Source organism: Martinezella sp. CNPSo 3795 (assembly GCF_057784475.1).
Window position 1 is genome coordinate 172,511 of sequence record NZ_JBXSOQ010000010.1, and the last position, 44,327, is coordinate 216,837.

The 44,327-nt window shown below is 60.0% G+C and carries 42 protein-coding genes (1 of these 42 cut by a window edge); 33 read left to right on the forward strand and 9 right to left on the reverse strand.

The annotated features are described in order from the left end of the window. From AC13QY_RS24610 to AC13QY_RS24655, 10 genes are all read left to right on the forward strand, one after another. Nucleotides 1-329, forward strand: partial view of an NAD(P)-dependent oxidoreductase gene (locus AC13QY_RS24610; protein ID WP_488494078.1) — the 3' end only. It extends 559 nt beyond the left edge of the window; only the last 329 of its 888 coding nucleotides appear in the window; its start codon lies off the left edge, out of view; the stop codon is at nucleotides 327-329. Between the two features lie 114 nt (nucleotides 330-443). After that, on the forward strand, nucleotides 444-872 hold the full coding sequence (locus AC13QY_RS24615; protein WP_221118362.1) for a carboxymuconolactone decarboxylase family protein: 429 nt from the start codon (nucleotides 444-446) through the stop codon (nucleotides 870-872). A 76-nt stretch (nucleotides 873-948) separates the two neighbouring features. Further along, a complete protein-coding gene (locus AC13QY_RS24620; RefSeq protein WP_488494079.1) occupies nucleotides 949-1,332 on the forward strand; it encodes a hypothetical protein in 384 nt (127 codons plus the stop codon). Next, nucleotides 1,329-2,225, forward strand: coding sequence for an alpha/beta fold hydrolase (locus tag AC13QY_RS24625; protein WP_488494080.1), 897 nt, complete (start codon nucleotides 1,329-1,331; stop codon nucleotides 2,223-2,225). The genes AC13QY_RS24620 and AC13QY_RS24625 overlap by 4 nt, the downstream gene beginning before the upstream one ends. Nucleotides 2,226-2,251: 26 nt before the next feature. Beyond that, entirely contained in the window at nucleotides 2,252-3,415 is a 1,164-nt protein-coding gene (locus tag AC13QY_RS24630; RefSeq protein WP_488494081.1) for an ABC transporter substrate-binding protein, read from the forward strand. A gap of 93 nt (nucleotides 3,416-3,508) precedes the next feature. Continuing rightward, on the forward strand, nucleotides 3,509-5,062 hold the full coding sequence (locus tag AC13QY_RS24635) for a sugar ABC transporter ATP-binding protein (RefSeq protein ID WP_488494082.1): 1,554 nt from the start codon (nucleotides 3,509-3,511) through the stop codon (nucleotides 5,060-5,062). After that, nucleotides 5,062-6,033 carry an ABC transporter permease gene (locus tag AC13QY_RS24640; protein ID WP_488494083.1) on the forward strand — a complete coding sequence of 324 codons (972 nt, stop codon included), beginning with the start codon at nucleotides 5,062-5,064 and terminating at the stop codon, nucleotides 6,031-6,033. Before AC13QY_RS24635 ends, AC13QY_RS24640 begins: the two co-directional genes overlap by 1 nt. A gap of 13 nt (nucleotides 6,034-6,046) precedes the next feature. After that, complete coding sequence (locus AC13QY_RS24645; RefSeq protein ID WP_488494084.1) at nucleotides 6,047-7,066, forward strand: ABC transporter permease; 1,020 nt, start codon at nucleotides 6,047-6,049, stop codon at nucleotides 7,064-7,066. Between the two features lie 31 nt (nucleotides 7,067-7,097). Then, entirely contained in the window at nucleotides 7,098-8,585 is a 1,488-nt protein-coding gene (locus AC13QY_RS24650) for an NAD-dependent succinate-semialdehyde dehydrogenase (RefSeq protein ID WP_488494085.1), read from the forward strand. A gap of 145 nt (nucleotides 8,586-8,730) precedes the next feature. Beyond that, nucleotides 8,731-8,928 (forward strand): hypothetical protein, encoded by a 198-nt coding sequence (locus AC13QY_RS24655; RefSeq protein WP_488494086.1) that lies wholly within the window; start codon nucleotides 8,731-8,733, stop codon nucleotides 8,926-8,928. A 171-nt stretch (nucleotides 8,929-9,099) separates the two neighbouring features. On the opposite strand, the gene AC13QY_RS24660 is transcribed toward AC13QY_RS24655, so the two are convergent. From AC13QY_RS24660 to AC13QY_RS24675, 4 genes are all read right to left on the reverse strand, one after another. Next, complete coding sequence (locus AC13QY_RS24660; RefSeq protein WP_488494087.1) at nucleotides 9,100-9,975, reverse strand: N-acyl homoserine lactonase family protein; 876 nt, start codon at nucleotides 9,973-9,975, stop codon at nucleotides 9,100-9,102. A gap of 20 nt (nucleotides 9,976-9,995) precedes the next feature. Continuing rightward, nucleotides 9,996-10,478 (reverse strand): hypothetical protein, encoded by a 483-nt coding sequence (locus tag AC13QY_RS24665; protein WP_488494088.1) that lies wholly within the window; start codon nucleotides 10,476-10,478, stop codon nucleotides 9,996-9,998. Then, nucleotides 10,475-12,139, reverse strand: coding sequence for a GMC family oxidoreductase (locus tag AC13QY_RS24670; RefSeq protein WP_488494089.1), 1,665 nt, complete (start codon nucleotides 12,137-12,139; stop codon nucleotides 10,475-10,477). The genes AC13QY_RS24665 and AC13QY_RS24670 overlap by 4 nt, the downstream gene beginning before the upstream one ends. Nucleotides 12,140-12,222: 83 nt before the next feature. Then, nucleotides 12,223-13,329, reverse strand: coding sequence for an NAD(P)-dependent alcohol dehydrogenase (locus AC13QY_RS24675; protein WP_488494090.1), 1,107 nt, complete (start codon nucleotides 13,327-13,329; stop codon nucleotides 12,223-12,225). Between the two features lie 310 nt (nucleotides 13,330-13,639). Here AC13QY_RS24675 and AC13QY_RS24680 point away from each other — a divergent pair, with 310 nt between their 5' ends. Beyond that, a complete protein-coding gene (locus AC13QY_RS24680; RefSeq protein WP_488494091.1) occupies nucleotides 13,640-14,749 on the forward strand; it encodes an alcohol dehydrogenase catalytic domain-containing protein in 1,110 nt (369 codons plus the stop codon). 29 nt (nucleotides 14,750-14,778) lie between these two features. Here the strand turns inward: AC13QY_RS24680 and AC13QY_RS24685 are convergent, their stop codons facing one another. Beyond that, nucleotides 14,779-15,429, reverse strand: a complete 651-nt coding sequence (locus tag AC13QY_RS24685) for a 2,3-bisphosphoglycerate-dependent phosphoglycerate mutase (protein ID WP_488494092.1) — start codon at nucleotides 15,427-15,429, stop codon at nucleotides 14,779-14,781. Nucleotides 15,430-15,679: 250 nt separating this feature from the next. On the opposite strand from AC13QY_RS24685, the gene AC13QY_RS24690 reads away from it, so the two are divergent. The 18 genes from AC13QY_RS24690 (at nucleotide 15,680) to AC13QY_RS24775 (ending at nucleotide 38,484) form a co-directional block, all read left to right on the forward strand. Then, complete coding sequence (locus tag AC13QY_RS24690; protein WP_221118348.1) at nucleotides 15,680-16,768, forward strand: substrate-binding domain-containing protein; 1,089 nt, start codon at nucleotides 15,680-15,682, stop codon at nucleotides 16,766-16,768. A gap of 56 nt (nucleotides 16,769-16,824) precedes the next feature. Next, nucleotides 16,825-18,354 (forward strand): sugar ABC transporter ATP-binding protein, encoded by a 1,530-nt coding sequence (locus tag AC13QY_RS24695; protein WP_488494093.1) that lies wholly within the window; start codon nucleotides 16,825-16,827, stop codon nucleotides 18,352-18,354. A gap of 10 nt (nucleotides 18,355-18,364) precedes the next feature. Next, nucleotides 18,365-19,306, forward strand: coding sequence for an ABC transporter permease (locus tag AC13QY_RS24700; RefSeq protein ID WP_488494118.1), 942 nt, complete (start codon nucleotides 18,365-18,367; stop codon nucleotides 19,304-19,306). A 5-nt stretch (nucleotides 19,307-19,311) separates the two neighbouring features. Further along, entirely contained in the window at nucleotides 19,312-20,310 is a 999-nt protein-coding gene (locus AC13QY_RS24705) for an ABC transporter permease (RefSeq protein ID WP_488494094.1), read from the forward strand. 70 nt (nucleotides 20,311-20,380) lie between these two features. Then, nucleotides 20,381-21,478 (forward strand): NAD(P)-dependent alcohol dehydrogenase, encoded by a 1,098-nt coding sequence (locus AC13QY_RS24710; RefSeq protein ID WP_221118345.1) that lies wholly within the window; start codon nucleotides 20,381-20,383, stop codon nucleotides 21,476-21,478. Nucleotides 21,479-21,488: 10 nt separating this feature from the next. Then, the gene (locus AC13QY_RS24715; protein ID WP_221118344.1) at nucleotides 21,489-21,800 is read left to right on the forward strand and encodes a putative quinol monooxygenase; all 312 of its coding nucleotides are present in this window, start codon (nucleotides 21,489-21,491) and stop codon (nucleotides 21,798-21,800) included. A 73-nt stretch (nucleotides 21,801-21,873) separates the two neighbouring features. After that, nucleotides 21,874-23,139, forward strand: coding sequence for an NAD(P)/FAD-dependent oxidoreductase (locus AC13QY_RS24720; protein ID WP_488494095.1), 1,266 nt, complete (start codon nucleotides 21,874-21,876; stop codon nucleotides 23,137-23,139). 62 nt (nucleotides 23,140-23,201) lie between these two features. After that, on the forward strand, nucleotides 23,202-25,082 hold the full coding sequence (locus tag AC13QY_RS24725; protein ID WP_488494096.1) for a methyl-accepting chemotaxis protein: 1,881 nt from the start codon (nucleotides 23,202-23,204) through the stop codon (nucleotides 25,080-25,082). 217 nt (nucleotides 25,083-25,299) lie between these two features. Next, nucleotides 25,300-25,491, forward strand: a complete 192-nt coding sequence (locus AC13QY_RS24730; protein WP_488494097.1) for a helix-turn-helix transcriptional regulator — start codon at nucleotides 25,300-25,302, stop codon at nucleotides 25,489-25,491. Between the two features lie 289 nt (nucleotides 25,492-25,780). Beyond that, nucleotides 25,781-25,957 (forward strand): hypothetical protein, encoded by a 177-nt coding sequence (locus AC13QY_RS24735; RefSeq protein WP_488494098.1) that lies wholly within the window; start codon nucleotides 25,781-25,783, stop codon nucleotides 25,955-25,957. 183 nt (nucleotides 25,958-26,140) lie between these two features. Next, nucleotides 26,141-27,169: a DUF3991 and toprim domain-containing protein gene (locus tag AC13QY_RS24740; protein WP_488494099.1), complete on the forward strand. Its 1,029-nt coding sequence runs from the start codon at nucleotides 26,141-26,143 to the stop codon at nucleotides 27,167-27,169. A 64-nt stretch (nucleotides 27,170-27,233) separates the two neighbouring features. Further along, nucleotides 27,234-27,842 (forward strand): DUF1419 domain-containing protein, encoded by a 609-nt coding sequence (locus AC13QY_RS24745; RefSeq protein WP_488494100.1) that lies wholly within the window; start codon nucleotides 27,234-27,236, stop codon nucleotides 27,840-27,842. A 140-nt stretch (nucleotides 27,843-27,982) separates the two neighbouring features. Beyond that, nucleotides 27,983-33,076, forward strand: coding sequence for a DEAD/DEAH box helicase family protein (locus tag AC13QY_RS24750; RefSeq protein WP_488494101.1), 5,094 nt, complete (start codon nucleotides 27,983-27,985; stop codon nucleotides 33,074-33,076). Between the two features lie 543 nt (nucleotides 33,077-33,619). Continuing rightward, entirely contained in the window at nucleotides 33,620-35,368 is a 1,749-nt protein-coding gene (locus tag AC13QY_RS24755) for a ParB N-terminal domain-containing protein (protein ID WP_488494102.1), read from the forward strand. 94 nt (nucleotides 35,369-35,462) lie between these two features. Then, on the forward strand, nucleotides 35,463-35,939 hold the full coding sequence (locus AC13QY_RS24760) for a hypothetical protein (protein ID WP_488494103.1): 477 nt from the start codon (nucleotides 35,463-35,465) through the stop codon (nucleotides 35,937-35,939). After that, nucleotides 35,936-36,265, forward strand: a complete 330-nt coding sequence (locus AC13QY_RS24765) for a hypothetical protein (protein WP_488494104.1) — start codon at nucleotides 35,936-35,938, stop codon at nucleotides 36,263-36,265. The genes AC13QY_RS24760 and AC13QY_RS24765 overlap by 4 nt, the downstream gene beginning before the upstream one ends. A gap of 391 nt (nucleotides 36,266-36,656) precedes the next feature. After that, complete coding sequence (locus AC13QY_RS24770; protein ID WP_488494105.1) at nucleotides 36,657-37,241, forward strand: hypothetical protein; 585 nt, start codon at nucleotides 36,657-36,659, stop codon at nucleotides 37,239-37,241. Between the two features lie 316 nt (nucleotides 37,242-37,557). Next, entirely contained in the window at nucleotides 37,558-38,484 is a 927-nt protein-coding gene (locus AC13QY_RS24775; protein WP_488494106.1) for an ArdC family protein, read from the forward strand. Nucleotides 38,485-38,489: 5 nt separating this feature from the next. On the opposite strand, the gene AC13QY_RS24780 is transcribed toward AC13QY_RS24775, so the two are convergent. Next, nucleotides 38,490-38,837, reverse strand: a complete 348-nt coding sequence (locus tag AC13QY_RS24780) for a hypothetical protein (RefSeq protein ID WP_488494107.1) — start codon at nucleotides 38,835-38,837, stop codon at nucleotides 38,490-38,492. A gap of 316 nt (nucleotides 38,838-39,153) precedes the next feature. Here AC13QY_RS24780 and AC13QY_RS24785 point away from each other — a divergent pair, with 316 nt between their 5' ends. From AC13QY_RS24785 to AC13QY_RS24800, 4 genes are all read left to right on the forward strand, one after another. After that, nucleotides 39,154-39,465: a DUF736 domain-containing protein gene (locus AC13QY_RS24785; RefSeq protein WP_488494119.1), complete on the forward strand. Its 312-nt coding sequence runs from the start codon at nucleotides 39,154-39,156 to the stop codon at nucleotides 39,463-39,465. Between the two features lie 317 nt (nucleotides 39,466-39,782). Further along, complete coding sequence (locus tag AC13QY_RS24790) at nucleotides 39,783-39,947, forward strand: hypothetical protein (protein ID WP_488494108.1); 165 nt, start codon at nucleotides 39,783-39,785, stop codon at nucleotides 39,945-39,947. A gap of 324 nt (nucleotides 39,948-40,271) precedes the next feature. Continuing rightward, on the forward strand, nucleotides 40,272-40,763 hold the full coding sequence (locus AC13QY_RS24795; protein WP_488494109.1) for a hypothetical protein: 492 nt from the start codon (nucleotides 40,272-40,274) through the stop codon (nucleotides 40,761-40,763). A gap of 427 nt (nucleotides 40,764-41,190) precedes the next feature. Beyond that, a complete protein-coding gene (locus AC13QY_RS24800) occupies nucleotides 41,191-41,364 on the forward strand; it encodes a hypothetical protein (RefSeq protein WP_488494110.1) in 174 nt (57 codons plus the stop codon). Between the two features lie 32 nt (nucleotides 41,365-41,396). On the opposite strand, the gene AC13QY_RS24805 is transcribed toward AC13QY_RS24800, so the two are convergent. The 3 genes from AC13QY_RS24805 to traG all read right to left on the reverse strand — a co-directional run. Beyond that, entirely contained in the window at nucleotides 41,397-41,654 is a 258-nt protein-coding gene (locus AC13QY_RS24805) for a WGR domain-containing protein (RefSeq protein ID WP_488494111.1), read from the reverse strand. Between the two features lie 202 nt (nucleotides 41,655-41,856). Then, on the reverse strand, nucleotides 41,857-42,435 hold the full coding sequence (locus AC13QY_RS24810) for a thermonuclease family protein (RefSeq protein WP_488494112.1): 579 nt from the start codon (nucleotides 42,433-42,435) through the stop codon (nucleotides 41,857-41,859). A gap of 287 nt (nucleotides 42,436-42,722) precedes the next feature. Then, nucleotides 42,723-44,327 (reverse strand): Ti-type conjugative transfer system protein TraG (traG, locus tag AC13QY_RS24815; protein WP_488494113.1); only part of this gene is annotated, 1,605 nt, incomplete at its 5' end.

The window sequence follows — 44,327 nt, forward strand, 5'->3', positions numbered from 1 at the left end:
TGCTCGCGGCTATTGAAGCCGTGGTTCTCGGCCGCTCATTCGGTCTGGAACCCCACACCATAGTTGACATTCTGAACTCCTCCTCGGGCAAAAACAATGCCACCGAGGTGAAGATGAAGCAGTTCATCCTGTCGGAAACCTTTGGCTCCGGCTTCGCGCTCGGGCTGATGGCGAAGGATATCCGCATCGCCGCCGATCTCGCCAAGACGCTTGGCCTGCGCCTCGAAGCTCTATCAAGCACCGCCAACGCCTGGGATGCGGCGCAGAAGGAGCTAGGTCCCGCGGAGGATCACACCCGAATCATCCGCTACGTGATGGACCACGCCTAAGCACCTTACGATGATGGATTGAGTGAAGACCATCAGACCTGCCGAAATATATTGACAGATTGTCTGATAATCTGTCAATAATGAGCTAAACGAGGAACTAGGGAGCTTTGTTGCATGACCGTATCGGAAGCAGCGACAGTCAAGACCAACGGTAGGGAACGGCCCATACCGTCCGAGCAATTCGCCCATGGGCTCACAACGCGTCGTGAAGTCATGGGTGATGAATATGTCGACGCCGCGCTTGGGAAGGCGACCGACTTCACTTGGCCTATGCAGCAACTCGTGACGGAGTATTGCTGGGACAAGATCTGGAACCGACCCGGCCTCGACAGGCGCTCTCGGTCGATTCTGAACCTCGGCATGATTTCGGTCCTTAACCGTCCTCACGAGCTCAGGGGTCACGTGCGGGGCGCGATCAACAACGGCGTCACCAAAGAGGAGATCCAGGAGATCTTGCTGCAAGTGGCGATTTACGTTGGCGTCCCCGCCGGCATCGACAGTTTCCGCCACGCCCAAGAAGTCTTCAACGAAATGGGCATTTAAATCCGTCGTCACGGGGAGTGGCGGCAAGCAACCAAAGCGCGGAATTGTCCGCGTTGATCAAAGGGAGGAGCCGAAATTGGCTATCAATCTCGAGAAGTTCACTCAGCTCGCGCGTGAGGACTTTGAATTCAAGCGCGAGACCCGTTACCTCAACGGCATCATTAAGTTGGATTTTCCTGAGCGTTCCGTCGCTCTGCACTTCGATGACGGCAAACTGGTGAATGTTGAAGAGGCCGGTTACGACGACGACAAGTGCAAGATCGTCATTCGTGGAACGGGTGAGCAGTGGGAGGCGCTGCTGCAGCACAAGCCGCTTCCTTTCTATCAGTGCCTGCAATCGTCAAACGTTAAGCACGGCCTCCACCTCAGCAACACCAACGAGACCTTCGCGTATCTGCCCGCTCTCAACCGCATGACGACGCTGATGCGCAACGCACGCACGGAAGGAGCAGCAGCATGACCAAGCACGATCCGATCACCGGCCGATACATCTATCTGACGATCGACGGCATTGAGTATCGCGTCTACTACGAGGAAGCCGGTGCGGGCATTCCGCTTCTGGTCGGCCACACGGCCGGTTCCGACGGCCGCCAGTATCGTCACCTGCTTTGCGATGAGGAAGTGACGAAGAACTTCCGCGTCATCGCCTTCGATCTGCCCTATCATGGCAAGTCGCTTCCGCCCTACGGCGTCCGTTGGTGGGAGACTGAATACAATATGACGAAGAAGTTCATGATGGACTTCCAGGTCGTGCTTTCGAAGGCTCTCGGCCTCGACCGCCCCGTCTATATGGGAAGCTCGATGGGTGGCCATTTGGCTATCGATCTGGCATCGAACTACCCTGACAATTTCCGGGCGACGATCTCAGTCGAAGGCGCCCTGCGTTCAGCAGCCGAGTATGTCGACGTCGGTATGGCGGGCATCCGCAGGGAGTTCGACAATCCCAACGTCAACCGCACTTCGATCGGCGCGGCTATGATGCTCAACATCTCGCCTCACTCGCCAGAAGCGAACGTCCGCGAAATCCAGTGGGAGTATAGCTGCGGCGGCCCGGGCATCTTCGCTGGCGACCTCTACTACTACTACTACGATCACAACGTTACCCCTGAAGAGGCAAGCAAGATCGATACGTCGAAGTGCATGCTGTACTTCCTGACGGGCGAGTACGACCCGAACACCTCCCCGGCCGACACCAAGATCGCTGCCGATCTCGTCAAGGGCAGCAAGTTCTGGACGATGGAGAAGCTCGGACACTTCCCCGTGACCGAGGACTATACCGAATTCCGCAAGTACCTGCTGCCGATCCTGGAGGAAATTCAGCAGACGTCCGAAACGAAGGCGAAGGTCGCCTGATAACAGTCTTTGGGAGGAGCATATCAATGAAAGACTTGCTGAACATAACCATCGGAGCGCTGATTTCGGTCAGCGCTCTTGCCACCGCCGCCTACGCCGACGGCGTCGATCAGCTGCCGGCCAGCGAAAAGAAAATCTACCAGATTGTCGACCCGCAGATCCCGCTTGGTCCAAGCGCCTACAAGGACTTCAAACCCAAGAAGGGACCACCTTGGAAGATCGGATATGCGAGCAGCTACGCCGGAAACACCTGGCGCGCGGCTGCGCTGGACGCAGTGATGAACGATCTTCTTCCGAGGTCGAAGAAAGCGGGTTTGGTTTCCGACGTTGTGGTGACGCAATCTGACCTGAAGGATGCAGTTCAGATTCAGCAGATGCGGCAGATGGTCGATGATGGCGTCGATGCCATCATCATCTGCTGCTCGAACGTCACGGCGCTCAACCAAACGATCGAATACGCCCACAAGGCGGGGGTCCCGGTATTCTCATTTTCGGGTTATGTGACGTCTCCCTACGCTATCAACGGCGCTGCAAACCACGCCCAGGGCGGAGCCGAAATGGCTGACTGGCTCGCAGGGAGAATCGGGAAGAAAGGAAACGTCCTTCTCGTCTCGGGGATACCTGGCTTTGCCTCCTCTGACAGCTTCGACAAGGCCGCCAAGGAGGCTCTCGCCAAATATCCCGATATCAAAATCGTCGGAGAAGTGGCCGGCAAATGGACCGATCAGGTTGCTCAGGTCGAAGTCCAGAAATTTCTTGCGACCAATCCCTCTCAGATCGATGGCATCTTGACCCAGGGCGCCCAGGAAAACGGCGTGCTGAACGCGATGCTTCAGTCAGGCCGTCCGATGGTCCCGATCACACTCGGCGGTGAGGCCTCCGCTGCTTGCTACTGGCGAAAGAACCCCGACTGGGTCAATGCCAGCTTCCATATTTGGCCGCCTCGTCGCGAGATGCAGCAGATGTGGGAGATCATGCTTCGGACGCTCGAAGGGCAGGGACCAAAGGTGCAGACGTTCCTTCGTCCGGTCTTGCCGTACACGATCGAAGATGTGCGGGCGGCGATCCCGGAGGACTGCGATCTCAATTCGACGGATTTCATCGAGCCGAAGGCCGACGGCTGGTTCCCGGCAGCTGTCGCGGATCAATACTTCGAGCATCCGGCTGACCCCTGGAAGCCCGTTAAGTAAGCCTATTGCCGTCTGGCGACGTCAGTCGTCAGACGGCTATTCTGATTATGCGGATGAGCGGCGCTGACAGACAGGGCTGCCGGAGGTTCTGCAATGGACAATGAAACCACCATCAGGATGGCTGACGTCGTCAAGTCGTTCGGCGAAACAAAGGCGCTCAAGAAATGCGATTTCGAAGCCCGCGCCGGAGAAGTGCACGCGATCGTCGGGGAAAATGGTAGCGGCAAGAGCACGATGGCTAAAATCATGTCGGGCGTGCTGCATCCGGACGCCGGCACGGTCACCATCCTTGGCGAGCAGATCACTTCGCCAGTTGCCGCAAAACGCGTCGGCTTGGCCACCATCTTCCAGGAAGTATTGGTCGCAGAGGAGGCCAGTGTTTTCGACAACCTGTTCGTCGGGCGGGATGGCATCTTTCGTTCCGAAGGTCATTCTGGGGATCGTTGGCTCGAGGCTGAGACAATCCTCGCTCGCCTCGTCGGAAAGCCCGTCGATCTCGATGAAGTCGTCGGGCGCCTGCCTCTCAGTATCAAGCAGTGGATCGTCATCGCTCGTGCAATCCTGCGCAACCCGAAGGTTCTCATCCTCGACGAGTCATCCGCGGCACTTGACCTCGACTCTACGATTCGTCTTCACGGAGAAATCGATCGCATGCGAGCTGGCGGCGCGACGATCCTGATTGTCACGCACCGGATCGCGGAGCTCGTGCGAATCGCCGATCGAGCCACCATCCTTCGTGATGGGGTCACCGTCGGTGTGCTTGAGAAGCAGGAGATCACGGAAGCGAACCTGCTGGCCATGATGACCCCTTCTGACCGCCGTGCGAGCGACGCAAAGCATTATGCCGCGAAGGGCCGCGACGGCGCACATGCGATCCTGACGGCACGGAACCTCGCGACCCACAGATCAGCGGCAGCTTTCGATTTCGATCTGCCTCGAGGAGCGATTGTCGGCGTGGCCGGCCTCGACGGACAAGGTCAGGATGCCTTCGTGCGTGCCGTCGCCGGGATCGCCCAGCCGTTCGGAGGCGACGTTCAGGTGCGCTCCTCCGGCACGGGGAAAATGACTTCGGTGGGAACACTCGACGAAGCGGCGAGGGCTGGGATCTTCTACGTTTCCGGCGACCGGAAGCGGGAAGGCATTTTTCCGCAACAAAGCATCTTCGAAAACCTTGCGATCGGCGTCTACCGGAAGAATCTGGGCCCGCTCGGGGTGATCCGGAAGCCATTACTCAAGCCGATGTTCAAGCAAGAGGTCGACCGATTGCGCATCAAGATCAGCAGTCCGTCGAATAAGATCACATCGCTGTCCGGAGGAAACCAGCAGAAAGTCCTGATCGGCCGAGCCTTTGCGAATGATCCGAAGGTCATTGTCCTTAACGATCCCGCGCGCGGGGTCGATCTCGGGACCAAGCGGGACCTCTATCGTGAACTTCGTATCTTTGCCGATAAGGGCGGTAGCGTGATTTATCTCTCGAGTGAGATAGAGGAATTCATCGGCTTTGCCGATCGCGTTGACGTCTTTTTCGCCGGAAGGCTGTTCCGCTCGCTCTCGGGTGACGACATAGCCGAGGAGCCCATCCTCGCAGCAATGTTCGGACAGTCCCGAGATACTTCTGTCGAGTTCGACGTGGAAAGGACCGCGTGATGACTAGCAACGCACTTCGACAGGTCGCGCGAGACCGCTCACTTTTTGTGCCAGTTGGTCTGTTCATCGTGCTCCTGGCCGCGGTCGCGACACGCGGCCATGGCTTGTTCACGACGAACGGCATCGCCGGCGCGATTCTTGTCGCCACGCCGCTCATCCTTACGGCGCTCGCCATAACGCCTGTCGTGATGGCGGGAAGGGGGGCCGTAGATCTGTCGGTCGGGCCTCTGATGGGTTTTATCAACGTTACGCTGATTACCTGGCTCGTTGGCAATGGCGTCACCAATCCCGTCGCGGTCATCGGGTGGGCGATTGGACTTGGAGCAGCTTTCCAGCTTTTCCAGGCTCTAGTGATCATCTATGTCCGCGTCGCGCCAATCATCGTGACCCTCTCCGGCTTCCTCGTGCTTTCGGGCATAAACCTGATGGTCATGTCACGGCCGGGCGGTGTCGCTCCGGACTGGATGTTGAGTTGGGGCGCCGGCACGAGTGTGTTCTCTCCCGTCCTCTTTTTGCTCCTGGCGGCATACGTGGTTTGGGCTGTTCTCCGGCGCACGATGTTCTATCGCAATCTTCGCATGACCGGCGCGGATGAACGGATGGCATACACGAGCGGTGTGCCCGTCGATACCGTTCGCATCATCGCACATGCCGTCGGGGGCGTCTTCACCGGGCTTGCTGCTCTCAGCTACACTGCGCTCATCTCTTCGGGCGATCCCACTCAGGGGAGCACCTATACGCTTCAGGCGGTTACGGCGCTGGTACTTGGTGGCGCGAGCCTTTCCGGTGGCCGTGGCGGAGCATTGGGTTCTACGCTCGGTGCCATAAACATGTTCCTGATTTCCTATCTGCTTTCCACCTTCAACTTCGGCACCGTGTCGGGCTTCGTCACGCAGATGGCATTCGGCCTCATCCTGGTCGGTTCGTTGCTCGTCAACGTCTTCGTGATCAGCCGGCGAGCCGCCGCTTGAAAGGACAATGAAAATGGTTTCCACGGTCATGAAGACTGAGACCGGTATGACGATGCGGTCGAACCCGCTCCGAACATACAAAGGCATTTCGATCGGTTTCGGATTGTTAGCCTGTCTGCTCGTGCTGGGTGCGATCCTTGTTCCGGGCTTCGTATCGTCGCAGAACGCGCGGTCGATCCTTCTCCTTGCTGCGTTCCTTGGGCTCGCGTCGATCGGACAGACGCTGTGTGCTTTGGTGGGAGCGCTGGATCTTTCCATCCCGTACATCATCGGGGGGGCCAACATCCTTTTGCCGAGCCTGATGGTGGCAGGGCTGCCGGCTCCCCTTGCCATGCTTCTGGTGCTGCTGCTGGGCGCTCTTGTCGGCGCCACCAACGGCGCCCTGAGTTTCAAGCTCCAGGGACAGGCGCTGATCATGTCGCTCGGCGTGGGCTTCGCTGCGGTTGGGGCGGTACAGATCTACACGTCGCTGGGTTCGCAGTTCGGTGGGACAGTTTTTGCCCCAGTCCCCGAATGGCTGCGCAACATCTCAGCTTTCAACGGAAAATTCTTCGGCCTGCCGATCCCGCCGGTGATTATCATCTGGGCTGTCATCGCCATCGCGCTGGGCTGGCTCATGCACAATACCTGGTTCGGGCGTAGTATCTATGCCATCGGGGGAAGTCGGACCGCTGCCGCACGCCTCGGTATCTCGGAATTCAAAGTATGGACGGTGATCCATAGTGTCAGCGGCGCAATGTCGGCGATCACAGGCATGCTGCTTCTCGGATTTTCGGGCGGCGGATTCGTCGGGGTCGGCGACCCCTACCTGTTCACCACCGTCGCTGCTGTCGTAATCGGTGGAACGTCACTGCTTGGTGGGGCAGGCGGCTATGGTGCCACGGTTCTCGGCGTTCTTGTTCTTACGGTATTGACGTCGCTTCTTGTGGGCCTCGGCCTCAGTTTCCCTGCGCAGCAGGCCATCGTCGGTTTGCTGATCGTGCCGATGGTCGCGATTTACGCCCGGTCGCCCCACATACGAAATCAGATCTGAAACTATATGCAGGCATTCGAAAGGAACGCTGATGGCTGTCTCGAACACTCTTCTCAACCGTCTAAAGGACCACTCTCTCGTACGCGAAGAAATGCTCGTGGGAGGCACTTGGCAAAAGGAAGGGACAGGCGCTGAGCGGATCGAGGTGCGGAATCCCTCCACCCTCGAAATCCTTGCATCTCTTCCCAGTGCCGGTCTGAACGACGTGCGCGTCGCCATTGACGTCGCAAAGAAAGCACAAAAGAGTTGGGCAGCCCGCTCCGGGAAGGACCGGGCGTCGATCATGCGGAAATTTTATGACTTGGTCGTGGAGAACGCGGATGATCTTGCAGTTATCTTGACGTCTGAAATGGGCAAGCCGCTTGCCGAAGCTCGTGGGGAGGTGGCCTACGGCGCATCTTACATCGAATGGTTCGGTGAAGAGGCGAAACGCGTCTACGGTGACACGATACCGGGTCATCATGCCGATAAGCGTCTTCTCGTCCTCAAGCAGCCCGTCGGTGTCGTGGCAGCTATTGCGCCGTGGAACTTTCCATCCGCAATGGTCGCTCGCAAGGTCGCGCCGGCCCTCGCTTCCGGATGCGCAATCATCTTCAAGCCCGCCGCAGAGACTCCGCTCTCGGCTCTCGCGCTGGCAATCCTCGCCGAACGAGCCGGAGTTCCTAGCGGACTATTCAGCGTGCTCCCCACAAGAAACGCCCGGATGTTCGGCGCGGAAGTCTGCTCGAACCCGATCGTCAAGAAGCTCACCTTCACCGGTTCCACGGAAGTGGGGCGCATCCTGATGGCCCAAGGCGCACAGAAGATCATGAAGCTGAGTCTCGAACTCGGCGGTAACGCTCCCTTCATCGTCTTCGATGACGCGGACCTCGACGAAGCGGTGGAGGGAGCGATGTTGTCCAAGTTCCGCAACGCTGGGCAGACCTGCGTCTGCGCTAACCGCCTATATGTCCAGAGCGGCATTTACGACAAGTTCGTGGAAAAGCTGGCGAGCCGGGTTGCAGGTCTTAAAGTCTCAGACGGTTTTGATGATGGAGCAACGATAGGGCCGTTGATCAATGACGAGGCGGTGACCAAGCTCTACGACCACATCGAGGATGCGGTCAGCCGCGGTGCCTCCGTCGTCGTCGGCGGCAAAAGACATGAGAGCGGTGGGACCTTTGTCCAGCCGACGCTTCTGTCCGGAGCGACGAAGGATATGAAGGTCGCGCGCGAGGAAACTTTCGCGCCGCTGGCGCCGGTCTTCAAGTTCGGGAGCGTCGATGAAGTCATCGATCTCGCTAATGACACGGAGTTCGGCCTTGCCGCTTATTTCTATGCGAACGACCTTCGCAACGTGTGGAAGGTGACGGAGGCACTTGAATACGGCATGATCGGCGTGAACACAGGCCTGATCTCGACGGAAGTGGCTCCGTTCGGCGGCGTGAAGCAGTCGGGTTTCGGTCGCGAGGGATCGAAGTACGGCATGGATGACTTCCTGTCCATGAAATACGTCTGCCTCGGTGGCATACCCGCCTGAGAAAGTTGAGGAGCCGCGCCGAACGGCCTGCCTCGCGGTGAAGCTGTCCGTCCAGTGAATCGGCGTCCCCCACGACAGGGGGGTGCTACGTTCGTATCTCTGAGAGGTTCGCAGCGGAACCGCTCTCAATCGCAAGGGTTTCCGAATGACAGAACAAGCATCTGCCGAACACGTCAAGAAGCCCACCCGGAGCGACCATGATATCTCGGCATTCTACAGCCATGATGACTTCGTCGAGGAAAGAGCCGATGGCGTCGATCTCACCGCTCGCACAAGCGTCGAGGGGGCGAGTGGCTTTTGTCGAGTCAATGTTTCACGCGTGAAGTCGGTCGATAACACCTAAAACGAACATTTCTCCTGGAAACCGCACTCTGGCGCCGTCGACAACTGTCCAACGGCTTTGCGAGATTCCCCACTGCGGCGACTCCGCTCGAGGCTGGCGGGACCGCAGTGAATTAGTCGGGCGAGAAGGCTACATACGATGCCATCCCCGCCCGACCACGCCTTGGGAGCATTAGACGTATGATTGCTGCCCCTCGGCAAGGGCCACCTCGATCAAGTAATGTCCATTCTTCGTCGTGCGGCTTGGATACATGCTGGTCATCGCGGGTTCATGTGGCGTCAGAACTCGACGCATGTCGAAGCCGGCACACTCCATTATCTTGTGGGTAGCGAAGACTAGCTTCGTTTGACTGCCAAACGCGAGGCCAACAGGCACATACATAGGGTCGCCGGCGATGCCGCCATGCATATTGTCGTGACGATAGAGTAAGTCTCCAGTGTACACAAAGACGTCGTCGCTGGCAGATTTGCCGTCGTTACGGACGAGGACATATTGCGACCCGGCGGTATGGGTGTCCCGCGCTATCCTGACATCGATCCCCGGGAAAATATTGTCGACATCGCCGTCAATGCCGCGCATTCGTCCTTCTCGGGCGAGTTGGACCGCGTAAAGCATATCCCCCGTATCAGTGGCAGTGAGCAGCCATCGGAAGCGTCGGTCGAGCGCCATCAGCGAAACCCATGCCGCGAGCTCTTCCTGCTGGATGTGGAAGGTTGCGTTGGGGAACAGTTCCAGACCACCCATGTGGTCAAAATGCGCGTGCGTCAGGATCACGTGGTCGATCTCCTCGGGAGTACAGCCAACTTCGGCGAGGACTTCCTTGGGCGAGAACCAGTTCTGAACGTTGAAGCGTTCCATGAATTCGCGGCCATGGGAGGCGTAGTTCGCGCCGCAATCCAACAGGATCGATTTCCCGTGGCCCCTCAGAAGGGTGTAGCAGTAAGGAAGTTTTTCATTCCCCGCATTGTGTCGACCATAGACGAGAGAACTGGTTGGCGCGTCAGGTACCCAGGCGAACTCGAGCATCCATATTGAGTAGTCAGACAAAGTCTCCTCCCGATTCCTGTTTAACTGATAACGGTCTTATGAAGGGCACAACACGAGTGCCGGAAATCCACCACCTCGAACCCCGGAAGGCATCTCGATGCGTCTTTTAATTCCGACCACGCCGCCTTCAGGGGCACCAGCGGATCACGGGCCGATGCAGAGCCTGCCAGCGTGCGTTCTATATGCTCGATCGCGACTCGAAGCAGGTTACCTGCGTTGGCGAGATGCCGGTGAAAATGCTGGCTACGGGGCGTGGAGCAGAGTGCGCGGAACTCGTCATTTCCTGCCTTTATGAGATCTGCTGCCGCAGCTTGAATCTCGACGTCGAGTACAAGGCGAGACTTCGCAATGGCAAGAAGGACCAGGAGCCCGGCCAGTCGATTGGCCGCACCATGGAACTTTTCGAAGCATGCCTGAGCCGAAATCGCATAGGCCGAGGTTTCGTCGTCCAGCACCTCGGCGACTCGTATCGACTTCGTCGACGAACCTGCCTCGTTCCTCATGCAGCATGTTCCTTCGGAGGCTCGGCCGGCGCGGCGTGCCGTCCCAGAATAAGATCAGCAGCCTTTTCTGCGATCATCAGCGTCGAGGCGTTGGTGTTGGCAGACGGCATCGAGGGCATAATCGAGGCGTCTGCGACGCGAAGAGCGGAGAGGCCATGTACGCGCAGCTGGTGGTCGACCACGGTTCCGGGGTCGGAGCGCGGCCCCATCCGACAGGTGCCAATCATGTGGTAAACGGTCGTGCCCTTCTGGCGCGCGAAGCCGAGGAGCTCCTCGTCGCTTTCGAGATCTGGCGTTGGAGATGTCTCGGCATCCATGTATTTGCTGAGAGCATTGGTGCGGAACAACTGCCGCGCAAGCCGCATGCCTCCCAGCAACACCTTTTGATCCGTTTCATGGGTGAGATAGTTGGGCTGTATCGCCGGAGGCTCGAAGGCATTCGACGATTTGATGTGCGCAAAACCGAGGCTCTCCGGGCGCTCCTGCCAGATGCCGAGCGTCAGGCCAGGGTGCGTGTCCAGCAACCCGACCACCCCCTCTCGGAAACTTGCAGGTGCGCACGCGAACTCAAGGTCGGGCCTCGGCAATGAAGGATCGGACTTCCAGAAGATGTGAACAAGCGACGGGCTGACCGCAAGTATGCTCGGTTTCCCGAAGACCCAGCGAGCAATCTGGCCCAGAAGGGCAGGACCTTGGGCCAGATCGTTGATGGTTGTTGAGCCTTTTACGCGGGCGACCATGCGAACGGCGTAGTGATCGCGAAGGTTATTGCCTACCCCTGGTAGCTCGTGGAAAATCTTAACCCCCGCGCGCCGCAGAACCTCCGCCGGTCCGACCCCCGACAGTTGGAGAAGCTTGGGCGTGTTGAGCGCGCCTGCAGTGAGGATTACCTCTCTTGTCGCGCGAACTTCGCGTCGAGCTCCGCCTGCCCCTCCCACAACATATGCTACGCCGACGGCTCTTGTACCGTCGAAGACTATGGAGGTGGCCTGGCTGTTCGTGCGGACGTCCACGTTTCCGCGCTTCATCGCCTTACGAAGGAAAGCGCGGGCCGAGCTATGCCTGAAGCCTTTGTAGATCGTCCGCTGGAAATATCCTGCGCCGTCTTGACTGGCGCCGTTGTAATCCGGGTTCCGGGGAATCCCCAGTTCGACCGCCGCGTCGATCAGAGCATCGCTGACGGAATGGTGCCAGTCCAGATCGGTAATCGGAAGCTCGCCGTCGCGTCCGCGATAGCGTTCATCGGCGTCGCCGATACGACGCTCGGATCGCTTGAAGTAGGGCAAGATTTCATTGTAGCTCCATCCGGGATTTCCTTGGGCAGCCCAGTTGTCGTAGTCTACGGCTTGGCCCCTGACATAATTGAGGCCGTTGATTGAACTCGATCCTCCAAGCACTCGGCCCTGCGGCAAGGAGAAGCTCCTGTCGTTTGTGCCCGGGTTCGGCTCGGACATGAAGTTCCAGGTAAGTCTCTTGCTGTAGATGTTCTTGATATAGCCGGCGGGGATATGGATCATCGGATTGACGTCCTTTGGACCCGCTTCGAGCAGGCAGACTTTGAAGCCCGCCTGGCTCAAACGGTTCGTGACGACACACCCAGACGTTCCACCTCCGACGACTATATAATCGAAGCTCTCTCCTCCAAGGCTTGCTTTAGCCATTTCTCCTCCAAATGCGAAAGCTTTCCGGGGGGCCGCAACCGTCGTTGCGACCCCCTGCGCATTTAACCCCCGACGCCGGAAGGCTAATGGCTCATGCGCAGGATTGGCTTGATGACCTTCCCGCTTTCTGAGTCGGCCATCGCCTGGTTGATGCCGTCGAGGTCGTAAAACTGGACGAGCTTGTCGAACGGGAAGCGGCCTTGCCGCCAATATTCAATCAACTGAGGAACGAATTCAGACGGAATGCTCTGCCCTTCGACGACCCCCACGAGAGTGCGACCGAAAAGGAATTTGCCGATGTCGATCGTGCCTTCGGTGCCGAGCGCGGATGAGCCTACAAGCCCGCAAGTCCCCGGCGTTCCAAGGCAATCCACGGCCTGACGGAAAACCTTGGGAGAGCTCGTGCATTCCAGGCTGAAGTCCACGCCGGCCTGAGCAATCTCCTTGATGGCCCCGACACTGTCTTCCCAGCGGGCGTTGATCGTGTGTGTTGCGCCGAGTTCGACCGCAAGCTCGAGACGCTCGTCGTTCAGATCGACAACAATAATGGTCGTGCACCCTGCGATTTTTGAGGCCATAACTGCCGCCATCCCAACCGCCCCAGCGCCGAAGATCGCGATAGACGACCCGGGCATGGGCTTGAGGCAGTTTAAGACCGCGCCCGCGCCTGTCTGGAGACCGCAACCAAGCGGGCCGATGAGCTCGAGGGGAACGTCCTTGGGAATTTTGACCGCGTTCCGTTCGCTGGCGATTGCGTATGTCGCGAACGAGGACTGCTCGAAAAAGCAACCGCTAATCTGCTGGCCGTGCGAATCATGGATGGGGCAGGTGCCGTCGGGGCGGGTGCCGCGGAAGTTTCTGCCGAAGAAATCTTCGCAATAATAGGGGGTGCCAGTGAGGCACTTTTTGCACTTGCCGCAGTAGGCGTAGCTGAGGGCGACGTGGTCACCGGGAGCGAGCCCCCTCACGTCGCTTCCGACGGCTTCGACAACGCCGCTGCCTTCATGTCCAAGGACGACCGGTTGTGGCACGTCGTATCCCTGATCGCGGACGACCATGTCCGTATGACAGACGCCTGACGCGACGATCCGAACCAGGATTTCGTCGGCCCGCGGTTCATCAATTCCGATGCACTCCAGGACGAGAGGTTTCGCCTTCTCGCGCGAGATTGCAGCATATGCTTGCTTCATAAAGATGGGCTCCTCCAGACGCGCACCAGCGCAGATTGGGCCAAAACTACGCATCATCAGACAATCAGTCAACATATTTCAATCTTGTCAGCGTGAGCTTGCTGTTAAACCGGGGTCTCTTTTCGCTGCTCTGTTTGGAAATTATCTATGACTATAAGATGTTAACGGATGCAACGCCTACGATTACATGCGCAGACGGCTGAGGCGCAAGTTTCATTGTGCCCGCTGAACGTTGACAGATTATCAGACGAAAAGTACGTTTCCGCCGATTTGGAATGCAAGTCGCATATGCCATTCGGGAGGAAACAGAATGTTCGAAGCGCCGAAAGCGTGGTCCAGTCGTTCAATGAAAGCCGCCCAGATCGAGGGAGTGAGGGGACGGATCTCGGTAGCGGAGGTTAAGGTTCCGGAACTGGAGCCGGGTGATGCTCTCGTTAGAGTCGTGGCGTCAGGGATCTGCCGAAGTGACTGGCATTTGTGGAATGGCGACTGGGAATGGGTCGGAATGAAACTTCAGCCCGGAGCGGTCCTCGGGCATGAAATCGGCGGTATTGTCGAAGCTGTCGGATCCAACGTCAGGTCCGTCCGCCCTGGACAACGTGTCACGGTCCCGTTCAATCTGGCGTGCGGGCACTGCCACCATTGCTCCCGCGGAGAACAGAACATTTGCGACAACGCGGCTGTGCCGCACCTCATTCCAGGATCAGGCGGTTGGGCGCAGTACATGCGCGCGCCCAATGCTGACTTGAACTGCATACCACTTCCTGAGGGGGTGGACGAACTCACCGCCGCGGCCCTTGGTTGCCGCTACATGACCGCGTGGCGTGCAATTCAGAGCCGTGGCGCGCTACGCGGCGGAGAGAGCGTCGCCGTCTTTGGGTGCGGTGGGGTCGGGCAAGCCGCGATAGAGATCGCAGCGTCGCTCGGCGGACGTGTGATCGCTGTCGATGTCGATGATGCAAAGCTCGCGAGGGCGAAAGAAATCGGCGCGCATGATATTGTCAATGCGAAGGACCTTTCGTCTGAGAGGGTCGGCGAAGCGGTCAAGAGAATTACCGAACGTGGCGCCGGGGTCGATCTCGCAGTCGATGCGCTCGGTAGCATCGCAACTGTACACGGAGCGTTGCATTCGCTCCGCAAAGGCGGTCGATTGTCCCAGGTCGGTCTAACTTCCCAGGCGGAAAAGGGCATCGTCGCGATTCCGATGGACATGATCGTGCTCAAGGAGCTCGAAATTCGTGGTAGTCTCGGCAACCCACAGAGCGAGTACGGCGACCTCCTCAGTTTGGTCGCTTCGAAGAAGCTCAGACCAACCGCACTCGTCAGTCGAACGGTTTCGCTCAGTGACGTCGAATCGGTTCTGCATGACATGGATAGCTTTAAGACGAGCGGCTACGTTGTAATCACAGACTTCGATTAATACCGACCGCGAAGCAGTCTGGCGGGGCCTCATCGGTCGTCTCCGGTCAGAACACACTTGTCAATCAGGGTTAGGTTAGTGCCGATGCGATATATGGTCGGCACTGCCGTCGGTGTTTCAATCGACAGCATCTGCTCGGTCGTTAGCCGCTCGATGGCCTGGCGAACAACCCTCAGCGAGTTCCCGTGAGCCACGAGTAAAATCGTCCGCGCTCTCAGGAGCAGCGGAATGACCTCGCAAAGCAAAAACGGCAAGACCCGCGCGCTGGTGTCGCTTATGCTCTCGCCGCCGGGCGGTCGGGTGCGGTAGGAGCGCCGCCATTCCTGTACCAAGTCGGAGCCACAGCGATCCCGCGCCTCGTCCTTGTTCATCCCTGTAAGTTCGCCATAATCGCTCTCGTTCAATGCTTCGGTCTGAGACAGCTCCAGACGATCGGCTTGCGTTTCGCGTAAGATCGCCCGGCAGGTATCGATGGATCGGACCAATCCGGAGCAGAAGGCCGCGTCGAATGAGATTCCGATCGCGGCAATTCGTTCGCCTGCCTCACGGCTTTCCTTCCGCCCTTTATTAGTAAGCGGCGCGTTTTTCCACCCGGTGAATTCGTTCCGCTCGTTCCCCTCGCTTTGCCCGTGACGGACGATGACCAAGGTCGACAGTGTTGCTCCCTCTCGGCGTTTCATTTCAGCTTTGCTGATTGTCGTATTGTCTACTGCCGGGACGAAAATTGAAAAAGAATAATAGAAACAACGATAAAGAATGATTTTAACTCGATCCCAGATTCGGCGACACTATAGAGATTGACAGATTGTCTGCGGATTTATAATGATGCTCCTCGCCGTTCTGGGGAGAGTCCGGCAACGGCAGGAGACCAAGTGGCTCTCGCACTATCAGACAAAATTGTCCGCCCGGGGCGGTAGAGGAGGAACTTAGATGAAGAGACGTACATTCCTGCAGGCGGGTAGCGCCTTGCTCGCCGCCGGCACCTTTGGCGTGCCGAACATTCTTCGGGCGGCGACCGATATCAACATCCTTCCTGACACCTGGCCGTCCGAGGGCGACAATCCAATCGTTGAGGCGGGCAAGTTCACGAAGACTGGTCCCTGGAAGATCGGTCACAGCCATTACGGTCTCGCAGGATCCACGCACACCTACCAGACCGCGTTTGAAGCGGAATACGAAATCACCCGCAACAAGGCGCGTGTCGCGGACTATCAGTTCCGCAGCGCGGACTTGAACCCGTCCAAGCAGGTCGCTGACATCGAAGACCTCATCGCGCAGAAGGTGGACGCGATCATCATCGCTCCGCTGACCACAGGGTCGGCCGTAGAAGGCATTCGAAAGGCGAAAGCAGCCGGCATACCGACCGTGGTCTATCTCGGCCGCGTTGATACTGAGGATTTCACTGTCCAAGTGCAGGGCGACGACTTCTACTTCGGACGTGTCATGGCCCAGTTCCTCGTCGACAAGCTCGGCAACAAGGGCAAAGTTTGGGTCCTGCGCGGCGTTGCCGGCCATCCCATCGATGCCGACCGCTACAGCGGCGCGATGGAAGTTTTCAGCAAGTCGGGGCTTCAAATCACATCGACACAGCACGGCAGCTGGTCCTACGAGGATTCGAAGAAGATCGCCGAAAACCTCTATCTCGCCGACCCCGACATCGCGGGCGTTTGGACCGATGGCGCGAACATGTCGCTCGGCGTTCTGGATGCCCTTCAAGAAGCTGGCGCCTCGACGATACCACCGATCACCGGCGAAGCGCTGAACGGCTGGATGCGCCGTTGGAACGATGAAAAGCTGTCGTCCATCGGGCCGATTTGCCCGCCGGCGCTTTCCACTGCCGCGTTGCGCGCCGCGTTCGCGCTCCTCGAAGGAAAGCCGATCAATCGCAACTGGACGAACCGTCCCAAGCCGATCACCGACGAGACGCTCTCCAAGTTCTACAGGTCGGATCTCACCGACGCATATTGGGCTCCGACCGAAATGCCGAACGAGAAACTGCTCGAGTACTTCAAAGCCTGAAGCAAGCCGGGCGCGGAATTTCCGCGCCCGCAACTCCAACAAATATGGAAGCTTTCATGAGCCTGCTTGTCGAAATGGTCGGCATCAATAAGTCTTTTGGCGCCACGAAAGTCCTGTCGGACGTACGCTTTTCGCTGGAGCCTGGCACGGTGCACGCGCTGATGGGCGAGAATGGCGCGGGTAAATCCACGCTGATGCGGATTCTGTCCGGCGTTTATCAGGCCACGTCTGGAACCGTGCGGCTTCGCGGTGAGGAAGTCAATTTCCGCACCCCGAAAGAGGCGCGCCTCGCCGGTGTATCGACGATATTCCAGGAATTCACCCTCATACCGAATCTAACCGTCGCCGAGAATATGTTCCTCGGTCACGAGCCACGGCGCGCCGACGGCTCGATCGACAGCGCAGAGGTAATCGAGAGGTCGCGCCGTCTCCTGGCGAACGTGTTTCCCCAACTCGACCCGATGGCGATCGTCGACACGTTGACCGTCGCTCAGCAACAAGCGGTCGAAATCGCCAAAGGTCTCACATCGAATGCAGACGTTTTCATCTTCGACGAGCCAACCGCAGCGTTGAACTCGGCCGACGTCGAGCACCTTTTCAAAGTCATCCGGGATCTTAAAAGCGCCGGCAAAGCCATTGTCTATATCTCACATCGCATGAACGAAGTCTTCGAACTCTGCGACAAGATCACGGTCATGAAAGACGGAGCTTGGGTGAAGACCGAGAAGGTCGAAGACTTCAACCTCCGTTCCCTTGTCGCCACGATGGTCGGTCGCGAGCTTCAAAACTTCTTCCCGTCGCGGGCGGCTGAAACGGGCGACCATATGCTCGAGGTGTCTGACCTTCGCCTCGACACCGAAGGGCCGACGGTCCAGTTTTCTGTCAAGAAGGGAGAAATCCTAGGACTCGCGGGTCTTGAAGGGCAAGGTCAACGCGAGATTATGAGAGCGTTGGTCGGCGTGGAGTCGGCGAAATCCGTTACTGTCAGGCGGCGCGGTGCCGACTCATCCATGCGATCCGTAGATGTCTCTTCTGGCTTTTCAAACGCGATCTCGGCAGGCATCGGGTTCATACCCGAAGACCGCAAGCAGGAAGGTCTGTTTCTCCGTTTGCCAATTTACGACAACATCGCGCTCGGCAAGCAGCTCAACCGTAGCATGGCCAGCGTTGCATGGAGATCCGTTTCGCGCGTGCGCGAAATCATCAAGTCACTGCGCGTGGCTGCAGCTGACCCGAGCGCGCCCGTTGGCAAGCTCTCCGGCGGAAACCAGCAAAAGGTCCTGCTCGGGCGCTGGCTTCTCTCGGGTGTGGACATCCTCGTAATCGAGGAACCCACACGCGGCGTGGACGTTGGCGCGAAGGCCGAGATCTACCGCCTGCTTCGTGACTTCAGCGAGCGCGGCGGAGCTGTGATTGTTTCCTCCCGTGAACTGGCCGAACTCATCGGGCTCTGTGACAACATTCTGATCGTCCACGACCGGAAAATTGTGGGCCAGACGCCGGCTATGGGAGCCACCGAAGAAAGTATTCTCGGAACAGCGTTGGGTTCTCATGCCACGCACGATCAGCGCGCTGCGATTCATTGAGGAGAAGTTTATGAACACCGTCGCAACTTACCTCAGGGTTCCATATCGCGCAGGGGCGATCCGGCTTTCGATCGGAACGCTCCTGTTGATGGTGATCGCGTCGATCGCTTTCCTTCCGGGCTTTCTGGATGGCGAAAACCTCTCGAACCTACTTGCGCAGTCGACCACCCTTGTCATTTCGGCGCTTGGCCAGACGTTCGTCATTCTGACCGGCGGCCTTGACGTCTCGGTAGGGTCAATCATCAGTGTGACGACCGCGATCATGACCCTGGACATGCCCGTCGCCGTACGAATCCCACTCTGCTTTGCGGTTGCAACTGCTTTCGGCCTGGTCAATGGCTACGGTGTAGCACGCCTGAACGTCCATCCGATCATCATGACGCTCGCCACGATGGGAATCGGCCAGGGTCTTGCCCTGATCATACTTCCGATTCCAGGAGGACAGGTGCCGGATTGGCTCTCGACGTCGGTGGCGGGCTCAATTGGCCCGATACCAAACTCTTTGGTCTGGTTAGCCGTCGCTTCGCTCGTCGCCGCCTGGATACTCTACCGCAGACCGTTTGGTCTCTATCTTTTCGCGGCGGGTGGCAATGAATTCAACGCTCGCATGAACGGCGTACCGGTAGAGCGCACGATCGTCAACGCGTATGTGCTTTCGGCCCTTTTCGCCTGCGCCGCAGGGATGTTCCTGGCGGGGCGGCTTGCGTCTGGCGATCCCAAGGGCGGAGCCGCTTTTGGGATCGAATCTGTTACGGCGGCAGCCCTCGGCGGCGTTCACCTTGCCGGTGGCATCGGAAGCATCTTCGGCACGGTCGTAGGAGCCGCAATTTTAGGGCTCGTCAACAACGTAATGAACCTCGCGAATGTCTCCGCCTTTCTGCAATCGGTGGCTAAAGGCGCGCTGCTCCTCGTGCTCGTTGTTTCGCAGCGGCGCAAAACAATCGGACTTTGAAAAAGATGGACACCTCGATGACTACCGCTAATTCCAAGCCAGGTGCGCCATCCCCTTCGTTTAACGGCAAGCGCGTTGTTTCCTGGATCATCGGCTTGCCTCCAGCATACTACGTGCTTGCAATCCTGATCGCTGTCGCGCCTGCCGTGAGTGCGACCCTTATCAACCCGAACTATTGGTTTGCAATCCTGAAGCAGTCGGCCCCACTTGGGATAGCGGTGCTGGCACAGTCTCTGGTGATGAGGGTTCGCTCGATCGATCTTTCCGTCAGCGGCGTATTCGCCTTCGCGATATACCTCGCGAGTTCTGGCTTGTTGAACAGCTACCCGCCTTTTATGACAGTGGCGATGCCTATCGTGGTCGGGTTGCTCGTCGGTGTTATCAATGGTGCGCTTGTTGCCTACGTCCGCGCCTCCGCAGTAATTTCAACGCTGAGCGTCTCGGCGATCCTGATCGGCATCGTTCAGTATATGAGCGCGGGCAGGGCGCCCGGTTCTACGCCAACTTGGCTACGCGTCCTGACGAGCGGCAACGTTCATGGACTTTCGTATTCCGTCATCATCTGGATCGCGACTTCGGTGCTCGTAGCCGTCGCATTCCGCTTCCTGATTGTCGGTCGCTATTTCCGTGCAGTCGGTGATAACCCACGCGCCGCCGAGACAACGGGGATCCCGCTTGCCCGCACGATATTCGTCTCGCATGTGACGGCGGGAGTCCTGACCGGCATCGCTGCGCTTGTCCAAGTATCGGCCCTGGCCGTCGGCACGATCAAGCCAGGTTTCGATACTTTTATGAACGCCTTGGCTGCAACGATCCTTGGCGGCGTTACGTTCGGCGTCGATCGCGGCGGCGTTGCGGGTCCGTTCGTTGCAGTCGTCGCCTTCAGCTTCCTCTTCGCTATGCTGACTGTTTTCGGCATCCAGGAACCAGGAAAACTCATCGTTCAGGGCCTTATCATCGCACTGGCCGCGATCATCTACGGAACTCGAGCGGGCCGCATCTAAACCGGTCCGCCATCGTTGTCGATTGTGTCGTTCCCGCGCCTAAGCAGAAGAAGAAAGCAGGAGAGAAGAAATGGTCAAGATAACTGCGGCTGTTGCCGTGAAGCCGAAGGCTCCGCTGGAGTTCCGGGACCTGGAACTGGCTGATCCTGAAGGGAACGAGATCCTTGTCCGCACCGTCGCAACCGGTATTTGCCACACTGACCTGCTGCTGAGAGACGGCATCTTCGGCCCACCCGCTCCCGTCATTCCCGGGCACGAAGGAGTAGGAATTGTCGAGGCGGTGGGTTCAGATGTGCAGGGACTGAAGGTAGGCGACGCTGTCGCGCTCAGCCAGAGTTCATGCGGCTTCTGCCCCGACTGCCGGCGCTCGCATCCAATGAACTGCCAGAACTACACGCAGTACAACTTGACGGGTCTGCGGCCGAACGGGAAGAAAGCCATCGTATGTGACGAAGTGGGCAGCAATTTCGTCGGGCAGTCTTCCTTCGCGACCCACATACTGGCGACAGAGAACAACGCCGCTCTACTCCCCTCGGAAGGCTTTGACCTGACAAATGCCGCTCCGCTGGGTTGCGGCATGGCGACCGGGGCCGGCACCGTCATTAATGCCATGAAGCCGGAGATTGGTTCGTCGATTGTCATCTTCGGTGCGGGAGCCGTCGGCATTGCGGCTATCATGGCCGCCAAAGTCCGTCGATGCGGCAAGATTATCGTCGTTGATCTGAACCCGCAGCGGCTCGAGATGGCCAAGGAATTGGGCGCTACGCACGCCATCAATGGCAGGGACGCCGATGTCGTGGAGCAGATCCACGCCCTGACCGGAGGTGGTGCTGACTTCGCAGTCGAGGCCGTCGGTATCATTCCGGTTATCCTCAACTCCATCAAATGCACGCGGCCCGGCGGACATGTTGTTCTCCTCGGCCTTGACGCGCTCGGCAAAGACATTCCTATTCCGCTCGATCTCATGGTCTTCAACCGCAAGATTCAGGGCGCAATCCTCGGCGACCAAATCCCCCAGTTGTTTATTCCGCAGATGGTTCAGCTCAATCAGGCAGGCCTCTTCCCGTTTCAGAAGTTGATCACAAAATATCCATTCGAGAAGATCAACGAGGCTATCGCGGACGCAGAAGCAGGTCGCGTTATTAAGCCCGTCATCGTGTTCAATTAGGAGCCAGCCGATGTCGTCCACGAAATCCGCGGAACAGCACCTTATCGTCGAATTCAAGACCACGGCCCAGAACAGGGGTCGTGTGAAGGAACTGCTTCTGGAGTTTATCGGACCGGCTCGTGAAGAGACGGGATGCCTCTATTACGACCTGTATCAGCGCTCAGACGAGCCCAACACGTTCTACATTCTCGATGGCTGGGCGAACGAAGAGGCGGTGGCCGGTCACGGCAAGCATCCCAACGTGTTGCGCGTCCTGGAACCGCTCCTGCCACTGCTCGTCAGTCCCCCGTCCATCATTGTGAATAGCCGCGTCAGCGACTGAGCGCGCGGCGTCCATGGCTCGGCAGGAACAGCGCTTCCGCTGAGGCGCAACCCGTCCATATCTTGGAGTGAAAATGGCGCAACATCGCGTAGTGATCGTAGGCGGAGGCTTTGCGGGTCTCCAGCTCGCCAGGGACCTCAAATGCCCGGAAACTTCCATTACGATCATCGATCGGCGCAATCATCACCTCTTTCAGCCACTGCTTTACCAGGTGGCGACAACGGTGCTCGCGACGTCGGAAATAGCTTGGCCGATAAGGACGCTGTTCCGCGAACGGAAGGACATCTCTACGCTGCTTGGCGAAGTCGTCGGGATCGACGTGGCGCAACGCTCTGTATGGCTGAAGGGCGGGCATACGGTGCCGTACGACACTCTGGTCCTCGCCACTGGAGCACGCCACGCATATTTTGGGCGTGACGAATGGGAGCCCTTTGCGCCCGGCCTAAAGGCGCTCGAGGATGCGACAACGATAAGAAGACGCCTTCTTCTCGCATTCGAGAAAGCAGAATTGGAGGCTGACCCCGAGCGCAGGAAGGCTCTTCTGACCTTCAGCATCATCGGTGCCGGACCGACAGGGGTAGAGATGGCTGGCATCATTGCTCAGCTCGCCCATAGAATCCTTGTGGAGGAGTTCCGAAGCATTGACACATCGTCATCGCGAATTCTCCTGATCGAGGCTGGACCGCGCGTTCTTCCGGTTTTTCCGCCGGCCCTGTCCGACTACGCCAACAAGTCATTGACGAAGATGGGTGTCGAGGTCTGTACAGGCCGCCCGGTGACCGCCTGCAACGAAGACGGCGTGAGCATTGGAGACGAGTTCGTTCCGAGCCGAACGGTTATCTGGGCGGCAGGCGTTCAGGCATCAAAGGCCGCCGAGTGGGTCGGCGCGGAGCGGGATCGCGCAGGAAGAGCGCTCGTTGAACCAGACCTGACGGTTGCTGGGCACCCGGAGGTCTTCATCGTGGGTGACACCGCTTCCGTGCGAACGGAAGACGGAAATCAGGTACCTGGCATCGCGCCTGCGGCGAAGCAACAGGGAAAATATGTTGCCTCGGTCATCAAGGCGCGGCGCCTGCAAAAACCCGCGCCCGCACCATTCCGCTACAGACACCTCGGTAACCTGGCGACAATTGGCCCGAGCTCGGCTGTCATCGATTTCGGAAAACTCCGACTGAAGGGTTCGCTCGCTTGGTGGATATGGGGCCTGGCTCACATTTATTTCCTGATCGGCACTCGCAGCCGAATGGCCGTCGCGCTCAGTTGGCTGTGGGTCTTCACGACGGGACACCACTCGGCGCGCCTCATCACGCAGAAAGAGACGCTTAAAGACGAAGTCTGAGATCGGCAGCAGGCCGCGCGGCGATCGGCATGGGACCAACGACATACATGAGGGGATTTACTATGTCGTTTCTAGCAAATGTCAGCATAAAACTGAAAATGCTTCTGTTGGTGGCGCCCGTCTGCGCCATCGGCATAACCGGATTGACATTCGTATCGCTCAAATATCGGAGTGCCTCCCAGAGCTATGTAAGTTTCATCGCTGAGGACGAGGCGGCGGCTATTCAGATGGCGCGGGCGAGCCAGCGACTTACTGCGCTGAGCTACAACGCTTACCAGGTCATGTCCTATGACACCAAGGACCCGAACATCAAAAAATTCGCCCTTTATTATGAGAACAACAAGGCGAAATTGCTTTCCGAACTTCGCGCCGTCAAGAAGCTGGCTCCCGATCAGAAGGAGAGCATCGACGGTTTCATCTCTGCCGCCAACGGTATTCTGGAACTCACAAACAGAGCCGTTCAGCTGGCACTTAAGGGAGACACCGCAAACGCCAACGCTTTGCTGCGCCAAGCCGACCCGATCATAGCGGATCAGGTCCTTGCCGTGCGTGACTGGACTGATGGATTCACCAGCGCGACCGCGCTCAGGAGCCAGCAATTGGCGGATAGCGCCGATAAGACCAGCCTGTATTCGCTCGTTGCCATCGCAGCCATGTTTGCTTCGTTATTGGCGCTATCGATCTTCATAGCTTCGCAGTACGTGACGCTGCCATTGGTTCGCCTCAGGGATCGAATGATGTCCCTTGCGGATGATAACACGGACGACGAAGTGCCCGGCGAGGAGCGCCGGGACGAACTGGGAAGCATGGCCCGCGCGGTCTCGGTCTTCCGGAGGAATGCCATTGAGCGAGCACGGCTCGAACACGACAGCGCGTTGGTGCGAGAGGCTGCGGAAAGAGACCGGCAAACGCGCGAGAGACGTGACGCTGCCGACGCCGGCGCGGCAAAGTTCGCTGTAAGCACACTGGGAGCCGCACTTCAGCGGCTTTCCGACGGGGATTTGACCCACCGGATCGAAACACCTTTCAGGGCGGATCTGGATAGCCTTCGATTTGACTACAACGCCTCAGTGGAAAAGCTCCTTACCGCGCTGTTGTATGTGAGTCAAAATGCCCTTCAGATCGATAGTGGTTGTGAAGAAATTCGTTCAGCTTCCCATGACCTGTCTGCCAGAACGGAGCGGCAAGCGGCATCCCTTGAGGAGACTGCGGCCGCGGTTGGAGAGGTAACGTCTGCAATTCGCGACAGCGCGATACGCGCCGCCGAAGCGAAAGTCCTGGTCGCACAAGCGAAAAATGTTGCGGAGGCGTCTGGTGTCGTCGTTCGTTCTGCGGTCGAGGCAATGCGCAACATTGAAAAATCCTCGGATCAGATCACGACGATCATTGGGGTCATTGACGAGATCGCCTTTCAGACGAACCTTCTTGCCCTGAACGCTGGTGTTGAAGCTTCCCGCGCAGGCGATGCGGGACGCGGATTTGCTGTTGTGGCTCAAGAAGTTCGGGAGCTTGCGCAGCGATCTGCGACAGCAGCAAGGGAAATCAAGGAACTGATTTCCAGCGCAAGCGCGCAGGTGGAAAAAGGGGTAACCCTCGTGGACGAGACTGGAAGGAGCCTCGACCAGATTATTGCCGAGGTCACGGAAATCGATCGACATGTTGTGGCAATCGCCGGGTTGGCGCAAGAGCAAGCGATAACGCTTACAAACATCAACGCCACTGTCGGTTCAATCGATAACGAAACGCAAAAGAACGCGGCAATGGCGGAAGAGTCCGCCGCCGCAGGAAGCATGTTAGCATCGCAGGCCGAAGCGCTCACCGAGCTCTTGCGGCAGTTCAAAATTCATCAAACGGCGGCCGACGAAGCCAATGTTCCGGCATCCGATGAGGTAGCGGGTGCGGAAATTGTCATATTGGAGAATTCGCGTGTGCTACGCGCGTAGGTCATCCAAGGGGCGGAAAAAGGGTTGTGAAGCCTTCTCGTGGATGATGAGTGCGTTGCAGAAATCGTTCGGTTCCATAAAAAGTATTATGCGAGATGTTATAACATAACACAGGGAATGCGAATGGGGGAATTCTTTTCCCAAGCCTCCTCCCGAGGCGCCTTGGCTGCCGCTGGACAGGTCCTGGCGGCAGCCCTTTTGTCTCCGAGCGAGGCCGATGAAGCTGACGTCCGTTGAAGCAATATACCTCCGGTGGATATCTCAAGGCAGGAGCCTCGCTGAGATCGCGAGCATCGAGCGGCAACCCGCCGAGGAAATCCGGCAGAAGCTGGACGCGGTTTGCCGACGCCTCGGCGTTACATCGATCATCGAGGCGGTCGAAAAGGCGAAGTCCACCAATATCATCTAATCGCCAGGCGCCGATTGACCTGCCCGGGCCGGCACCTCCACATCAGGCGGCAATGTGGCACGTAAGCGGATGGCGCGCACCGACCGGCTTCGCCATGAACGGGTCCAATCCTGCTCTCTTTTGATGGCGTCCTGGCCCGTCTCCGGATCTTCCACGATCAACCCGCAAGGGGTCCGCTAGCAAGCTGCGGCCGCTTCGTCTCGCGCCTTCGCGGTGATCGCGCCCGAAGCCGGGCCTTTTGAGGAGCCATCGAGCGGGAATTGGCCCGCTCCAGGATGGAGCCCCTCAGATGTCGCACGATCTTTCCCTCGCACAGTCCCACGCCTTCCAGCTCTCCCGCGACCTGATGGTCCCGGTCACAGTCTTCGAAGTCGACGGCGAATACGGCGTCCTGCCCTCTGACGAGATCGACGCCGGCGACGATCTGGCAATCGTGAACGAATTCTTCCCTTGGGCGGCTCACTGAGCCGCCTTTCGCGCGGCTGCCGCTTGCGAGCGGCTGGCCGCAAGGGAGGCTTCGCCGCGGCCATCGTCCCGATCACTGCCAGATTCGTCAGTTGCCGGCCGCGCCCTTGCGGCCATTGCTCTTCGCGGGGATTTGAGCGGTGCCCCTGAGGCGATGGGCAAAGCAAAGGCAGGAGAAACGAGAATGAACAGACGAAAGATCGAGGATCTGCGCAGCCAGGTAAGGTGCGCCGCCGTGCTGGAGCAGGCGGGATTTGCGGTTGACCTAAAGGAGAGCACGCGTCGGGCCGTGAAGTTTCGACGCAACGGCGAGATCATCATCGTCACCCACGAGGGATGCGGCTGGTTCGATCCGCTGACGGACGCGAAAGGAGACGTGTTCACGCTGGTCGAGCACCTCGATCACGTCGGTTTTGTCGAATGTATCGCGAGGATTGCCGAGCTCGTAGGCTTCAAAACCATGGAACCGGAATGGCCAGGCCAAAGGCATCATAGGAAATCTGAAGGTTCCCTTGGAGATCGTTGGCGGGGACGGCGTCGCCCCTGCCTGGGCTCGGCGACATGGAATTACCTCCACGACGAGCGTTGCCTGCCGGCGCGGCTGCTCCAGGTGGCGATCAAGGGCGACATCTTACGGGAAGGACCGTTGGGCAGCATGTGGGCGGCTCACACCGATAATGGCGGCACTGTGACGGGGTGGGAGGCGCGCGGTCCGCAGTATCGCGGCTTCGCGTCGGGCGGAGCCAAAGTTCTCTTTCGTCTCGGACCGGAGGTTTCGTCGCGCCTCGCCGTCACGGAGGCTGCGATCGACGCGATGAGCCTCGCGGCGATTGAAGGTTCGCGTGAAGGCACCCTCTATCTCAGCACGGGAGGCGGATGGTCGCCCTCCACCGAGGAAGCGTTGCGGGAGGCGGCGGCCCGGCCTGGGGTCCAACTCGTCGCGGCGACCGACGCCAACGCCCAAGGCGACATGTATGCGGAACGGTTGAGGGCGCTTGCCGAGACTGTCGGCTGCGACTGGATGCGGTTGCGTCCGCCTATGGAGGATTGGAACGAAACCCTGAAGCAAAGAGAAAAGCGAAGGAGGGAAAGACGGGAGAAAGGCGTGCCGCATGCGCGCCGCCCGCATCAAGGGAGGCTTCGCCCGGCGGAGCCGGCCCTTGACACCGGCGATCGCGATGCCGGCGGCCCGGAAGATGTCTTGAAGGACTGAAGAGGATGGCAGGTCGAGAGGACACGGTCGCGCTTCGGTCCGGAAATCTCCGAAGGAGCCGCAGATGAATTCCTCTCCCGTAATCCGCAAAGTTTACCAGGGCGTCGCATGCCGCCACCAGATGTTTCGGATGTTCGACCGGCATGCGCAGCGCCCAAACCGATGGGACAGCGATGATGCCGAGGCGCTCTATGCTGGCGAATGGTTCGAGATCGACGAGGCCGGACACGACTACATGTTCGAGATCCTGCCGCCCCTCTGGATCCGTGGCTCGATTTTCGCCATGCGCGAATTCCTGACAGGCCGGGTGACGAGCGTGTTCTTTGCGCTCAGGATCGATCAGACGATCCGATATTTTCATGGCTACTGCGTTGTTTCGGAGAAGGATTCTGTCGAAGCAATGCGCGTCGCCATCATCGAGCGCGAAAGCCGCCCCGTGCGCATGATGACGCGTGAGGAGCGCCTCGAGCATATCTGGAGCAGCACCGCCGACCAATACCGTGGATATGCCGATCTCAGCTCGCCCGAAGCTTCTCGCGGCAAACGCACGATCGCATTCTACGGCGGCCGGGCCGGCAGCAGGCTGAGGATCCTTGAGGACCTCACTGATCAAGAGATAGCCGCCAAACTGCCAGTGCATTTGCGCAATCTCCCTTCCAAGGCCGCCGCCTAAGTCCGACGCCGGTCGCGATGCAGCGGCCGATCGCCCTTACTCCCCCCGCCTGCAGGACAGGTATTCCCATCATTCGCGCCCGCCAACTGCCCTTGATCGGCAAGACGACGGCGCTTTGCCTTCTCAACAGGAGTTCTTCGATGAGCAACGATCCTTTCACGCTCGATATGTTCGGCAGCAGCGCAGTTTCGTCCGGCCTCGGATTCGGAGTCACGGCCTTCGGAGGTTTTGCCGCCAATGATGACGAGCCGGATCCAACCCCGCCCGCTCCCGCTCTCAGCCAGCTCCAGCCGATTGCCAAGCCGCCGGCGCCACGTAAGCAAAGCGCCAACTTCTACCTTGATCAGGGCGACCGCGAGCTCGCCGGGTCCTGGAAGGAACGGGCGCGCATCAACGTTGCCGCAATCCTCACCGCCAATGAGCTCGTCAAGCACGATCTGCCGGCGACTCCAGCCGTGCAGGCGAGGCTCATCCGCTTCACGGGTTTCGGCGCCGGTGAACTGGCGAACGGAATGTTTCGCCGACCGGGCGACGCCGACTTCCGCGCGGGTTGGGACGACCTTGGCGGCTCGCTGCAGTCGGCCGTCAGCGAGGGAGACTATGCGTCGCTTGCCCGCTGCACGCAGTATGCCCATTTCACGCCGGAGTTCGTCATCAGGGCCATCTGGACGGGCTTGCAACGCCTCGGCTGGAGCGGCGGCCGCGTACTAGAACCAGGCATCGGCACAGGCCTGTTTCCGGCGCTGATGCCTGAAGCCTTCCGTGACAAGAGCTACGTCACCGGGATCGAACTCGATCCGGTCACCGCCCGCATTGTCCGGCTGCTTCAGCCGAAGGCGCGCATCATCAACGGCGATTTCATACGCACGGATCTGGCGCCCATCTACGATCTTGCGATCGGCAACCCGCCCTTCTCCGATCGGACGGTTCGCTCAGACAGGCAATACCGTTCGCTCGGTTTGCGGCTGCACGACTATTTCATCGCCCGATCAATCGATCTCCTGAAACCAGGCGCACTTGCAGCCTTCGTGACCAGCGCCGGCACGATGAACAAGGCCGACGGGACCGCTCGTGAGCACATCGCCAAGTCGGCCAACCTGATCGCCGCCATCCGGCTGCCGGAGGGCAGCTTCCGCCGTGGTGCCGGCACCGACGTCGTGGTCGACCTCCTCTTCTTCCGCAAACGTAAGTCCGGCGAGGCAGAAGGCGATCTCACATGGCTCGAAGTGGAGGAGGTTCGGCCCGCGAGTAAAGACGAGGGCGCGATCCGCGTGAACCGCTGGTTCGCGCGCCATCCAGAGTTCGTGCTCGGCGATCACGCCCTGAGGTCCGGCCCATTCGGCGAGACCTATACATGCCAGCCCCGTGCCGGCCAGGATCTCGACACAGCGCTCAAAGCAGTCATCGCTCTGTTGCCGGAGGACCTCTATGACGGCGAGCCGACCGCGATCGATGTCGATCTCGAGCACGAGCTCGGCGAGATCGTCGATTTACGCCCCGCCGAAGCCAAGGTCCGGGAGGGAAGCTATTTCATCGATGTCAGGCATGACCTCATGCAGGTAATCGACGGCGAGGCCGTGCCGATCAGGGTGCGCAAGGCCCGCAGCGGCGACGGGATATCGGAAAGGCACGTCCACATCATCAAGAAGCTGATCCCCATCCGCGACGCCGTTCGTGAAGTCTTGAAGGCCCAGGAGCTGGACCGCCCGTGGCGCGACCTCCAAATTCGTTTGCGGATCGCCTGGTCGACCTTCGTCCGGGATTTCGGGCCGATCAACCACACGACCATTTCGATCACCGAGGATCCTGAAACCGGCGAGGTGCGCGAAACACATCGCCAGCCGAACCTTCAACCCTTCCGCGATGACCCCGATTGCTGGCTTGTGGCCTCGATCGAGGACTATGACGTCGAGACAGATACGGCCAAGCCCGGCCCGATCTTTTCGGAACGGGTGATCTCGCCCCCTGCCCCACCCGTCATCACATCCGCGGCAGACGCGCTGGCGGTCGTGCTCAACGAACGCGGCCGCGTCGACGTCGAGCATATCGCGGAACTCCTCCACGCGGATGCCGACGCTGTGCTCGACGAACTCGGCGATGCTATCTTCCGCGATCCGGCCGATGGGTCCTGGCAGACGTCCGACGCTTATCTTTCGGGCGCAGTTCGCACGAAGCTCGCGGCTGCCGAAGCGGCCGCCGCACTCGACCCCGCCTTCGAACGCAACGTTCGCGCGCTGCAGGCGGTGCAGCCGGCCGACCTCCGCCCATCCGACATTATCGCCCGCCTCGGCGCCCCCTGGATCCCCGCCGCCGATGTCGTCGCCTTCGTCAAGGAAACGATGGCAGCCGATATCAGGATCCACCACATGCCGGAGCTTGGCTCCTGGACGGTCGAGGCCCGGCAACTCGCCTATAGCGCCGCCGGCACCTCGGAATGGGGCACGAGCCGCCGCCATGCGGGCGAACTACTTGCCGATGCTCTGAACAGCCGCGTGCCGCAGATCTTCGACGTCTTCAAGGATGCCGATGGCGAACACCGCGTGCTCAATGTCGTCGATACCGAAGCGGCGCGCGACAAGCTGCAGAAGCTCAAGGAAGCTTTTCAGAACTGGGTCTGGACCGATCCGGATCGGACCGATCGGCTGACGCGCGTCTATAACGACCGCTTCAACAACATCGCACCGAGAACGTTTGACGGTTCCCATCTCAAGCTTCCCGGCGCATCTGGCGCCTTTGTTCTTTACGGGCACCAGAAACGCGGGATCTGGCGGATCATCTCGTCAGGATCGACCTATCTCGCCCATGCCGTCGGCGCCGGCAAGACGATGACCATGGCAGCCGCGATCATGGAACAGCGGCGCCTCGGGCTGATTGCCAAGGCGATGCTGGTCGTGCCCGGACATTGCCTGGCGCAGGCAGCACGCGAATTCCTGGCGCTCTATCCAGCCGCAAACATTCTCGTCGCCGACGAAACCAATTTCAGCAAGGACAAGCGAGCTCGCTTCCTGTCGCGCGCCGCAACCGCGACCTGGGATGCGATCATCATCACGCATTCCGCTTTCAAATTCATCGCCGTGCCATCGGCGTTCGAACAGCAGATGATCCAGGACGAGCTGCAGCTCTACGAAGACTTGCTCACCAAGGTCGACAGCGACGATCGGGTCTCGCGCAAGCGGCTGGAGCGCTTGAAGGAGGGACTCAAGGAGCGGCTGGAGGCGCTAGCAACCCGCAAGGACGATCTTCTGACGATCTCCGAAATCGGCGTCGATCAGATCGTCGTCGACGAGGCGCAGGAGTTCCGCAAGCTCTCGTTTGCGACCAATATGGCGACGCTCAAGGGCATTGACCCGAACGGGTCGCAGCGGGCTTGGGACCTCTATGTGAAGTCGCGTTTCATCGAGAGCAAGAATCCCGGACGCGCGCTGGTGCTGGCCTCCGGCACGCCGATCACCAACACGCTTGGCGAGATGTTCTCGATCCAGCGGCTGCTCGGCCGCGAAGCCCTCCATGAGCGGGGACTGCATGAATTCGACGCCTGGGCATCCTGCTTCGGCGACACGGTCACCGAACTCGAGATCCAGCCGTCGGGCAAATACAAGCCGGTTAGCCGGTTCGCGTCCTTCGTCAATGTGCCGGAACTGATCGCCATGTTCCGCAGCTTTGCTGACGTCGTCTTGCCCGACGATCTCAAGCAATATGTCCGGGTTCCTGATATCTCGACCGGCCGGCGGCAGATCCTCACGGCCAAGCCGACGCCTGCCTTCAAAGCCTATCAGCAAATCCTCGACGCCCGCATCAAGGCAATCGAGATGCGGGAGGGACCGGCTGCGCCCGGCGACGACATCCTGCTCTCGGTCATCACCGACGGTCGTCACGCCGCGATCGATCTCAGGCTCGTCAGCTTTGCCAACGACAACGAGCAAGAGAACAAGCTCAATCTCCTGATCAAAAATGCATTCCGCATCTGGCAGGAGACCGCCCTAAATTCCTATGTCCGGCCGGACGGAAAGCCGTTCGAGCTGCCCGGCGCCGCGCAGATGATCTTCTCCGATCTCGGAACGATCAATGTCGAGAAGACCCGCGGCTTCTCCGCCTACCGTTGGATCCGCGACGAGTTGGTCCGTCTCGGCGTGCCTGCGCACGAAATCGCCTTCATGCAGGACTACAAAAAGACGGAGGCCAAGCAGCGCCTGTTCGCCGATGTCCGCGCCGGCCGGATTCGGTTTCTGATCGGGTCGTCTGAAACCATGGGCACCGGCGTCAACGCGCAACTGAGGCTCAAGGCACTCCATCACCTCGATGTGCCATGGCTGCCGTCGCATATCGAGCAGCGCGAGGGCCGCATCGTGCGCCAGGGCAACCAGCATGACGTCGTCGATATCTTCGCCTATGCCACCGAAGGCTCGCTCGACACCTCGATGTGGCAGAACAACGAGCGCAAGGCGCGCTTCATTGCGGCGGCGCTCTCCGGCGACACCTCCATTCGCCGCCTTGACGATCTCGGCGAAGGCGCCGCCAATCAGTTTGCGATGGCCAAGGCCATTGCGAGTGGCGACGAGCGGCTGATGCTGAAGGCCGGGCTCGAAGCCGATATCGCCCGGCTCGATCGGCTGCGTGCCGCCCATGACGACGACCAATATGCGGTCCGTCGCCAGATGCGCGATGCCGAACGCGATATCGAGGTTTCGACCCGCCGCATCGGTGAGATAAGTCAGGATATCGAGCGTCTTGTTCCGACCGCGGGCGACGCGTTCGCGATGACCGTCACCGGCAAGCCTTTTGATGAACGGAAGGATGCGGGCCGCGCACTGATGAGGGAAATTCTCACCCTCGTCCAACTGCAGCAGGAAGGTGAGATCGTTCTGGCGGCCATCGGCGGGTTCGATCTTGTCTTCGAAGGCGAGCGTTTCGGCAAGGGTGACGGCTATCGCTACACGACTATGCTGCAGCGGACAGGCGCCGACTATGAGATCGACCTCTCCATCGCTGTGACGCCGCTCGGCGCCATCTCCCGGCTTGAACATGCTCTGGATGGTTTTGCGGAGGAGCAGGACAGATATCGCCAGCGTTTGCAGGAGGCCGAGCGACGGCTCGCTTCCTATCGGTCTCGCGAGGGCGGCGTGTTCGCGTTTGCGGCTGAACTTGCCGAAAAGCACCGGCAGCTTCGGGAGGTGGATGCCCTGCTCTCCGCCAAGGCGCGCAATAACACCGAGCTGGATGCGGAGGCCGCGTGACACATCGCGACCATCGATGGCCGAATTCGGGTGCGGTGCGCCAATCCATAGCTGCATTGCACAATAAATGTTTTCCGTCTGGTCAATATTCGGGCATATTGCACGTAGCTGATGCACATGGCGGTTTCTCCCAGTGCCGCCGCAGCAGCTGTTCCCCTCTGGAGGTACAAATTACCTTCACACTTCATGGGCCGCGATTTTCGCAGGCCCATTTTTTTGCCCGACGTGCGTCCCTCCCCCGCGGGGTGGGCCAGGCAGCCTCATGCCGTTTCCCGGTCGAAAAGATTGAGAAGCGAAAGGAGGAAATAACCGGGTCGCAGACCGGTCCTCCCGCCGCCGCTTACGCTCAACCGCCGCCTCACCATCCCGGCCGCTCGTCCTTCGCAAGGCGCTGCGCACCCTGCTCGTCCCGCGCAGCAGGGACGCTCGCCCGCAGTTGCGCCCGTCGGGCCGCCCTGCCGTCCGGAAGGTGTCTTCGGGAAAAAGAAGACATGAGAAGGACCGGCAGAGGGCCGGATCCGCATCCAATGGAAGGAAAAGGTCATGCAGCTCGTGAAGGTCGATCCCCGCCTCTTGAAAGAAAATTCCGACAGGACTCGTCAATCACCATCCTCGCCGCAAGCCGATGCGCTGATGCTCGCCACGATCAAGGCTGTGGGGCTCGTCCAACCCCCGGTCGTCGAGTCGGAGAAGAATGGCGGCAACGGATATATCATCGACGCCGGGCACCGGCGTGTGAGGCTGGCGATCGCCGCCGGACTGGAAGAAATCGACGTGTTGGTGGAAGAGCCATCGAACGATAACGGCGCCATGCGCTCGATGGTCGAAAACATCGCGCGTGAACCGCTGAACCCGGTCGACCAGTGGCGTGGGATCGAGCGCCTCATCGATCTTGAATGGACCGAAGACACGATTGCCATCGCGCTCGCCCTGCCCGTCCGCCAGATCAAAAAGCTGCGGCTTCTGGCGAAGCTCCTGCCGGCAATGCTCGATCAGATCTCGCTGGGCGACATGCCGAATGAACAGCAGCTTCGAACGATTGCCGCCGCAGGCATTGAGGAGCAAGGCGAGGTGTGGAAGGCCAACAAGCCGAAGAAGGGTGACACCGCGCAGTGGTGGTCGATCGCCAACGCGCTGACCAAGAAGCGGATGTACGCCAAGGACGCGAGTTTCGGCGATGACCTGGCGGCTGCCTATGGCATCGAATGGGTCGAGGATCTGTTCGCACCGGCCGATCAGGACAGCCGCTACACCACCAATGTCGAGGCTTTCCTCGGCGCCCAGCATGAATGGATGACGAACAATCTCCCGAAGAAGGGATCGATCGTCGAGGTCAACAATTATGGCCAGCCGACACTGCCGAAGAAGGCGGAGCAGGTCTATGGCAAGCCCCAGAAATCCGATCACGCCGCCATGTATCTCGATCGTGACGGTAAGGTGAAGACAGTCCATTATCGATTGCCGGAGGCCAAGAAGCCGAAGGGCAATGACGCGGCGCCAGCCGCTGCTGGCAATGAGGCGGATGAAGAACCGATTGTGGGCTCGAAGCCCCGTCCTGATGTCACGCAGAATGGGCTCGACATGATCGGCGACTATCGCACCGACGCGCTTCACGAAGCTCTCGGTCGCGCGCCGGTCGAGGACGATATGCTGATGGCCTTGCTCGTGCTCGCCTTCGCCGGCTTGAACGTCCGTGTCGACTCCGGTGCTGGCGGAACATTCTACGCCGGCGCCCGATTCAAGCGACACGCCGCGAGTCTCCTCGACCAGGACGGCAAGCTGGCCTTCGACATCGACACCTTGCGCGTCACCGCTCGTGCGGTGCTGATCGACGTATTATCGTGCCGGCGAAACGCGTCCAATAGCGGCGTGATCTCTCGGGTTGCCGGCGAGGCGATCGGCGCCGATGCGTTCCTGCCTAATATGGGAACGGAGGATTTCCTTGCATGCCTCTCCCGTCAGTCGCTCGAAGCCTCGTGCGGTGGCACCTCCGTGCATCCGCGTGCCCGGGTGCGCGAGACGCGGGCCGCTTTGGTCGACCATTTTAAGGAAGGATACTTCGTGCACCCGGCGGCGCTCTTTGCGCCCGACCCGAAAGGACTTGCGGAGCTGATCAAGCACGGCGAGGTCGCAGACGACGATAACCGAGCTTCACATGAGCCTCCGGATGCATCCGCCAACGATCTCACGGCGGACGCGGATACTCGCCTGCGTGACGACCAGATGCCCAACACGGTGGAAGACGAAGCTTCGGGCGACGAAGAGACCGCCTACGGCATCGCGGCGGAATAGCAAGGCTTCTCATCTTCCGATCGACAATCCGCCGCCGCCCACCACCGGCGGCGGTTCTGTTTTCAGCCATCGCAGAACCCAACGGAGGAACCCTATGTCTGCGTCACTGATCTACGATCTCGCTCCCGTCGGCTCTATTGTTGCCTGGTCGGACGGCACCCCGCGTCCGCCCGAGCGTTTCAAGAAAAAGCTGGCCGCCTGGCAGACCCACAACAGCAAGGGCCGGCTGATCCGCAAGGAAGGCCCGCGTACATCGGGCAATTACACATCCCCACCGAGCTTCACTCTGCATGAGGCGGACTTCGGCGGAAAGAACGTCATCTTGCTACGCATTCATCGCACGTTCGGCATCGATTCCAATCTCGCGTTCAAAGTGCTCGAACGTCCGCCGGCCGGGTCGGTGCGCATCTTCAATCGCGCCGGCGAGGCTGGCGAACTCGTTCATCTCGCCGAAAGCCGCGAGGCTGCTCAGGCTTGGCTTTTAAGCCATGGCTATCCTCACGCGGTGCTCGAGGAGGTATCGCCCAACGAGGTGGCCGCCGATCAGGTGGAGGGGAGGACTGCCGCATGAGATCGTCCAATCCGCGGCCACTGCTTGCGACCATGGAGGCGGCACGCCGTCAGATCCATCAACATCTCGAACTCGTGCATCGGCAGATCGCCGGGCGGGCCGAACGCCTGACGGTCACCCAGAAAGCGAAATCGCGGTCGCATCGTCGTGGCCGATCCAACTGGACCCCTTCCGACGAAGAACTCTTTCGCGAACACCTCGACCGCCTGACCTTCGAGCGCCGTGGTGAAATCGAAGCACTGTCGCGCAAGCTGGCGCGGCCGGATCGGGCGCTGGCAGCGGTCCGCGACAAGCTCGGCGAGAATGTTGGTTGTGCGGCGGCTTAGTCGGGTTCAATCAGTTAACGGCCGACGGAACAGTACCGTAAGAGAATGGGACCGGCAGCGGGCATAGGCCTCGTCTCCTGAATTCCGATCTCCAGTCTCACCTGCCGACCCATGCCGGAGCGCCCTTCGGTTTGTCACGGTCGTAAGCCGGCGGCCGGTCGTTTCAAGGCCGCTTTCGCGCCGCGGATCGCGGCCTCCTCCCCCTCCCTCGCAAGACGGCTTCGCGGCCCGCGCAGGGTTCTATCCCGCTTGTCCGCAAACCCGTCCCGCTCGCTCATGGGCTCCGGACCTCTGAAAGCGCCCGTCTTTCACCGGCTTTTTTCGACCGCACCGAAGGGCGTTCCGGCAAGAGGCCAACGCGAGTCTTCGGAGAAACCGGAAAGGAACTCAGATGGCCAAGCCCGCAACCAATCGCCAATCCGCCCGCGTCGTCCAGCTCCGCAAGGGCGCCACCATCGAAATGGTCCGGCTCGCCTGCCCCGATGCCGCCCAGGCGATCAAGATCGCCGAACGTTTCGGCACCGCAGTCGTCGACAGCGACGGCATCCGCGACCAGCATGAGCGCCTGATCATCGAAACCGCTGACACACTCAGCGAAGGTCTCGGTGAGAGGGCGATGCAGATCCACCTTCAGCGCATCGTTGGCGCCTTCGTCGGCTCGGCCCACGGCGCCGGCCAGTTCTACTCCCGGGCCGTGACCGAGGCGCGAGACGCCACGGCAAAAGCTGCAAATGATGCTCGTGACGAGGATCTCGACGGGCCGGTCGGCTACGACAGCGCCGCCCAGCGCAAAAGGGAATTTGCCGCCGACATGGGCGTCCAGGCTCACGCCCTCTGGATGGCGGCCGAAGGCGCCGTCGCCGCGTACGAGCAGGTCGTCGGCGAAACTTGGAAACCCTTCGACCGCCCAGTCGACCAACCCGGCGCATCGCTCGACCGCAAAGCGGCAGCGGCGCAAATGGCGGCGTTCGAATAAGTCGCTCATCGGCGGGGCTTCGGCCCCCCTCTCACATTGATGATCTGGATTGGCTGGCCCCTGACAGGACCGGCCGTTTTCGTGTCGCTACCAGGCCCGTAGGAAGACCCAAACAGCAAGGCGAAGAAGAGGGCGTCGCCAGGCGTCCCCGTCCCGTTCGTCGGACCTGCAGGAGCCGCCGGCAAGCAGCAACGGCTTCGCCGTCCTCCACTTCGTTGCGGCCCTTCTGGTGCAGCTTCCCGCCTCAATGCTCCTGCCATCGGCCCTCCGTGACGGGACCGCGATGGGCGCGGCCTCCTGAATGGAGGTTTTGAAAATGAGCAGTAAACCAGCAAATGAGCGCGCTGACATCTATGCGCGGATCACCGACAAGATCGTCAAGGACCTGGCGAAGGGTGTTCGCCCGTGGATGCAGCCTTGGAAGGCGGCCAACGCGAATGGCCGGATTACCCGGCCGCTCCGCCACAATGGCCAGCCCTATAGTGGCATGAACGTGCTGCTTCTCTGGTCGGAAGGGATCGCGCGGGGATATTCCTCGCCCATCTGGATGACATTTAAGCAGGCGCTCGAAGTGCGCGCCGCCGTCCGCAAAGGCGAAACAGGCACGACGGTCGTGTTTGCAAGCCGCTTCACCAAGTCCGAGGCGGACGATCACGGCAACGAGGTCGAACGGGAAATCCCATTCCTCAAGGCGTACACAGTCTTCAACGTCGAGCAGATCGACGGACTGCCGGATCACTACTGCCACCGCCCTGCTCCCGTTCTCAATCCGGTCGAGCGCATCGAACATGCCGACCAATTCTTCCGCAATACAGGTGCCTTGATCCGGCACGGCGGTAACCAGGCCTATTATTCACCGGGCACCGACCATATCCAGATGCCGCCTTTCGAGACGTTCGAAGATGCTGCTGGATACGTGGCCACGCTCAGCCACGAGGCAACGCATTGGACGGCGCCGGCGGCGCGCGTCGGCCGCGATCTTTCTCGCTATAGTAAGGACAAGACTGAACGAGCGCGTGAGGAACTGATCGCCGAACTCGGAAGCTGCTTCCTTTGCGCGGATCTCGGCATCGCGCCCGAACTGGAGCCGCGCCCCGATCACGCCTCCTACCTTCAATCGTGGCTGACCGTTCTCTTAGGCGACAAGCGGGCGATCTTCCAGGCGGCTGCGCATGCACAGCGCGCCGTCGCCTATTTGCACGGTTTGCAGCCTATTGAAGCCGAGGAGAAAGCGGCGGCCTAGCGAAATCAGAGCCGGTTGTTGTCGTCGCCAACGACCGAATACTCTTCCTGCTGTCGTTCTGCGGGCAGGTTCTGATCAGGCGCCAGGTCCAGCTTACCCCAGATCGAGGTCTTCCGGTCGGTGGTTTTCGTTTTTCGAGACTGCTTGATTTCGACGATAAACGGCTTTGTCTGTTGACGCATGAATTCCTCCAGGCGACGAATCGCGCGCTCACGATATCCCGTTGGCGACAGGAGGCAACTGCCCGGTCGGCTGGTCGTCATGCCCGCATTGATGCTGCGACTTGAGGCAGTGCAACGGCTCGTCATGTCAGAGGTTTCGGTGCGGGAGCGTGGTGACGAGGCCGCCATCATCATATTCCTCCCACCGCTGTTGCCGGCGCGTCCTCCGCGGCTCGATGAGGCATGTCTGATCGGAGAGCGGCTTCGCCTCGATCGTCCTCCCGCAACTGCCTGCCGCAATTTTCTGACCCCTGTCGGAACCTACCCCACTCGCCAGGTCGAGTGGGGACCCCAGGTTGCCGCCATTCCTCGCCAACTAACAAAATTGCGACTTGCCGCCCTCCACGCTGTTCCGGCCCTATGGGTGCGGTCCGATCGTCCCCGATCCTTGCGACAGCCATCGAGGCCGCGAAGGGCGCGGCCCGAAACCAACGAAAGGAACATGACAATGGCAACCATCGGCAACTTCACCACCACCGAAACTGGCTTCAACGGCTCGATCCGCACTCTCGCTCTCAACGTCAAGGCCCGTATCGCTCGCGTCGAGAATCCCTCCGACAAGGGACCGCACTACCGCATCTACGCCGGCAATGTCGAGCTCGGCGCCGCGTGGCAGAAGCGCTCCGGCGAGACGGACCGCGACTATCTCTCGGTCAAGCTGGACGACCCGAGCTTCCCCGCCCCGATCTACGCGACCCTCACCGAAATCGAAGGCGAGGATGGTTATCAGCTGATCTGGTCCCGCACTAACCGGGACTGAGATCCGGGATGGCCCCGCTCACCAAGGCGGGGCCAAACGGCCCGATTGGCAAAGCGGTAACAGGCATCGAGCCCGTTACCGCTTTTCTGGTGCCATACGAACCGGAAATGTCTGCTCAGATAACCGATTGTGCCGTGGCGGGATGGCGGCTTCAAGGACGAACGGTTCCCCCAATTTTCCGGCGCCGGCCTGAGCCCGTCACCAGAAAATCGGCTCCCCCGGTCGCCGCCGCTGGCGGTCGCTTGCGCGATCCCTGACCCCGCCATCCCACCACGCCCCGCGTCGTCGTCTTTCACCAACTCAAGGAGATCAAGACGATGACGATCGAACAGCACATCGAGGAACTGCGTGCCGAACTCAACAATACGCTGGATGCTGCCGAGCGTCGTGAGATCGAGGCAGAGCTTCAGCTCGCCGAGGCGGATCTGGCGGTCGCGCTTGCGGAACAGGACGGCGTCATCGAAGCCGGGCCGCCCTTCTGAGGGAGGCTCTTTCTTTCGTCTGATGAGCCGGTCCGCCGGTTCGACCGGCCGGTCCGGCTGTCAGGAATTTCATCCCTCGACACTCCCGCCGGCTCACGCCGGATACGGTCGCGACCCCTCTCGGGCCCGCGGGTCTCTTCTCTCTCTGCCGTCCGATTTTACTCCAGCAAATCCGGCGTCAAGGACGGCGCGGTCTCCCCCAATTTTTCCGCCGCCGGGCTCTGGAAAAATCGGCTCCCCCGCTTGCGAGCCGCGTTCCGCGGTCCCTGACCCCTCTTTGCAACGGAGCGGCCGATCTCCGTCATCGACGAAGGAGATCACATTATGACAACCGATCTGAACCTTATGCTCTACACCAAGCTTGCCGGCTTCCGGCTCGTCGTCCTCGCAAACCGCTTCGGCTGCGACACTGATTTCTCCCGAGAACTTCATGATCGCTTGGTCGATGGGCTGGAAGCTGGGATCGGCCGGTTGCGTATCATCATGGCGCTGGAGCGGAGTGTGCTCGCAGGCGATTATGAGTTCGCGGAATATCAGTTGGAAGGTGAGACCGAGATTTTCGGGCGCTTCACCATCAACTTGCTGGACGAGCTCGAAATTGATTTCGACACGCACGAATATCGGATCAATGGCGGCGATTGGGTCATCGCTTTGACGGCAGACTACACTGGCGTCGATCTCGACTATCCGGAACTGGTCTCCCTGACCGAGGACGAACTCGGCTCACTGGCGCCGATCATCGAGGACATCACACGCGAAACTGGAATTGGCATTTACGCAGCGCGCGCCGTTCATGCCTGGTGGGAAGGATCCTGACCGGTCCTCCAGTCGCAGTCCCGATTCATCGAGGGGCGGCCAAAGCGGCCTCTCGACTTGAGCTGACCGGCGAAGTCGCGGACGACATTTTCTCCGTGCACGGATCGGTAGCGACGTGGATCGCCAACGGGGCGACCATGAGCACGTCGAATCTATCCGGGATATCCGCTAGCTCCAAGGCTCCGACGTAGCGACGAGCTGCACGGCTCCTTTCGACCATGCTGACATCTCTCATCGGGGATGTTGCGGCCCGTTCGTCGTGACGCAACCTGCCGGCGCCAGAATTTTCCCCGCCGCTTTGCAGCTCCTCGCGGATCAATTCAGTCGGCGCCAGGTCCTCCACGTCCGTTTCGGCCCCATGGGTGCGTCCCTCCTATCCGGTCCGCTGTCTATCCCCGCGATATCAGCAAATCGAAAGGAGATTTTCATGCAACAGCTCGCTCAATTCCTCGCCTCCACCGGCCGCCGGCTCCGTGCCCTCGGCAAGGTGCTCAGCCACTTCTTCCGCAAGGGAAAGCTTGGCCTGAAGCTCGCGATCAAGATCCCGTTCTTCGTCGAGATCGAAGTGTCGTTCGAGACTGACTCGCGCCGGCGCCGATGAGGGATTGCAAGGCCCGCTTCGGTGGGCCTTGTTCAATTCGTCAGCCGGGCGCGGGGCCGGTATCCGCGCTTTCGTTTCTGTCGCAGCAGATCGAGAAAGAGCCGGACCGCTTCCTCCTCCCGCCCGAAATGATGGACCATCATCTGTCCCCTGGTGCCAATTCGGCCCCACTTGCGAAGCAGGCATACCTCCCCAAACAGGTTCGCCTCGATCGACATGGCATAGAAGCGGGCCATGTTCATTGAAGCGTCCGAGCGTTCGACATAGAGATGGTAGGGTTGCGAGATCATGGGGACCAGGATCGCCGATCCCGGCAATCGCGTCCAACGACACTTATGAATCAGTCGGCGTGGATCGATTCACGCCGGTGATGATATGCGAGATGCGGCGGAGGGCTTGGGCGAGACGCCTTCGGCGCACGGCTCTACTCACTATGCTCACGGAGCCCGAAGACGGTCTCCGCCCATGCGGGTGACGATCCTCTCGCGGGCGTCAGTCGCACCAGGGGTGTCTTGCGCCATCCCAGCGCCTGGCGAGGCCCTCGTCGATCAGTTTCTCGCCGAGCGAGCGCCCGGACCGCGTGACGGTACGGAGCTTGCGGCCATACTTGTCTTCGTCGCGGAACCCGGCTGAAAGCGAGAACTTGCCACTATTGAGCAACGCCAGCAGTCGCGCTTTCGCGGCCTCACCTTTGATCCTTTCCACCTCGCAGCGCGGTGGGCTGAGTTCCGGCGTGTCGATATCGGCGATGCGGATTTTCTCGCCCTCGAACCAGAACGTATCGCCGTCGACGACGCAGTTCACATGGCGATCGGCGCCGCAGATCAAAAACGTGGCCGACAGCGAATCTGATGTCGGCGTGTCGGCCGCCGCCAGGAATCCGGGAAAGTTGCCAGCGCCGCCGAAGACAAACCAGCCTCCCATGGCAATTACCATGGCGCAGACGATGCCGACCAATGGTGTGCGCGGGCGGCTCGGCCCCGATCGGGGCGTTCGCTGCCCACGACGTCGATCGTTCCCGCCGCCGGACTTCCGCGGCTTGCGGAACGGAATCACGTTGGTTTTCGTCACCCTTGCTCCTCTCCTGATCGTCTCAACCTATCCCGGCTTCGGTTTCATCTGCGTTTACGGGCAGGTGGCTCAATGCGGTGTGCGAGGGCGCGGGCGCAGTCGGTCCCGCCTCCCCTATCGGGCCACTATGTTGAGGCTCCTGCGGCTGCGCTGTTTCCGCTCCTCGCACGACGAGAATTCCCGAAATCCCGCCCTCCGGGCGGACGCTCACGCTGATTTCTCCGATATTCTTCATTTTCCCGGATCGGCCTTGCTCGTTGCACTGCGCGCCGGCGCGATCGGACGAGCTAGGGTTGCTTCTGCGCTTCATGAAATCTGTTCGTTCCGACGCAGGACTTCATATCGTGGCGCCGAAACCAGATCGCGCGACCGCATCTGAGCGGCGCGTTGCTGGCCGTGAATACGATCTGTTCGTCGGCGCGCATGCGCAGGACCTCATGCGGCTGGATCAGCGGGCGCGCCGCAAGTTGCTTCGATCGTGTGCGCGACGATCCCCTCGCCTGGGAACTGCGGCTGACCTGGTCGATTTCGACCGTCGTCATACCGCAACGGCGTGAGATGTAGTCCGCCGTTTCCGGATCGTTGATAGCCGCAAACGAGATCCAGCTCGCGCTTTCGAACCACTTGCTCGAGGCATCGCGTCCGCCATAGGTCTCGCGCAACTGGCCGATCGATTGATAGATCATTGTCAGCGTGATCCCATACTTGCGGCCGGCATCGCGTGCAGTCTCCAGGATTCGCATGTAGCCAAGACGCGCGACCTCATCGAGAAGAAAGAGCGCTCGCCCGTGGATCGATCCATCACGGTTATAGATCGCGTTGAGGAACGAGCCGATGATGACCCTGGCCAGGCCGGCATGGGTCTCAAGCGTCTTCAGGTCGACGTTGATGAAGACGTCGGTGTTGCCGCCGGCGATGGCGTCGGTTGCGAAGCTTGATCCCGAGACCAATGCCGCATAATTTGGGTACGACAACCAATGCGTCTCCTTGATCGCGTTGGCGTAGACCCCGCTGAACGTCTCCGGTGTCATGTTCACGAAGGCTGCGACGTTCTCTTTGACGAAGTCGGACTTGGACTCGTCATAGATCTCCTGCAATCGCTGGCGCAGTTTCGGTTCGGGCTCGGCCAGATTGGCACGAACCTGACGAAGGGTTTGCCTCTCCTTTTCCGTATGACCCGACAGGCAGACGTCGGCGATGATCGCCGTCAGCAGTTGCAGTCCCGACGCACGGAAGAAGTCGTCACGCACTCCCTGCGCCCGCCCGCTGTCGCTCATGATCCATGAGGCGACGGAGGCGATATCCTCTTCCTTGGTGCCGCCGAAGCGGCCAATCCAGTCCAGCACATTGACGCCGATGTCGGGGCGTTTCGGGTCGAGCACGAAGACGTCGCGGCCGGCATTACGCCGATGATCGATGACCATCGGTGCGACTTCATTGGAGGGATCGAGGACGATCAGCGAGCCGCCCCACTTGAGCGCAGTCGGGATCGTCACCGATGTCGTCTTGAAGCCGCCCGAGCCGGCGAACGCGATGCCATGGGACGAACCGAACGAGCCGTCGAAACACAGGAGCGGCGACTTGCCGCCGCCGCCCCATGTTTCGGCGTTGTCCGCGCGAAAGGCGAGCGCAGCCGTGCTGTCGCGGTCGACACGATATCGTTCGCCGATGACGATGCCGCCCGTATCGGGAAACAGGTTCGCTGCCTCCTGTAATTTCATCCAGTCGGCTTCGCCGTGCAGGGCGCGTTTGCCGCTGACGCGTTTCGGTTCCGATCGCGCGAAAGCGGCGTTGCCGACGATTGCAACGCGCAAAGCGAACCCAACGGCCAGCGCGGCCGCGACGCCCCCGACCGCCGTGGCGGGATCCGTATAGGCCAGGATCGTCTGCTT

What these genes read in the sequence shown, in the direction of transcription:
- AC13QY_RS24710 (WP_221118345.1), top strand. Translation starts at nt 20,381, where the DNA reads ATGGTCAAGATAACTGCGGCTGTTGCCGTGAAGCCGAAGGCTCCGCTG.
- AC13QY_RS24670 (WP_488494089.1), bottom strand. Translation starts at nt 12,139, where the DNA reads ATGGCTAAAGCAAGCCTTGGAGGAGAGAGCTTCGATTATATAGTCGTC.
- AC13QY_RS24765 (WP_488494104.1), top strand. Translation starts at nt 35,936, where the DNA reads ATGAGATCGTCCAATCCGCGGCCACTGCTTGCGACCATGGAGGCGGCA.
- AC13QY_RS24715 (WP_221118344.1), top strand. Translation starts at nt 21,489, where the DNA reads ATGTCGTCCACGAAATCCGCGGAACAGCACCTTATCGTCGAATTCAAG.
- AC13QY_RS24705 (WP_488494094.1), top strand. Translation starts at nt 19,312, where the DNA reads ATGGACACCTCGATGACTACCGCTAATTCCAAGCCAGGTGCGCCATCC.
- AC13QY_RS24675 (WP_488494090.1), bottom strand. Translation starts at nt 13,329, where the DNA reads ATGAAGCAAGCATATGCTGCAATCTCGCGCGAGAAGGCGAAACCTCTC.
- AC13QY_RS24805 (WP_488494111.1), bottom strand. Translation starts at nt 41,654, where the DNA reads ATGATCTCGCAACCCTACCATCTCTATGTCGAACGCTCGGACGCTTCA.
- AC13QY_RS24785 (WP_488494119.1), top strand. Translation starts at nt 39,154, where the DNA reads ATGGCAACCATCGGCAACTTCACCACCACCGAAACTGGCTTCAACGGC.
- AC13QY_RS24760 (WP_488494103.1), top strand. Translation starts at nt 35,463, where the DNA reads ATGTCTGCGTCACTGATCTACGATCTCGCTCCCGTCGGCTCTATTGTT.
- AC13QY_RS24750 (WP_488494101.1), top strand. Translation starts at nt 27,983, where the DNA reads ATGAGCAACGATCCTTTCACGCTCGATATGTTCGGCAGCAGCGCAGTT.
- AC13QY_RS24685 (WP_488494092.1), bottom strand. Translation starts at nt 15,429, where the DNA reads ATGAAACGCCGAGAGGGAGCAACACTGTCGACCTTGGTCATCGTCCGT.
- AC13QY_RS24635 (WP_488494082.1), top strand. Translation starts at nt 3,509, where the DNA reads ATGGACAATGAAACCACCATCAGGATGGCTGACGTCGTCAAGTCGTTC.
- AC13QY_RS24725 (WP_488494096.1), top strand. Translation starts at nt 23,202, where the DNA reads ATGTCGTTTCTAGCAAATGTCAGCATAAAACTGAAAATGCTTCTGTTG.
- AC13QY_RS24690 (WP_221118348.1), top strand. Translation starts at nt 15,680, where the DNA reads ATGAAGAGACGTACATTCCTGCAGGCGGGTAGCGCCTTGCTCGCCGCC.
- AC13QY_RS24780 (WP_488494107.1), bottom strand. Translation starts at nt 38,837, where the DNA reads ATGATGGCGGCCTCGTCACCACGCTCCCGCACCGAAACCTCTGACATG.
- AC13QY_RS24720 (WP_488494095.1), top strand. Translation starts at nt 21,874, where the DNA reads ATGGCGCAACATCGCGTAGTGATCGTAGGCGGAGGCTTTGCGGGTCTC.
- AC13QY_RS24645 (WP_488494084.1), top strand. Translation starts at nt 6,047, where the DNA reads ATGGTTTCCACGGTCATGAAGACTGAGACCGGTATGACGATGCGGTCG.
- AC13QY_RS24795 (WP_488494109.1), top strand. Translation starts at nt 40,272, where the DNA reads ATGACAACCGATCTGAACCTTATGCTCTACACCAAGCTTGCCGGCTTC.
- AC13QY_RS24770 (WP_488494105.1), top strand. Translation starts at nt 36,657, where the DNA reads ATGGCCAAGCCCGCAACCAATCGCCAATCCGCCCGCGTCGTCCAGCTC.
- AC13QY_RS24730 (WP_488494097.1), top strand. Translation starts at nt 25,300, where the DNA reads ATGAAGCTGACGTCCGTTGAAGCAATATACCTCCGGTGGATATCTCAA.
- AC13QY_RS24650 (WP_488494085.1), top strand. Translation starts at nt 7,098, where the DNA reads ATGGCTGTCTCGAACACTCTTCTCAACCGTCTAAAGGACCACTCTCTC.
- AC13QY_RS24655 (WP_488494086.1), top strand. Translation starts at nt 8,731, where the DNA reads ATGACAGAACAAGCATCTGCCGAACACGTCAAGAAGCCCACCCGGAGC.
- AC13QY_RS24775 (WP_488494106.1), top strand. Translation starts at nt 37,558, where the DNA reads ATGAGCAGTAAACCAGCAAATGAGCGCGCTGACATCTATGCGCGGATC.
- AC13QY_RS24640 (WP_488494083.1), top strand. Translation starts at nt 5,062, where the DNA reads ATGACTAGCAACGCACTTCGACAGGTCGCGCGAGACCGCTCACTTTTT.
- AC13QY_RS24745 (WP_488494100.1), top strand. Translation starts at nt 27,234, where the DNA reads ATGAATTCCTCTCCCGTAATCCGCAAAGTTTACCAGGGCGTCGCATGC.
- AC13QY_RS24680 (WP_488494091.1), top strand. Translation starts at nt 13,640, where the DNA reads ATGTTCGAAGCGCCGAAAGCGTGGTCCAGTCGTTCAATGAAAGCCGCC.
- AC13QY_RS24740 (WP_488494099.1), top strand. Translation starts at nt 26,141, where the DNA reads ATGAACAGACGAAAGATCGAGGATCTGCGCAGCCAGGTAAGGTGCGCC.
- AC13QY_RS24755 (WP_488494102.1), top strand. Translation starts at nt 33,620, where the DNA reads ATGCAGCTCGTGAAGGTCGATCCCCGCCTCTTGAAAGAAAATTCCGAC.
- AC13QY_RS24615 (WP_221118362.1), top strand. Translation starts at nt 444, where the DNA reads ATGACCGTATCGGAAGCAGCGACAGTCAAGACCAACGGTAGGGAACGG.
- AC13QY_RS24665 (WP_488494088.1), bottom strand. Translation starts at nt 10,478, where the DNA reads ATGAGGAACGAGGCAGGTTCGTCGACGAAGTCGATACGAGTCGCCGAG.
- AC13QY_RS24790 (WP_488494108.1), top strand. Translation starts at nt 39,783, where the DNA reads ATGACGATCGAACAGCACATCGAGGAACTGCGTGCCGAACTCAACAAT.
- AC13QY_RS24695 (WP_488494093.1), top strand. Translation starts at nt 16,825, where the DNA reads ATGAGCCTGCTTGTCGAAATGGTCGGCATCAATAAGTCTTTTGGCGCC.
- AC13QY_RS24735 (WP_488494098.1), top strand. Translation starts at nt 25,781, where the DNA reads ATGTCGCACGATCTTTCCCTCGCACAGTCCCACGCCTTCCAGCTCTCC.
- AC13QY_RS24700 (WP_488494118.1), top strand. Translation starts at nt 18,365, where the DNA reads ATGAACACCGTCGCAACTTACCTCAGGGTTCCATATCGCGCAGGGGCG.
- AC13QY_RS24625 (WP_488494080.1), top strand. Translation starts at nt 1,329, where the DNA reads ATGACCAAGCACGATCCGATCACCGGCCGATACATCTATCTGACGATC.
- AC13QY_RS24800 (WP_488494110.1), top strand. Translation starts at nt 41,191, where the DNA reads ATGCAACAGCTCGCTCAATTCCTCGCCTCCACCGGCCGCCGGCTCCGT.
- AC13QY_RS24630 (WP_488494081.1), top strand. Translation starts at nt 2,252, where the DNA reads ATGAAAGACTTGCTGAACATAACCATCGGAGCGCTGATTTCGGTCAGC.